Raw genomic sequence first — 55,961 nt, forward strand, 5'->3', positions numbered from 1 at the left:
GGCTATCCGCCGGCTCGGTGCAGCACCCGGCCGCTACAGCCCGCGGCCGGCCTCCCAGAGATTGTCCGAGGTGCCGGTTAGCAGCGAATTCAACGAGACGGCTTGGGCATCGGTGAAGGAAGCAATGTAATCAACGATGGCCCGGGCTTGGCCCAGCCGCTGGATTTCATGCGGGCCGGACTGCGAGAACAACTCTGGGGTGCTCTCGCGCAGCTGGCGGTATTCCTCGGTGGTGGCTTCCACCGAGTCCAGCAACCGTCGCGGTGCACGACCGGCATCCTCCGGATCGTTGAGCCAGGTGTTGAAGCCTTCTGCCAGGGAACGGATAATTCGCGTTTGCCCGCGCTGGTATACCGCCAGATCTGAACGGTCCAAGACGAAGCGGGAATGGACAAACTTGAGTACCACGACGTCATGCCACGCTTCATCGCTCAAGCGGATATGGCCGCTGCGCACGTTAGGCGTGCGTTCAACGGTGATGGATTCCTGCAATCGGTCAATCCATCGCCGGGTGAAGGCGGTAACCGCACGGTCTGCCTGCAGGCCGCCGTCGTAGGGAACTGCGAGCAAGCCATCGACGAGGTCATGGCCGACCCGTTGCACCGAGGCGCGGAATGCTTCAGGATTGGCAATCCAGGGATCCTTGGCCAGGACATGGCGCCACGTAATTTCCAGCGCATGGCCCGGTTGCCGTTGGTCCAGTTCTGGAGCCTTCAGGGCTTGGAAGCGGACGGACTTATCCAGCCACGCTCGCAGTTCAGCGGAGACGCTGGTGTATTGCAAAATGCCAGCTCGATAGAAATCATCGAGGTCATGAACCGCGTATGCGATATCGTCTGCGATATCCATAACCGAGCTTTCCAGCGTCTGCTGGTATTTTCCGATGCCCGGGAAGACCGAAAGGACATCGTCCATTTCCACGGCCTCGATATCGTAGGCCGAATACTTCATGGCGCCAGCAGCCGGATTCGCACCGACGCCGCGGGGGATCAGCTCCGGGGCGACCGGGGCCTGGCTGCGCCATTCATTGCGCGTCCAGGGGTATTTGAGGACAGCCGCGCGAACCGCGCGGGTCAGGTTCATGCCGCGCGGTGTGGCATCGCAGCTATCGAGGGCGGTGAGGATCCGGAAGGTCTGTGCATTGCCTTCGAACCCATCAGGAAGCCCCAAGGTATCGCGGGCGACCCGGTCGAGTTCCTGCTCTCCCAGATGCCCGAAGGGCGGGTGGCCCAAATCGTGGGCCGCTGCCGCGGCCTGGACGACGACCGGGTCGCAGCCACCAAGATCGGAGATAAGTCGCCTAGTCGGTTCGTCACTCCTTCTCAGGCTGATCGCGATGGAACGCGCCACAGCGGAGACCTTAAGCGAATGGGTCAACCGGTTGTGGACCAGGGTGCCTGAACCAGCCTGGGGAATCACCTGCGTCACCGAGGACAGCCGGGAGAAGTACGGGGAGAAGCGGATGCGCTCAATATCAATGCGGAACTCATCTTCACCGGTGCGATTCCGCTCGACGATAGCGCGGTCGCGGCCGCCGGTCTGATGTGTCTGTGCTCTAGTTTCCATCGTATGACTAGCCTAGGCGAAAGGCCGCGAGATACCACGGGATTGTCATGCGAGTTCTATAGCGGAACTGCCTCTACCACCAATCCTATCCGCGGGTTCCTGGTGAAATAAGGCGCCTAATGAGGGCAATAAGATCAACGAACGAGATTCAGTGGTGTCTGACCCGAAGAAAGCAACTGAACCTGTCGAGTTGCTAGTTCTGAAACCAATTCCACGAACTGTCCTGTATCACCAGCCATATGCGGGGTGATGATGCATCCCGGGGCGTTCCACAGCGCGTGGCCAACCGGCAGCGGTTCTGGGTCGGTAACGTCCAATGCGGCACGCAGTCGCCCGGACTCCAGCTCTTTAATCAGAGCTGCCGTGGCAATGATTGGTCCTCGCCCAACATTGACCAATAGAGCACCGTCGCGCATCCGTTCCATGAACTCCTTGTTAACCAGTCCTTGGGTTTGGGGCGTGTGAGGCAAAGCGCAGATGACTATATCCGCTGATGGCAATAGCTGATGCACGTTTTCAAAGGCGACAACGTCGATCTCGCCGTTAATGGTGCGCGCGGTGCTGGCAACTCCCGTGATCTGTGCAGGCTTGAATGGCTTGAGTCGTTCGATAATGGCTGTGCCCACGCCTCCAACGCCAAGTACTACAACATTCGATCCGTGCAGAGATGAGGTCCAAAGCCGCGACCAGGATTCTTCCTTCTGGAGTTGATAAGCCCTGGGAAGTTCGCGCAGTGAAGCAAGAACCAATGCCAGGCAATGCTCCGCAGTTGAGTCTTCAACCGCGCCCTTGGAGTTTGAGAGCGCCACATCCTCGGGCAAATGATCCAGCACCCATTCGTAGCCGATGGATAGCAGATGGACGTGCTTCAATCCAGCAACTCTACCCACCCTCATTCGGTGCGATGGATCCAGTGGTCGCTCGGTAACGAGCACATCAGCTGCTGGAGGCTCGCCATCATTGATATTCCACAAGACGGTTTCGACCCCGGGAATCTGCATGCTGTCGACCAAGCTCTGCCACGGAACTAATACGCGCAAACCATGAATCCAATCGTGAGATGAGATATTGCCGGAGGTGGCCCGGGCTTTGAATTCCACCGTACCAAGACGCTCGATGAAATGATCAGTTCCGCGTCCAACCTGATTCAGAAGGCGGATCAGTTCACGGAAATATTTTCCTGAGAACTTGGTCCCTCGTCTAAACTGGCGATATGACTCAGAGTGTGAAGAAAATCCAACAGGCCGGAGTGGGAATGACTACAGGAGCAATGTTCATTGCCGGGACCTTGGGCCTTGTTGGAGTAATCATGCTGATTCTCGGAGGAGCGACTGCAGCGGCGCTGCTTATTCTCGCGGCAGCGATTCTGCAAGCAGGCGCCATGATCGCCGAAGCGATATACCGTTCCAGAAGCTAGCGCTCAGTGGCACCGTCCGCGTAGTGCTGTACCGGAGCAAGGATCAGCCTTCTGGACCCTGCTCAAGTTCTGCAACGAATCGGGCCAACCGGGCGGTTCTCGTCTTCTCCGTTCGGGCAATCATCAGCTGATGCAGGATGTGATAGCGCGGTTGGGATTTCAAGGCCGCAAAGTTCTTGGCCGCCACGGCCGAGCGATCCAGTGCTTCTTGCAAATCCGGAGGAACCTGGGCGGTGGCCTGGCCCTGGTAGGCACGCTCCCACCGTCCATCTTCCTTGGCCTTCTGGATTTCCGCGAAGCCTCGTGGCCGCATGCGTCCTTGATCAATTAATTCCTGGGCGAATTCAGTGTTCTTCTGGGACCAGACAGAGTTCTTCCGGCGGGGAGTGTAGCGCTGGAGGAAGGTCGTCTCGTCGCGTTTGCGGCGGATGGCATCGATCCATCCGCTGCAAAGCGCCTCGGGCAATGCTTGTGCGACAGCGAGCGAGGTGGGGGAAGTCGTTCCCTTCTTTGCCACTACCAGCCAAACGCCACCGCTGGTTTCTTCGTGTTCGTCGAGCCAAGCGCGCCAAGCGGTGACATCAGGAAGAATCAAAGCATCTTGTGGATCCATGGAATCTATCCTGCACCTCGTTGCCCATAGTTGCTAGAGCTTGGATTCGCCGTCGGGATGATGCCTGCCATTGCTGGCCCGAAGGACGGCGGGTCGTGGCCGGAGACCGTGGAGCAATTTCCTGCTCCGGAACATCATGAAATGACACGCCACGGATCATGGCGAATAGCGCGGTCAGCCGTCGGCGAGCATCAATGCCGGCAGGCTACGTGGAGCTGGCCACCCCATGGCTGTGCGCCAGCGCGACAGCTTGGGCGCGGGAGCTGACGCCCATCTTCTTGAAGAGATTGCGCACGTGGAATTTCACCGTGTTCTCGCTGATCCCCAGCCCCTGCGAAATAGCACGGTTGCGCTGCCCCGCTGCCAGGAGCTGCAGGACCTCGAATTCCCGGCCACCCAAGCTCCATTCGGAGATTTCCGCGACGGCCGACGGCGGGGCATCCAGCGGGAGCCGCACCGCGACCTCCGTGCCCCATCCGCCCATGACCTCGATCTCGATCAGTCCGTTCAGCGCCTCCACACGCCGCACGAGGCGGTCCATGGCCGCCGCGGAGGGATCGATGCCGCCGCGTGCATCATCGCGGACATTGATCAGCAAATTCTCGCCGTCGCAGTTCCACTGCACCCGGATCCGCTGGATGTCTTCCTGCTCCATCATCGCCAGGGCCAGGCCGCGCACGATGGCCCGGGCGGCATGGGCCACCTCTCCGGGCAGCGCCCTGCCATTCTTGGGCGGCTCGACGAATTGCAGGTCCACGCCGCTCAAAGTGGTCAACGGGCGCAGGTCATCGCGCAAGCGCGTGAAAGCCGAAGCGACCGGTTCCTCCACGATGCTATTGGTGCGGTCATCCACGGTCTTGAGCCCGACCAGGGTCTTGGCCGCCAGGTCGATGGCGGCAACGCGCGCGGCCGCATCGTCCAATTGCGTGGAGCGCAAGGTCGCCAGCAGGATATCGAGGCTCGTCGCATACTGTTCCACCAGCTCGCCGGTGACCCGGACCCGCTCTGCCGAGACCGCGCGCGATTCGCGCAGATAGGACGGAGGGGCATCGGCCACCTTCTCGCGGATCCGGTTGGCGGCCAGATTCCACAGGTATCCGATCATCTCGGGCTGGCCACCGGCGGGGCGGGGCTCGATGAGCACCAGCAGCGCATTGCTGGGCGGGTAGCGCAGGGCGAGGATCTCCCGCGGAGCTCCGCCGATCTCGGCACGCTCGCTCCAGCGGTTCTCACCGGGATGGGAACCGCGGATCCGATCCAGTTCCGCAATGCCCACCAGATCCGTGATGCGCTGGTCACCGGCGAGCTTCCTGGGCCTATCGGTGCACTCCTCGGTGAAAATGGCCAGGGCCGCGCAACGGATTTCCGGAGCCAGGGCATCACGCAGGCGAACGGCGATCTGCGGCAGTGCAGCCGTGGCCAGCAGCGCGATCGATTCGAGCACCCCTGGTGCCGGTGCGGCAGCTTGCAGGCCAGGGGCGATAGAGGAGTCCAGAATGCTCATGCAGGCGAGTGTATCGCAGTTCGGGGGACCAGCCACTATCCGAAAGGATAGGTTCAACTGCCTGTAAATGGCGTAGCGGCCACCCCTTTCTGGCCGGAGAATTGACTCATGCCCATCAAAGCCGATCCGGTCCGCCGGGAGGCGCTGTCGAAAGGAATGGCATGAACACCATGGCCGAAGCCCTCACCGAAGCGATATCCCAGCAGGACGTGCTGGACACCATGAACCTGGTCCACTCGGAGATCGAGGCAACCGTGCGGGGCGTGAAGCCGCGGCAGGTCATCGAGCTCGCAGCGCAGCTGCGCGCTGCACCGAGGGTGTTCGTAGCCGGCGCCGGACGCAGCGGGCTGGCCCTGCGCATGGCGGCGATGCGCCTGATGCATCTGGGCCTGGCCGTGCACGTCGCCGGGGATGCCACCACGCCGGCCATCAGCGAGGGGGACCTGCTGCTCGTGGCCTCCGGATCCGGAACCACCGCGGGCGTGGTCCAGAGCGTCCGCACCGCCCAACGGGCCGGCGCCCAGATCGCGGCCATCACCACCGATCCATCCAGCCCCATCGGGACGGCCGCCCACGTTCTCGTAGAAGTCCCGGCCGCCGGGAAAACGGACCACGGATCGTCCATCACCCGCCAATACTCCGGCAGCCTGTTCGAGCAGGCGCTGTTCCTGATCACCGAAATCGTGTTCCACACGCTTTGGAGCGCGGATGACGCCACCGCCCAGCAGCTGTGGCAGCGCCACGCGAATCTGGAGTAGACCGGTGCTTTGGCGCCAATACCAACCCACCACCAATAACCCCTGAAAGGGACTATCATGAAAATCCAAGTTGCCATCGATCTGCTCAGCACCGCCGAAGCCCTTGAGCTGGCTGGAAAAGTCGCCCCGTATGTGGACATCATCGAGCTGGGCACCCCGCTGATCAAGGCCGAAGGGCTGTCGGTAATCACCGCCATCAAGCAGGCCCACCCGGACAAGACCGTCTTCGCGGATATGAAGACCATGGACGCCGGGGAACTGGAAGCGGATATCGCTTTCGCCGCTGGCGCGGATCTGGTCTCCATCCTCGGGGCGGCCGATAATTCCACGATCGCCGGCGCGGTCAAGTCCGCCACCGAGCGCGGCAAGGGCATCGTCGTGGATCTGATCGGCATCGCTGACAAGCCAGCCCGGGCCCGCGAAGTTGCTGCGCTGGGTGTCCAGTTTGTCGAATTCCATGCTGGCCTGGACGAGCAGGCGCAACCGGGCTACGACCTGGAAGCGCTGCTGAGCGCTGGCACGGCATCCCAGGTGCCGTTCTCGGTGGCTGGCGGTGTCAGCATCAGCACGATCGCGAACGTCCAGAAGTCCGGCGCGCAGGTAGCCGTAGCTGGCGGTGCCATCTACTCCGCCGATGACCCGGCACTGGCAGCCAAGGAACTGCAGGCCGCACTGGTCTAGACGCGATTCCCCGCGAGGTTGTGAAAACGATCTGACGGAGTTATCGCCACCGATCCTGGTGGGGTTGACGATGAACTTAGAGATGAAGCCGGGCGCTGCAGTGTGCGGCCCTGGCTTCATCGCTGCCAGAAAGCCGGTATATGCCTATTCTTGCGCCGGCGTCCGTCTGAACCGTTCGACTTTCCCAGGGGCCTTGACCGGTACGGTTTGGTGCGGCGGTGCTTCAGGTCTGGCGGTGTCTGGGCGCACACTGTGGTAATGGCAATGCCCGCCCTGGCGGAGAAACCGCCGGCCCGTTCCCAGAGCCCAGCCGTGGTTTGCTTCGGTATTTGTGGGATTGAATATTCGGATCATGCTCATAAATTTTTGAACGCTTCAAAAACCTGACTCAGATTGACGCAGAGAAAGTGCTCCCTCGGTAGGCCATTGACGACCCAAACTTGTTTTCGGATTTTGGCGCCGACCATGGCACGGCTGCTGGGTGTCCAAAGCGCCGACAGTCACCAGGGCAAGTCAGGCGCACAGGGCCACATAGGTGTCAGCAAGCTTCATGGACGTCCACGCCCAGATCGCGATGGCGAAAACGCCAACGGTCAGTGCTCCCGCGGTTCCGGGTGCGACGGGTGTGAAGGCCGAAACCGCTGGAATGATCCAGCCCATCCGCCGCTGGCACTGCCTTCCCGGCTTCGGCGGTGCCGGGGTGCTCGCCGGTTTGGTGCGGTCGTAGTCCTCGGTCATTTCCATCTGTATCCCGCCCCACGGATGGAATTAATGCGTTCGGCGCCGATCTCATTGCGCATACAACGCATGGGAACGTCCACCACATTGGAAGCTGGGCCGAGGTCCATCAACAGTGGGACGAACAGAACGGCACGGTTGTGGGAGCCGCGTAGGAAAACAAGCTAAGGAGCCTCTGCTAACCCCGGGACTTGACACTATGCCAATTCATGATTTGGCTGGCAAGTTCTTCACCGTGAGCAAAGGCGATGACCTGGTTGACTGCCATTTCGGAGACCCGCGAGATGAACTGTCTAGTGTTTCCGGCCATGTGCGGGGTGATGATGCAATTCGGCGCGTTCCACAGCGGATGGTTTGCCGGCAGCGGCTCGGGATCGGTGACAACCAAAGCCGTATGCAGCCTGGCTGCTTGCAGCTCTGGCAACAGGGCTTCGGTGTCGACGATGGGCCCGCGTCCCACGTTGACCAGCAGCGAGCCGTCCTTCATTGAAGAGAGGAACTGAGCGTCAATGAGCTGCTCGGTTTCCCGGGTATGCCGCAGGGCAACAATCACCACATCGGCAGTGGGAAGAAAAGCCCAGAGCCGGTCGAGAGAATAAATGGGGTAGCCCTGTTCATGGATTCGTTCGGTACGGGCAAGTGACGTTAGCTCGGCAGGCTTGAAGGGCAGAAGCCGAGAACGGATCTCGTTGCCGACTCCGCCGGCCCCGAGAAGCACTACCTTGGACCCCTGCAACGGGCTAGTCCACGTCCTGGTCCACTGCCGCTCGCGCTGCTGCTGGCCAACTTGCGTAGCTGGCGCAAGGATGCCAAGACCAGGGCGAGGCAGTGTTCGGCGGTGGCATCTTCCACGGCGCCCTTGGAATTGGCCAATGACACTTGTTCAGGAAGATGCTCCAGAACCCATTCGTATCCGATGGAGAGCAGATGGGCATGCTTCAGCCCCTTGATGCGGGAGACCCTTGAACGCAGCTCAGGATTGCTCGGACGTTCGGTAACTAGCACGTCGGCCGGCGGGGCGTTACTGGGGTCATCATCGATGTGCCAGAGGATCGGTTCGATTCCCGGAAGCTGCAGCCGGTCGACGAGATCCTGCCAGGGGGAGCAATACACGTAATGCCATGAGAAGAATGTCCTTTCGGGTTCTATGACAATTGTGACCGTTGGCTGGTAGCGATGAAAATTCTGGTGACCGGCTCATTGTTCCGTATCAGTTATTCCAGATTGCAGATCAAATAACTAATAGACTTAACCCATAATTCACAAAGGGATCATTGGAACAACCATACTGATTGGGCTTGGCTGGACAGTGTTTGTCTTTGGCCTCGTCGCGTTATTCTTCGGCCCGCTGGTCGGCGCGCTATTGGCGATTTCCGGCGCGGTACTGGTCAGCGGTCGCATGATCACCGAGGCGCTGAACAGGAAGTGGGACGCTTTCGAAGTACTGCAAAACAGCAGAGAAGAAGAAATGCCTGCAATCGATTAGCAACAGCCCACCGCGCTCTACCGTCTCCGAGAGCACCTCAGGGGTATGTGGCAGGCTGGCGAATCTCTGATTAGAGGCTGCTGGCTTACGACGTTGGGGCCCACGGGATCGGCAGCAGCCTTCTGGCCAGGGCAACCGTTCGTCGCTTCCCAGTGAACTGGATCTTGATCTTTGCAGGCGAAATGGTTGTGATGAGTTTCTTACGTCTTTTTCGTCGTGTATAGCCATTCGCGCCCTTGGTTACAGAAAAGATCTAGGGAGAATCTGGCTTGTTCACCTTAGCCTGATATTGCGGACAGCTGCCGAACGAGTTTCTCCAGTCTTGCCGACAGGGTCTTATCAGTCTTGGCGATCATCAGCTGGTGCAGAATGTGATAGGGCGGCTGGGACTTCAGCGCTTCGAAAGCGGCATTGACAGTCGGGTTCGCGTTTAGAGCGCGCTGTAGGTCTTCGGGCACTAGGGCTGTGGCCTGCCCTTGGTAGGCGCGGTCCCACCGTCCATCGGCTTTGGCCTTATCGATTTCCGCTTGCCCACGAGGGCGCATCCTGCCTTGCGCGATTAGTTCCTGGACGAACTGTGTACGCGGCGGCCGGCGTCGGCCGCGAGCTTGAACCACGGCGCACCCATCTCAACGCCCAGGGCTTTGGCTTCGCTGCTACGTGCGACCGCGCAGCCGTCGTTATTGGATAGCACGATCACCGGGCGGGCATCGAGCTTCGGGTCAAAAACCCGTTCGCATGAGACATAGAAGCTGTTCACATCCACATGGGCGATGTATTCGCGCCGCGGCTTACGGTCGGAGGAGTCTATGTTGGTAACCATCGGTATCACTTTCGTTGATATTCGCTAAGAAGAGTTGACCCAATGACACCTTTATTGAACCCATGATCTATCTAAGCGAATTGGTTTCTTAAAATATAGAACATAGGTTTGACAGTTTGGATAAATAAATGGGTAGCCACCTCGAACTCTTCGCGAGGTGCCTACCCATAAGGTGGTTGTTATTTCTTGCTTGAGATTCGGTGAATCCATGGAGGAATCCGAGGGTGACCGGCTGTGGTTCACCGCAGCATCTTCGGGTAACCATCACAGCGACTCGGCCATATCTGGACGGCTCTGGCCTCATCGGAAAAGATTAGTAACCAATACTTTGTCGCCGATTCTGGGTTTACCAAGTGCCGGAGAAGAACTATGCCTAGCTACAGCGACGGTTCAGCAGCAGAGTGTCGGTATACACGCTGGTGGGCTGTGTTCAGAGCGAGTGCCACATGCCTGTCCAGGCAGTAGCTGTGGCCATTACATCTTTTGTGCCATTAGATGGGCAACCTGATCTCATTGGCGAACCAGTCCTGCAATTGCGTCACCCAGGAGCCCCACAGGCCGGTGGCCATCAGAATTCCAAGAAGAATCAAGATGCCACCGCCCGCGCGCATGATCGATAGCTGGTGCCGACGCAGGAACTTCATGGCACCCATTCCGCGTCGCAACCCCACTGCGATGAAAAGGAATGGCAGCCCCAGCCCCATGCAATAGAAGAATGTCAGTAAGGCGCCCTTCGCAGGGTTGGGGTCAAGGCCGGTACTCATTGCCAACACTGCGGCAAGTGTGGGTCCGATACAAGGTGCCCAACCAAGCCCGAAGGTCACACCCAATACCGGGGCACCCCACAAGCCAGCCGGTGGTTTGCGGTGCATCTTCGCGTCGCGTTGCATGAAAGAAAATCCACCCATGAACACAATGCCCATGAAAATCACCAGCACACCGAGAAGCTGAGTGACCCAGGCACCTTCGAACCGCATCCATGCGGCGATTTGAGAAAAGACCACTCCGGCGAGCACGAAGACGGCAGTGAATCCGAGGATGAACAGAGCAATACCCGCGACCATGCGGCCACGTTTCTGCTCGACGAGATCAGCACCAGATAGCCCAGTCACGTAGCCAAGATAACCCGGAACCAAAGGAAGAACGCACGGCGACAGAAACGAGACGAGGCCGGCAAGGACCGCCACGGGAACCGCAAGCAGCAAGGATCCATCTTGGATAACCTCAGCAAAAGGGTTGCTCTGGACCGAAATTGCCAAGGTGGTGGTGAGCGGCAAATTCATCACAGCGACTCCTGAAGGGAGGTATCTATCAGGGCCTTAAGCGTGGCCTTTTCGGCCGCTCCAAGGACACGTGACGCGACCCGTCCCTGTTTGTCGCGCACCAGCGTGGTGGGCACTGCCTGCAATGGGACATATTGGGTCATAGCCAGCCGGATTTCACCTTGGGTGTCTTGCACCGATGGGTATGAGATCCCGAAAATGCGCTCGAAGGCTTGTGCGGCTTCTTTCTCGTCACGGATATTGATGCCGATAAATTCGGCCTTCACTTTAACTAAGGCAGCAAGCATGCCGGCGCGCAAGCAGGTACGCCGTCCCAAGCGCTGTGCTTGGGACTCGCTGAGGGTTTTCATGTTGTCAGACTCCTGAGAGGTTTGCAGAGACGGTTTGTGAGATCGGCGCCGGTTTATACATGGTTGTAGAACTGGATTTATGCACATGCCCATGGTTTCGTGAGCTACTTGACGTAGGAGAATACTCCCATCATGCCGCGTTCCGCATGATAAGCATTGTGGCAATGTGTGAGCCATTGGCCCGGGTTATCGGCATCAAATTGGACGGTGACAGTTTCCCGTGGACGGACAATCACGGTGTCCTTTCGTGCCCCGGACTGCCCGATTTGGAAGGTATGGCCGTGGATGTGCATCGGGTGCCACATGTCGGTGTCGTTGATGAATTTCACTTCCACGCGCTGTCCTTCTTTCAGATCAAAGGTATGCTCAAATGGCTTGGCCATGTCGAAACGATGGCCGTTGATGCCCCAGTCGTAGTTCTCCATTCCGCCGGTCAACCGCAGCTCGTGGACTTGGTCCGGCGTCTTGACCGCAAGATTCACGGAAGGGTCGGCGGTGAGCTGTCCACCGTCAACGATCTCTCCGGTCAAGGCCGTCGGGAGATCACCCTTTCTTGGGGCCGTACCTGTCCCGGTTGCAATGAGACCGTAGGCCATTTGGGCTTTCCCTTCGGCCAAGGCCAACAACGGTGTGAAACCATCTTGGATCGTCAAAAGCGCGTCGATGCGCTCTCCCATGCCCAAGACGACGGCGTCAACCTCAGCGTGAACGACCGGGAATCCATCGGTATGGGTCACGATAAGTTTCTGTTTCGGAACTCCGACCCGGTAGGCAGTGTCGCCCGCGGCGTTGACAATACGCAATCGAACTCGATCCCCGGGTTGTGCCATAAAAACCTCGGGTTTTTCGATGGTGGTGCCGTTGAACAAATGCAACGGATAGGCCACGTCACCGGCATCTCCGCCCAAAAAATCGCTGGTTGCACCCATGAGCATATGGCCCATCACCATGCCGCCGTCTTCGCTACCGTGGCTCATTCCACTCATCGGTGCCATCCCCTTAGCGAGCTCCTTCATCGCTTCATCAGGCGTTCCGGTGACACCATCAAGCCAGTCATCCAAGACGATCACCCACTCCTTGTCGTACTGCAATGGTTCTTGCGGATCATCAATGATCAGAGCGCCATAGAGGGCGCGTTCGCGCTGCATCTCGACGTGGGAGTGATACCAATACGTGCCGGGATGTGCCAGCTTGAAGTCATAGGAATAACTGGTCGCAGTCTCCACTGCCTCCTGTGTGAGTCCAGGCACGCCGTCGGCGTTGTTGCGTAAGGCAAGACCGTGCCAGTGGATGCTGGTGGATTCAGGAAGCTCATTGGTGAGGTTCAGGTTGAGCTGGTCACCGACCATGCCACGTAGTGTGGGGGCGACCAGCTTCTTGTCGTATCCCCATGTAGTGATCTTCTCTCCGGCCATTGCCGTGCTTATCGACTCTGCCTTCAGCGTTTTCGTGACCGTCTTTCCGGTACTGGGGCGCAAGTTTTCGACTTCTGCGATGAGCGGGTCGGTGGGCAGGACTCGGGACACCCCGGTGGAGTTCTGGGCCTTGGGTGCGCAGGCGCTTAGGGCAGCAGCTGCGGTCGTGGCAATGGACAGTCCAAAGAAGGAACGTCGGTTGAATTGGTAAGTCATGAAGCAGTCCTTTATGAAGTGTGAGTCTTGGGGGAGCATAGGAAAATAGAGGATGGCGGCCAGCTCGTGGCGCGCAGTCAATCCAACGGATTACGGTTTTTACGCAGCCTCATGCCGCTTTGGTGGTCCGCCGTGTCTGCAATGCCGCTGGCCGCCGTCTGGTATTTCAACTCCTAGCTCTCTGATCTTGGAGGAACACGGTGCCTAAGAGCTAACCTGCGGTGATTAGAGATCGTGACCGACGTTCGGCGGGTCGTTGATCCGGCCGAAGCCTACATTTCCGGTTACTGAAGATAGCGGTGGTAGATACTGGTTGCCATTCCATCCTTGGAGAATCGCTGCTCGACGCATGTCCAACCCTGCTTCTCATAGAATTTACCTGCCCCGTTGGCACCGGCCGCGGTGGCGAGCTCGGCCAACCTAGCATGGTCCGCTGTTGCACGTTTAAGGAATGCGTCCATCAGAAAAACGCCTATTCCTTCACCACGCCGATCTGGCAACACCACAAGTGATGTAATGACAGCAGGCGACGGTATCACTCTGTCGCTGGATACCGGGCTAGCGGTGCGTCCTAGCAGACGACGGGCATAGGGACGTGCGCGGGTGCCCAGAAAATGTAGAAGTACACGTGGCCGGATGGAGAGCGCCGCGAGACCCGAGAGGAGAAGTCCCCACTTCTGGTTGGCTAGTACGTCAGCGATGTGGCGGACTTGGTTGGTCGAGCCAATTAGGAAGCCTATTGGCTGTTCATCGTCACTCACGGCGACAAGGGCAATCCCGAATCGTTCGGTGAGGAACGTTTTCATCCAACGACGTACGAAGTGGTTTCCTAAGTGGGGGAATAATCCATCTGGAAGGTAGCGGATCATGTCCGAGGCCATCCTGCTCAGGTCTTGTTCTGTGGCATCTCTGATGACGACAGGTGAGCCGGTGCCGGGATTCTTTGAGGTTATTCGGCTCATGGGGTTTTCTCGGTGAAAGTCGCTCCGCCGTCCGTGGAGTGTGAGATACCCGTACTGGTGGCCACCCAGATCCGCACCTGTCCGCCATCGTCGCCGGTGGCGGCAATGGCAGCCGGTTGCCCGGTGACGACTCCACCAGTCTCTTGCCAAGTGCGTCCGGCATCGCGGCTGAGCTGCACCGCACCATCCGGTTCCACTCCGACGGCGACCGATTTGCTGGCAACAGCGGTCAGCAGCAGGACCGGAGCGTCTTGGGGTAAGGTCCAGGTTTTCCCGCCATCTTCAGAACGGTGTACTCCTTGTTCGGTGGTGGCCAGCACGACTTGGGACAGCGGGCTTCCGGCGAGATGATAGGGCTGGATGCCGGCATCTATGGTGTTCCATGTGACCGTGTCATCGGTCACCCGCAGTGTGCCGTCAAAACCGATGACGCTCTCGCCGGTGACGGCCAAGGCGTGGAAATCGGATTTGCCTTGAAGAGAGAGCGGTTCCCACGTGGACCCGCCATCAGTTGATCGGATCAAACCCGCCGGGTCGGGCAGACCGGTCTCAGTCGACGGGTGCCCGGAAGCGTAATACTCGTCTTTTCCGGCGGTGGCGAATCCCATCAGGTCAATGGTGGGCCCGATTTTCTGCGGTTCGTCAGCTGTGGCATCGAAGAGTCCCTCATGGGTGGCCAAAAGGATGCGCCCGGAATCCGGGTCAACGCTCATGCCGTGGACGTGGCTGAAGACTGCGACGCTGGCAGCTTCTTGCGCAGCGGGTCCTTCGCTGATTGACTGCGTGCAGCCCGTGAGTAGGACCATAGAGAGCGCGGCGACGGACAAGACTGCGCGTTTTTGAGCGCGCAAAAGTGAGTTCTGTGTAAGCATGGTGGTTCCTTGAATCAATCAGAAGTGCTGGTCAGATGGGTCAGGGGAGTCGGCACCCTAGGCAGCAGCGGCAACGTGGAGTCTTTAGAGGTCGGCTAGCAGGGTCTTCATGGCCTGAATTTCGGTTCCCTGGCTGGAGACAACATCCTTAGCCAGCTCGACGGCTGCAGGATTCGATCCGTTGGCGACTTCGTCCTCAGCCATAGTGATGGCCCCCTCATGGTGGGCGATCATTTGGGTCAGGAACAACCGCGAAGCTTCGGTGCCCTGGGTGGCTTCGAGGTTGGAAAGGTCCTCCGGGGTCATCATCCCGTCCATCTCATGGCTTCCGGACATCTTCATAGGCTCGCCCCAGGTCTGGAGCCAGTCGTTCATTTTCTTGATTTCCGGCCCCTGGGCGGCTTTGATGTCCTGGGCAAGCTCGGTAACCCGGGGATCCAGGTTTTTCTTGGCCAGCATGATGTCGCTCATCTGGACAGCCTGTTCGTGATGAGGCGTCATCATCTGCGCGAACATGGCATCGGCACTATTGTGGTCGGCTGCAGCATCGGAGGCCGACGGCGGCATGCTGCCATGATCCATGCCGGACATAGTGCTTTCAGGTTCGGTGGTGCCAGCGTTCGTGGAGCATCCGGACAGGACGAGTGCTGCTGCAAGAGCGGTTGCCGAAATGGAAGTCAGGCGTTTCATGTGGGTATTCCTTCAAAGTGTTCTCAAACGGGGTATCCATCAATACCCGGCCAAGACGGCACACAAGGGTGAGCACGAATAGCCGGAGCTCTCCCCTGTATGGGGAAAGCGGCCGGCGTTTTTATGTGCGACTGATAGAGAGTTCGATGAGTGAGGGAGTCCACGGCAACCGGTTTGCCGGTGCAGGCATGACTGGCGGGGCGCGCAGCCCCTTGCCAGGAATAATGAACCAACGCTTAGGAAGAAACCACAAGACGGCCAGGACAATGACTATGAGTACGCACATGGCAGCCATGAGATGATGTTCGCCATTGCATGGCCCGTAGCAGGTACTATCTGCGTCGCCACCGACCGTCCCATCTGTGGCCATTACGGCTGGACCGTGATCGTGGGAGACTGCTTGGTGCGCAGAGGCCGCGCTCAGACCAGCAGTATCTGGCGCTTGGTGGGACGCTCCTAAGACATGCATCCCCAAGATTCCGAGGATGATTCCGGCCAAACCCAGCATAAGAATAACCGGGCGGCGGCCAGCAGGATTGCCCGGCGCAGGGACAAGCAGAGACAGGAAACGACGAGGCGTCATAACCTGATTCATCGCATCCTGCCTTTCCACCAGAGTGAAGGTTTTCATCTCAAGGGTACTGGCGCATCCTGTGCCCGGCAAAAGAAAGCGCTTGAAACTGGTCTAGTGTGATTAATGTATGGTGTCTGGATCGAGATTGATGCGTCGCAGCAATTGGGCGTTGAGCGCGACCACGATGGTGGACAGGGACATCAGGATCGCTGCGATGGCCGGAGAGATCGACACCCCAGCAAACGCCAGTGCTCCGGCAGCCAGCGGGACCGCAATCACGTTATAGCCGGTGGCCCACGCCAGGTTCTGGATCATCTTGCGGTAGCTGGCTCTGGATAGTTCCAGCATAGACATCACCGCCCGCGGGTCGTTGCCGGCCAAGACAACCCCCGCCGATTCTATTGCCACATCGGTGCCGGCACCGATGGCAATGCCAACCTCGGCCCGAGCCAGTGCTGGGGAGTCGTTGACCCCGTCCCCGACCATGGCCACTTTCAGGCCGCGGGCCTGCAGCTCGGCAACCTTCTTATCCTTGTCCTGGGGCAGGACTTGGGCGAAGACCTCGTCGATGCCCAGCTTTCCAGCCACTGCTTCGGCGACCTGCTGCGCATCACCGGTGATCATCGCGACTTTGAGGCCCCGGGACTGCAACGCGGCAACGGCCTGGCGGGAATCGGCGCGGATCTCATCTTCCAAACTCAGGGCACCAATCACTTGCCCAGCACGAACCACGTGGAGTACGGAGGCGCCTCGCTCGACCCAAGGCTGAGTCTGCTCCTGCAGTTCTCGCGGGATCGTCAGGGCTTGGGAGTCAAGCAAGTTCGGTCCGCCGATCATGATGTCGGCTCCACCGACGTTGGCGGTCACGCCACGCCCGGTCAGCGAGGTAAATTCGGTAGCAGTCGGAATCCGGATGTCTCGGGCCCGGGCCGCTGCGACGATAGCCCGGGCCGAGGGATGTTCGCTGTCCGCCTCAACTGCGGCCGCCAGTGCCAGCAAGTCGTTATCGCTGAGACCAGGGGCTGTGGAAATGCCGGTCAGAGCAGGCTGGCCCAGAGTTAGAGTGCCGGTTTTGTCGAAGAGGACCACATCGATGGTGCGCATCCGTTCCAAGGCCATGCGGTTCTTGATCAGCACTCCAGCCCGTGCCGCCCGTTCGGTGGAGATCGCGATGACCAGTGGAATGGCAAGGCCCAGTGCGTGCGGGCAGGCGATGACCAGAACGGTGACGGTGCGGATAACCGCCTCGTTGGGACTGCCCAGGAGCACCCAGGTGAGGAAAGTGATGATGCCGGCGCCAAGAGCGAAGTAGAACAGAAAAGCCGCTGCACGGTCCGCTAGCGCTTGGGCTTTCGAGGAGGAGGCCTGGGCCTCAGAGACCAGACGCTGGATTCCGGCTAGAGCGGTATCTGACCCGACGGCTGCCACCTTGATGCGCAGGGAGCTGTCCGTGGCCACAGTGCCGGCCACTACGCTGTCTCCGGGACCTCGCGGTACGGTCTTGGATTCGCCGGTGATCATCGATTCGTCCAGTTCCGCTTGGCCTTCGGTGATTTCCCCGTCAGCAGGCAGCCGGCTACCGGAGCGGACCAGTACGATATCGCCGACGGATAGATCGCTGATTCGTACTGTGTCCGTGCCCTCTGCGGTGACGCGTTCGGCTTCATCAGGTAGCAGTTCTGCCAGAGCATCTAGTGCGCCGCGCGCCGAGCCTAGGGCGCGCATCTCGATCCAGTGGCCCAGAAGCATGATCACTACCAGCAGGGCCAGTTCCCACCAGAAGTCGAGGTTGAAGTTGCCGATGCCTAGCGTGGTGATCCACGAGGAGAGAAAGGCGATAGTGATTGCCAGCGTGATCAGCAGCATCATTCCAGGCTGCTTGCTGCGCAGTTCTTTCCAGCCGCCCTTCAGGAAGGGCAGTCCTCCGTAGAAGAAGATCACCGATCCGAGCACCGGAGCGATCCAGACGGCGCCGGGGAAGTCCGGGATCTGATAGCCGAAGAGGTGGGCGAACATCGGGCTGAAAATTACCACCGGGATTGAGAATGCCAGGCTCAACCAGAACTTATTCTTGAACATCGCGGTACTGTGTCCTGCGTGCTCGCCGTGGCTGTGGACGGCGTGTTCATCGTCAACTGCCGAATGCGCATGGCCAGCCGGCGTCGCCTGGCCATGAGTTGGCTGTTCAGACATCGGGTGTCCCGTGTGACTGTCTTTGGATGCGAGAGTGCGACCCCCGTGCCCAGGGGAGACTGAGTGGCCGTGTTCCCGGTTCTCCGGTGCGTGGTTCATGATGGCTTCCCTCCTGGACCCCCGAGGGCGGTCTCGAATTCTCGTCTGAATACGCCGGCCCTAACACTGGGGGCAACCGCCCGTTAAGTCCTGCGTAGGTTCAGAATATACCCCAAGGGGGTATAACTCGAGTTTTCTGGCAAGCCTCATCTGTCCACTCGTGCCCAACAACAGACGCTTAGCCGATGGCCGCCAACAGCAGGGCACAAGCTTTTTCGCACCGGCGGCAAGCTTCAGCGCAGACCTGGCAATGCTCGTGCATGCCAGCATGCTTCTCGCATTCGGTGGCACACTGCTGGCAGGCTGTCCGGCAGGCTTCAAGCATTGCCTTGACTGCCGATGGGTTCTGGCCGGTTTGGCGAGTCAGAACGTTGACGGTGGCGTTGCAGATATCGGCGCAGTCGAGATTGGTCCGGATGCAGAGACGCAACTCGGCGACCATGTCTTCGGCCAAGCACGCGTCGGCACACGCGGTACAGCTCTGGGCGCATTCGAAACAGGCGGCGATACAGTCCGCAAGCTTCTGAAGGTCCGGGGCATTGGGTTTGTTGGGGTGGGTTTTCAGCATGGAGATGATGTGACTCATTGATTTTGCTCCTTAGTCTCGATGGATACCGCGGATGCTGCCACTTTGAGATCGTGAACTGAACCCTTTAAGCAACTTGCACAGTAGCGCAACAAACACGACCCCGCATGAGCGTCGGATACACAAATTTCAGCGATGGTGCATAGCCGTTTCCTTACCGTTAATGCAGCATCGTTTCCAAGAGTGAGTATGTCTGCTGCCGGGGTATCGGAAAGGTTATGGATCGAGTCCACGAGCAGTACCACCGGTCAGCTTAAGCACCGCCAAGAACCGTAAATCTTGGTGCCGAGGAAGAAGAAATTTGCAACTATATAGCTTCTCGGGTCCAGGGTCCGGTGACTGCATACTTGGAAGCCCAGCGGGAGAAGGAACTGGGCGAGATCATCGCTGCGGAGAATTTGAAGCCGGAAGAAACAGCCCAGTTCATCGATGCTGCGTTCCGTGAGGGAAGCATTCGGGCCTCGGGAACAGCGATCACCAAGGTCTTGCCTCCGGTGTCTCGTTTTTCAAAGGAGAAGAACCATGGGGAGAAGAAACGGCGGGTGGTGCAGAAGCTTGGGGAGTTCTTTGAGAGGTTCTTTGGGTTGGTCTCGAAAAGATAGGGATGGCTGAGGTCGGACGGTGGCGCACTGACCGTCCCATAATCGGTCGTTTTAGGTTTATTGGAGCCAACGAACCAACGTGGTATTTGCCGCGTCGTTAGGCAATGTAGCATCCCGCGGTGCCTGCGAGATGCGTCAGCGCGAAAATGGGGATTCTCAGTTATACACAATACGAACTTAGCTCCGGACTCCGCTAGTCAGGAGGGGCGACGTAAGACATCGGACGTGGTGGGCACCTTCCGAAGTGCTGAGGAATCGCCCATATTCGGAGAGCCAAAACGTAGCACTGTGAGCAGCACGAATTTTTTGGGGACCGGTGTCGACCGGTGGCTCGCTGATGGCCGATCCTCGACTGCGGTTAGCACTCCACGACGTTGACGGCTAGGCCGCCCATGGCGGTTTCCTTGTACTTGTCGCTCATGTCCTTGCCGGTTTCGCGCATGGTGATGATGACTTCGTCCAGGCTCACGTGGTGTTCACCGTCGCCCATGAGCGCCATCTTCGCCGCGTTGACCGCCTTGGAAGCGGCAATGGCGTTGCGCTCGATGCATGGAATCTGCACCAGGCCGCCAATGGGATCGCAGGTGAGGCCAAGGTTGTGCTCCATGGCGATCTCCGCAGCGTTTTCCACCTGGGCGGGGGTGCCGCCGAGCACCTCGGCCAGGCCGCCGGCGGCCATGGAAGATGCCGAACCGACCTCACCCTGGCAGCCGACCTCGGCGCCTGAGATAGATGCCTGCTCTTTGTAGAGCACGCCGACGGCGCCGGCGGTGAGCAGGAAGCGGACAATCGCGTCGTGCTTTTCCTCTTCGTTCCAGTACTTGGCGCCCGGAGCGTAGTGGGTGGCGTAGAAGAGCACCGCCGGGATGATGCCCGCGGCGCCGTTGGTTGGTGCGGTGACCACACGTCCGCCGGAGGCGTTCTCCTCGTTGACCGCCAGGGCAACCAGGTTGATCCATTCCTGCCAGTAGACGGGGTCGCGGTCCTCGTCCTCCTTTTCAGGCGCTCATGCCATTCGGGCGCGCGGCGGCGGACCTTCAGACCGCCGGGCAGCACGTCGCTGCGCTCCAAGGCTGAATCCTTGCAGGCTTCCATGACCTCGTAGATGTGGATCAGGCCGGAGCGGATCTCTTCGGTGCTGCGGTAGGCCTCTTCGTTGGCCATCATGATCTCAGCAATTGACTTGCCGGTGGCGGCGCAGTGTTCCAGCAACTTGGCCGCGGTGGTGAAGGGGTACGGCTGCTGCTTGACCTTCTCTTCGAGGTTCGCTTCGAGGCGTTCCTCGGCGCCTTCGCGCACAATGAAGCCGCCGCCCACGGAGAAGAAGGTCTCGTTGGCCAGCTCGTTGCCCTCGGCGTCCAGGGCGATGAACTTGACGCCATTGGTGTGGCGCGGCAGGACCGTCAGCGGGTGCTGAATCATGTCCTCGACCTTGTAGTCGATGTCCTTGCGGGCATCCAGCTGCTCAGCAAGGCGCAGGATGCCGGTGGCCGCCATGTCCGCCAGGCGGTCGTCGACCTGGGTGGGCAGCACGGTCTCAGGCTCATAGCCTTCCAGGCCGAGCATGATCGCGGTGAAGGTGCCGTGGCCCTTGCCCGTGGCCGCCAGCGAACCGTAGACGTCGACGCGGATGGACGCCAGGGCATCAAGCTGGTTTTCGCGCACTACGTGCGCGATGAACGCGTGCGCTGCACGCATTGGCCCTACGGTGTGGCTGGACGAAGGTCCGATGCCTACCGAAAAGAGATCGAATACGCTAACCGCCATGGCGGGTCACATCCTTAGAAACTTTGGGTATCCAGGTTTACTCAGACCGGATCAGCGGTGGGGGTGGCAGGCTTGCTTCTGCCGGGTGCCGAGCCGGGATTCAGCAGGCCAGCCAAAGCCCATGGCAACACCTGATCTCATAAGCAAACAACTGCTCCGTGTTGCACCCGGCACCCCAGTAAGCAATGATTAATCTTGAGAATTTCTCCAGTTGCGGAGTGCAGAAGAGTCCGTAACGAGCTCGCCAAGTCCTTGTTGATTCATCGCATCAAGGCCCAGATTTGTACGGGATCTTGAGTCAGAGGCATTGCTGCTTTGAGGACGAAGAAGCGAATTAGCTAGATGTAAGAGTGATGCGGCAACTGGCATCTGGACACCTGCGATCTCCCCTAGAGTCAATAGTGGTACAAGGCCAGTCTGCGAGTCTTCCACCAGGAAACGATGAGTTAGCGTCGTAGGTGCGATGACTCCTTCGTAAGCTGCGGTTCCCTGTATAGCCGTATGCAGATTCCCGGCAGGGGCACCCAGCGAACCCACTAAATAGTCAACTGTGGACGAAGCCTGTATTCCGAAAGCCTCGGCAGTTTCCAACCGCTCGCGGTCTAACTGCTCAATCACTGCGGCAACACTGGGCGTTGCACCATCTATATAGAATCTGAACTTTTCATCATTCTCGATGCGTGCCGCGTTGAATACCATTGGAACCACATGCAGTGAGAATCCGACGTTGTCGAATCCCGTTGACAGAATGCTATGAACCGCCGATAAATTAAGCTCGGGTACTTGATTCAAGATAGCGTCGATGGAATTTCCCGGAAGGCACGAGACAGAAACCTTCTTCTTCCGGCTGGAAATTGTTACTTTTCCGTCGTGCGCAGCACGGCAGCCAAACGGAGTGGTCGAAGTTTCAGCGACAAGAACGTCTGGGCCGCCGTTTAGCGCGATTTTTCGGGCAACTTCTAAGGCGCCGAGAGTTCCAGGTGAGAGCAGAAGAATATTCTGGGATGGTTCGAGTAATGGAGCGAGGCCTTGAGCGATGTGCCCGAGCGCATTGCCAACGGTGCAAATGATGATGAGTTCTGCGCCGATCACGGCCTCGGCCAGATCAGTAGTTGTTAGTTTGATAGTTCCAGTGCCTTGAATGGCTCCTTGCAACTCGATTTCGCCATGTTGCGAAACTGGAAGCAGCCAGCGTTGCACCTCGTCAGGTGCATTTCTATTCCAAAGTCGAATCGTGTGTCCAGACATTCCGAGAAAGCCTGCAACGGCATGACCCAGGTTGCCTGCTCCTATTACAGTGATCGTTGTCATGGTGCCTTTGTGGTTTGTGGCTGATTGGCCGAATGGGGACTTTTGTTCCATTGGGTGATGATCAACCGATGGTTTATGTGCACTTTTGGTATTTATCGCCATGATGCGCTGCCTGCTGTCCTCGGATACCTGAGGATGCCAGGCAGCGCATGCTGCGGCGCTCTGCGCGATCTAGCCGTTCAGTTGTCAGCTCTCAGGCCTGTGTCAATGGCTGGAAAGTCGGCGTATGGATGAAACTGATGACTGATCTCGCCCATTTGTTACCTGAGGGGTACGCCAGGGCCCAGGGGGAGACCGAGGGCATACCAGAGGCCATAGAAGGCGGTCCACCCGATGAGGATTGAAACGGAAACGGGCAGAGTGAAAGCCATGAGTGTACCGATGCCTGCATCACGCTTATATTTCTGTACATATCCAAGTGCGAGAACGAAATATGCACTCATCGGAGTGATGGCGTTAGTGACCGAGTCACCGATCATGAACGAGACCATGGCCGCTTCAGGCCGTATGCCGTAATACATCATCATCGGCACCAGAATTGGTGCGAATATCGCCCACATCGCTGATCCGCTAGTCACGATCATGTTGGTGAATGCAATCGCCAAAATGATGATCAGCAGCACCAGGAAATGCGGTGCCTGGAGGTCTTGGAGAAGTGCAGCACCGTTCACGGTGAGTACGGATCCCAGGCCAGTCCAGGTGAAGTAGGCCAAGAACTGTGAGACGGCGAAGAAGAGCACCAGTACAGGTGCTATGGCAGCCACTCCAGCGATCATAGCCCGTGGAATGTCACCGAAGCTTTTGTATTTTCCTGTCTTGAATCCGTAAACGGATCCGATAAGGGTGAACAACAGCGAGATGAATACGCCGATCTCAGAGAAAACTACTGACTGGACGAGTTGCTGCCCTGGCTCAATAAATGGGGAATTTGGCACGAACAGTAGCAAGATGACTATAGCTACGAAAACAACAGCTGAAACTAGCGCGGTGATTAGGGCGCGTGTTTCATGCTTTTCGATGTATATGGATTGTGGTCCATCGAGATCGAGAACGTCTCCGGGAACAATCCGAAAATCTTCTCGTTTGCTCAGAACAAGTTCAACAACGAGCGTGATGATCAGCGCGAGTACAAGCGAAGAGGAAGCAGAAAAGAAGTATGTTGCTGCCGGCGTAATTGATGCTTCCGGGGCGATCGTTTGGGCCGCTGCGGAGGCTAGCGAAGACCGTATCGCGTCGGAAGGCGTGATCAAGGGGCTTGCGTTGAATCCTGCGGATACTGAAACGTAGGACACCATGACACCAAGCATGGGGTGCCTTCCAGCGGCACGAAATGCCAAGGCACCCAGCGGGATCATCACCAGATACGCAGCATCCCCCATAATGTGGGCAATCATTCCGCTAAATGCGATGGCGAAGGTGACCCAGCGTTTGGGCAAGCGCACGATAGTGAGGCGCAGGAGCGCTTCAAGGATGCCGCTTTTCTCGGCAACAGAGACACCTAGAAGAACGACGAGGACGATGGCCAGCGGCGGGAAGCCAGCAAAATTATCGAAGGCAGAGGTGACAGCGAAGTTTAGACCGTCAAAAGAAAACAGATTCTGAACCGTGACATCTTTGTCTGAGTTCGGTATTTCAACGGTGGTTCCTGCTAGTGACCAACTCACGATTCCGAGGAGTATGGCCATGACCCAGAAGAGCCAGAACGGATGCGGCAACATGTTGCCTACGCGTTCTACAAAATTAATGAATTTAAGTAATGCTGCCATGGCTCGCCCATTGGTGCGAGTGTCCTGAACCTGGCTCATTTCCGGTCTCCTTTGAACGGATTGATTCTGGCTATTGCTCGCCAAGGCGAGTTGGAATGTGTGCTTCGAGGGAATGGCTTCCACCCTCGAATCGGCCAATGCGGTAGGGGGCCAATAGTTCAGACTTGGTGCCTTCTAGAATTTCGGCAGCAGCTAGTTTCCCCAACAATGGCCCGAGGGTTACTCCGCTATGGCTCACGAGTGTGTAGACATTTGATCCGGCATGTGCGAATCCAGCGATAGGCATGCCATCAGCAGGAAGTGACCTTGCGCTGAGTCGCAGCTCAAAACGTTCAGGTTTGAGGCCGGTTAGCTCAACGAAGCGGTTCTGCAGCTCAACCCCGATAGGATCATCGGCGGTTGGGATCGAAGAAGGATCTGCTTGAGGGTTCAGATCCAACGCCTGGACTACGACTTGTCCTTCGGAGCTTGGGCGTAGATTGAGTGTTGGTTCGTGCACTACTGCTCGAAGATTGAGCTGCGGTACCTGTGCGTAACCTAGAACTCCCACTGTGGCGGATCCTTTTGCGACTTCATCGTGCATTGGAAGGTCGAAGCCGGCGGTCAAAGCTAGGCTTTTGGACCATCGTCCAGCAGCAAGAACAGCACGATCTGCGTGGATAACTTGGCCATCCATAAGTTCAACTGAAACCGATGTGGAATGGTCGGCTATAGAACGGACAACTCCTGGAGTTAACTGCGTCCCTGCTGCTTCGGCAGCAGTGCGTAGATTATGCATGAGCTTTTTAGGGAGAACATATCCTTCTTTGGGGAAGTAGGCGATTAGCGCTGCGTTCTCTCTCGGAGCAATACCGGAGAGCTCTTCAGCTTCGCGCGCATTGACGAGACGGAATGGGTATTGATGTTGTTCGAGCTGCAAAAGCCGCTCTCGCAGACCGGCTTCCTGCGCTGCGTCGGCTATGAAGAGACCACCGGATTCGGTGTACGCAGAGTCCATCCCAAACTCACGATGCAGAACCCGGTGTTCTTCCATGCCGGCTACGTTGAGCTGGTGGTAACTAGGATCAAGTTTTCCGCTGGCGTTAGTCCAGGCATAGCTGGTCTCAGAAGTCCTGCCGAGAATTTCCTGGCTGTCAATGAGTTCAACGCTGGCCCCTTTGCGAGTGAGGTTCAAAGCAGTGCTCAGGCCGAGGATTCCTGAACCGATAACTATGATTCGCATGGTGATTTCCTTCTTATTTAGTGTTTGGTGCAGGAATTTCGAGGAAGAAATCCGCGAGATCGGGTCGGATGAGCGAAGTGGTGGTCTCTAGAATTCGACCATCAGGTGCTTTTAACTCGCGTCGTCGCTGGAGAGCTGGCGTACCTTCAGGCACTCCGAGTAATTCGGAGCGCTGGCCTGTGACACTGACCGGTTCCAAGTAGACCCTGATCGTGTCCACAGCGACGCCAAGCCCAGTCAGATGCTGAAGGATGATGAGGTTCTCCAAATCTGCGTCCAATAGCCGTGGAGCTAGCGCGAAGTAGAGAACGTGCGTCTCGATGGCAACAGGGGCGTCATTGCTGTCTATCTTTCTTCTGACAAGCTCTATCACTGCATCTTCCGGTGATGCCCCAGGTAGTTGAAGTAAGGCGTCGGAAGCAATCGTGACCCGCGAAGATAAAATCTCATGCCTGCCAGCGGTTCCATGCTTGGCATCTTTAATAGAAGCAAATTGGAGTAGATTGATTTGCTGCCTTGTTTCAGACACGAAGGAACCGGAGCCTTTGCGGCGTTCGATAAGTCCAGCATTCATCAAATCGTTGAGTGCCTTTGACGTGGTTGCCCTGCTAACTCCGTATTGTTCCCCGAGTTCGTGCTCGCTCGGCACACGAACACCCGGTGCTAACTCGCCCTGGATAATCTTCTGCTCTAAGTCTCGATAGATAGCCCGATGCATTGTCATGAAGATGACCGTACAGGATATAAGTTGTCATGACAAGATGTTTGGATGAATCAGTATTTCAGGTTGAAGTGTGTGGCGTTTTGATTCGGGTAGTTTGTGAGGCTATTTGGAGAGCGGGCTAGATATGACCAATTCGTAAACGGTTGTGATTGTTAACTTCGTTTGGCGGTTTCTGCGCACCTAATATTGGCGGTTCAACTGATTCCGATCACTAGCGTGGATCGCGCAGCTTCAACAACATCATCGGTAATCGTGTCCAGCTCATTGATTTTCATGACTCGCTGCATCTGTGTGAAGAGTCGATCGATCAGCCGGAAATTACCGCGCGTGATACGGGCGATCGCCGCGACAGCTTGCGTATCGGTGAAGTCCTCCAAGTCCAGAGTTTTTCCGAGGGCACGCCACTTTCGTTGCAGAACGAAATGCAGTTCATCCTGAGCAAGCGGACGGTACTCGTGAGCAAAACCAACACGGCTATAGAGCTGAGGGTATCGACTGAACTGCTTTTCGATGCCAGGCATCCCAATCAGCATCAGCGCGATATTGTTCCTGTCATACCTATCTCGTAGCACTTCTAAGGCAGTGGCGTTGAGTCGCTCCGACTCGTCGACGATGATCAGCTCAACATGCTTGTCTTGATTCATCGGGCCCGTCGTGGCACCTAAAGTATCGAGATGTTGATGGATACAGATCGAGGTCCGGGTGGTGACCAGAGAGAGTTCATCCTTGATTTGCTTAGGCGTCGTCAGAACCCCTGGGGTGAAGAAGACGGTCCGCGTTTTGGCCAGATCCTTGTAGATCTGGAGGTCACTGTCCTCCCGTCGGCCCCATTCCTCTATTAACGCCTCGGCTTTCGGGCTCCAGTTGGCATAACGTTTAGCCGATAGGGTTTTGCCAATTCCAGCTTGTCCATAGCAGACCCCGATAGTCCGCTGCCGACGCACCGCATTGGCGAACTCAGTGAAGCGGCGGTGCTCCTTCGTTGCGATAAAAGTTGTTGGTCCCATTACTCGTCCTCCGCGTAAGTGCGCAGCTTCGTTTTCTTGGTTCGGTGGACCGCCGGATCAGGCTGGGGTGCCTCCGTGGTTGGTTGCCCGGCCGGTAGAAATTCCGCGACGGTGGCGATTCGTTCATTGATTTGTCCGCGCAGCTGACGCTTTCGTGCAGAGCGTGCTTTCTGGATGTCCTTAAAGGTCATGATGGATCGTTCGTGCGTGGGATCCACAGCTTTGCAGATGTGCTGGCCACGATGAAAGACCTGAATCTCGGCAACGTCTCGCGGGTCGTAGCGAAGGATGACGGATTCTCCGACATAGGCAGCCAGCAAGGGAGATATGTAGCGTAGCCCTTGGAAGTGCACCCCATCGCGGTGGACGATTCGAGGTTTGGCGACCGTGAGCAGCAGCAGGTTCAGTTCATCGATGGATTCAGGCAGACGCGGCAACCAGCCGTTGCCCTGCCACGCTTTTTGAGGTGTTTCTTTGATCTCTTGGTGTTCACGCTGGTGGTAATTCTGCCCAATGAACTCACCTAGCGCCGTGTCCAGTTCACTAATCGATAGTCCGGGTTTGGGATTGCGTACGTTGTGCAAGTAACCCGGTAGCCGGGCCAAAAGCTCGGTATTTAACGTACCGAAGAAACGCTCAATCTTTCCTCTGCCCTGTGGCCGGGCTACTGCAGAGAAAGTGATTTCGAAGTGCAGGTCTCTGGCGGCCTGCGCCATGTGGTGGCTCGTGAAATCGGTTCCGTGGTCCACGTAGAGCACATCAGGGATTCCGCACATCGGCCAATCAGCTGTCTTTTTGGGCCAGATCGCCTCACGCAACGCCAATGCCGTATTCAAGGATGAGGGAGCACCGGTGAAGATCATGTACCCGCACAGGGCTCGCGAGTAATCATCCATGATCGTGGTGAGCCACGGGCGAACCGGCCGATGACCAGTGTCAAAAACCAGAATGTCGAGCTCGGTATGATCAGCCTGCCACACCGCGTTCGGACGTTCGGCGCGGCGGCGCCAGACCAGTTCGTACTTATCGCGGTACACCGCCGCGCCTTGCTGCGCCAGTGTCATCATCCCGGGATCTATCTCGCCGACAATCGAGCGGATGGTTGAGTAGGAAACCGGTGCCCATCCCTGGTGGAGCGCCACCTTGTTAGCTTGCTGGTGGATGGCTGCCGTCGTCCTGGGCAGTTTAGCTAAGGCGAGGCCTTCGACCAGCTTCACGAAGTCGCTGGGCATCCGGCGTCCGCGTTTGCCCTGTGCCACCGGTTCCAGACCAGGCTTCCCCTGGAGCTTGAAGCTCTGGTGCCATCGCTGCAGTGTCCTCAGGCCGATATGGTGTTCCTCAGCCAAGACCGTCAGCGGCACTCCGTCTTCGACGTGTTGCCGCAGTATTTCCCAGCGTGCCGTTGCCTTGACCAGGCCGCTGTAAGAGGTTCCTGCTTTCACGGTACTGCTGCCATTCTGGTTTTGTCCCAGCGGTGCGTCCCTGCGCGGTTCGCTTCGCCGGGACATGGCCGATCACAGGCTCTTGACAGAGGCGGATTCTTGGCCCAAGTGGCGGTAGAACGTCGCGCGGCTCCAGCCAACCAGACGTGCTGCGTCTTCGGCGGTGCGTCCCCTGGCGCGGGCATCTTTGGCGATCGCGAGCTTATCGGCAATCACCGCCGGGTCAGAGACCGGCCGGCCGAAACGGGTTCCGGATTGCCGGGCGGCAGCAATGCCGGCATTGACTCGTTCAACGATCAGCTCGCGCTCGTACTCGGCCAACGAGGCCAGCATGTTCAGCATCATCCGCCCGGTCGACGTGGCCGGGTCGATCCCATCGGAAATGGAGCGGACATTCACCCCGCGCTCGCGCAAGAGGTTCACGGTGTTCAAAACATCGATCAGGGATCGCCCGAGCCGGTCTACTCGCCAGACCACCACGGTGTCCCCGGACTGCGCGTACTCGAGCAGTTTCTTCATCCCGGGCCGCTCAATCGCGCTCCGGCTGCCGGACGTCACATCGGCGAACACGTCGCGTTTCTGCACCCCCGCTGCAGCAAGAGCGTCGAGTTGCAAGGCCGCGTCTTGGCTCGAAGTGCTCACTCGTGTGTATCCCAAATGCCTCACCTGCCCAGTGTGACTCAAAAACCCCTGTGCGGCAAGCAGGTAAGACGTTTTACGTTGGGACGAGTTTATAAGACAAATACAGCCCGCGTTTTCCAAGTATTTGATGAGACAAGTTTCTACTCTAGGTAGCGTCTCAAAAAGCTTTAGGTTTTCAAGACGCCTCGCGACCGTCAGCGGTTGGTCTGACCGCTTTCCCCTTTTGGTAGGTGCGCCACTGCGGCTGTAGTGCAGCGAACACCTGAGATTGAATCACCCGAAGTCCTCTGCTTCAGGTGGGTTTCGCTTAGGCGCAGCAGGACAGTTTGGCGATGTCGGTGGTGAAGGCCTTGGCGGCGATCCTGATGCCCTCGGCCATCGTCAGGTAGGGGCTCCAGGCGGCGGCGACCTGTGCGGTGGTCATCCCCGCTTCGAGGATGTAGACGCCGGCGGCGGCCAGTTCTCCGGCGTCCCTGGCGACGGCGGAAATGCCCAGGATCCGTCCGGTGCCGAGCTCGGCGACGACCTTGATGAAGCCGCGGGTGTCGCGGTTGACCACGGCTCGCGGCACGTACTCCAGGGGTAGGACCCGGCACTCGCAGCGGATCCCGGCAGCGACGGCTTCCTTCTCCGTCATGCCGACCGACCCGATGGCGGGACTGGTGAAGGTGACCCGGGGCAGGTGCCGGTAGTCAACCTCGGCGACGGCGTCGGTGAGCGCATTGTCCACGGCCAGGGCGCCGTGGGCCGCGGCGACGTAAACGAACTCCCGGTGTCCGGCCACGTCCCCGGCAGCCCAAATGCGCGGGTTGGACGTGGCCAGGCGGGAATCAATCACGATCTCGCCCGTGGCGCCGGTCTTCACGCCGACGGCGTCAAGATTCAACCCGTCGATGACGGGGCGTCGGCCTGTGGCCACCAGGAGCCGGGATGCCCGGAACGTTTCCCTGCCGCCGGCCACGGATGCCGAGACCAGGACCCCTCCGTTGGCGTGATCGCGCTCCACAGTCTCCGCGGAGGCCCGCCGGACCACCCGGATCCCCTCGTCGGCAAAAACTTCGGCCAATGCCTTGGATGCCTCCGGTTCCTCCTGCGAGGCCAGCCGGGAACGGACCAGCATGGTCACCCGGGAACCGAGCCGGGAGAAAAGCTGCGCCATTTCCAGGGCAACATAGCCCCCGCCCATGATCAGCATTGATTCGGGGACCTCGTCCAGTTCCATCGCCGTCGTCGAGGTCAGGTACCCTGTCTCGTCCAGTCCAGGGACGGGAGGCGTCCAGGGGGCGGAGCCGGTGGCCACGAGATAGTGGTCGGCCTCGATCGTTTTTTCGGCACCGTCCGGGGAGGCGACCCGGAGTCGGGGTTCGTCCTGGGTTCCGGTGAACGAGGCCTCCCCTTCGAGCATGGTCCACCCGTGGTCGGCGGCCAGTTCAATGTACTTTTCCGTTCGCATGCTTTCCACCAGCGCGGCCTTGCTCTGGATCAGGGCCGGCATGTCCACCGGGCCCGCCGAGGCCGCCACCCCGGGGAAGCGGGCCGCGTCCAACGCCACGTGGCGGGCCTCCGCGGCGGCCAGGAGTGCTTTTGAGGGCACGCATCCGGTGTTCACGCATGTCCCGCCCACGGTGCCACGCTCCACCATCACGACGCGCTTGCCCAGTCCGGTGGCCCGGATCGCGGCCGCGAACGCGCCGCCCCCGGAACCAACAATCGCCAGATCGAACCGTTCGTTTGTCATTCCAGCTACCTCTTCCCTGTAGTGCAAAACTTCCTATGCACCATCATGAACCTTCCAGTACAGTGGAAGGTCAAGTGCGGTGACCACTGAAAGGGGAGTCAGCGAACATGAAAATCGGACAACTTGCGCAAGCGACCGGAACCACGACCAAGACCCTGCGCTTCTACGAGGATTCGGGGTTGCTTCCTCCGGCCGAGCGTCTGGCTTCCGGCTACCGGGACTACAGCGACGGTGCCGTGGGGCTGGTCGGGTTCATCCACCGCGGCCAGGCCGCCGGGCTCACCCTCGCCCAGATCCGGCAGATCCTGAAGATCCGCGAACACGGCCAGGCCCCGTGCTCGCACGTCCAAGGTCTGCTGGGGTTGCGGCTCAGGGAGCTCGATGCCCAGATCGCCGAGCTGCTGGTCCTCCGGGAAAGCATTTCCCAGCTCCACGCAAAGGCGAGGGATCCGGAGCCGGACTCCTGCTCCGCCGACCAGGTCTGCCGCTACATCTGAGTGGCAGACCTGGTCGGATGGTGTCGCGGGGTGACGCCCAGCGGCACCCCGCGGGGCCATGAACGCGAAATGCCCCGGTCCCGCAGTCGGTTCGCCGTCCTTCACCACGGTCACTCGGGCATCAACTCCTGCTCGACCGCCCGCGTCGCCTAACATGGGCATGGTGAAAACCCAGAACCTCATTGCACGGATGGAACACCACCAGATCGGCCTGTACCTCGTGGCCATCCTTATCGGCGGCGGCGTCGGGTTCCTTGCCCCCGGCTCGGCCGGAGCATTGGAACACTCGATCAACCCGGTCCTCGGGCTGCTGCTCTACGCAACGTTCCTGGGCATCCCGTTCGCCTCCATCGGCAAGGCCGCCAAGGACCTGCGGTTCATGGGAACCGTGCTGGTGCTGAACTTCATCCTGGTCCCCGTCGTAGTGTTCGGACTGACCCGCTTCATCGCCGGGGACCAGGCCCTGCTGCTCGGGGTGCTGCTGGTCCTGCTGACCCCCTGCATCGACTACGTCATCGTGTTCACCGGCCTGGCCGGCGGGGCCAGCGACAGGCTGCTGGCCGCCGCCCCGGTCTTGATGCTGCTCCAGATGCTGCTGCTGCCCCTCTACCTGCTGCTTTTCGTCGGCCCCGACGTGGCCTCGGCCATCGACCCCGCACCCTTCGTCGAGGCCCTCATCGTCTTGATCCTCATTCCCCTGACGGCGGCAACCCTGACACAGGCGCTGGCGCGCAAGGCCGCGGCGGGCAGGATCATCATGGACATCATGCAGGCCCTGATGGTTCCCCTGATGATGGTGACCCTGGCGGTGGTCGTCGGTTCACAAATCACCGGAGTCGGCCAGGAAGTTGGCTCGCTGCTGGCGGTGGTGCCGCTTTACGCTGCGTTCCTGTTGGTGATGGTGCCGCTGGGAATGCTGGCGGCCAGATGGGCACGTCTCGATGTCGCCGCCACGCGTGCAGTCGTATTTAGCGGCGCGACCCGCAATTCACTGGTCGTGCTCCCGCTCGCCCTCGCCTTGCCCGAACCTCTGGCCCTGGCCGCATTGGTCGTGGTCACCCAGACGCTTGTCGAGCTCATCGGCATGGTCCTCTTCGTCAGGTTTCTGCCCCGGATCATTCGGACTGAACAACACCGTCAACCAGCCTAATTTTGCCCATCCGGGCCACTGCCGCCAAACAATGCCGTGGTTTAACCGCCGCCCCAAGTTGATAGTCACATCTTACTGTGGGCGACGAATGAGTGTTTCATAAACGACCGTTTTTGGGAAGTGGAAACCGCCGATCCGAGCAGCTGCTCGGATCGGCGGTTTTTCAATGTTTTTGTTTTCCCGAAACTTGTGGCTTCGTTCGCTTGGTGGCGGGGTTTTTGCAGCGCTCCGTGGCGGTCTTGTTGCCGCGATCACGCAGGACTGGCTGCAGGTTGGTGTCGCGGTCTGAACCGAGAGGGGTGCGCCCGGTCGGGGCCGTTTGGATCGCTGCCGCTACGTCAGAGTCCGAAGGCTCCGCCGCTGACGAGGATCACGATGCCGAGGCCGATGAGAACGATGGGGAAGAGGATGTGCTCCCAGCGTTCGAGCACTTCGGCGATCGGGGGGCGGGTGGCGACGAACTTTGCCAGGGCCACCAGGACCGCGACGAGCGCGAGGAAGACGATGCAGTAGGCGACTACTGCGAGAGGTTCCACGCTGAGGAAGACAGGGGTGTAGACGCCGATGTTGTCGCCGCCGTTGGCAAGGGTGACGCCTGCGACTGTCCACACGCCGACCTTCTTGCCGGCAACCTTGGCCTCGTCGTCATCGTCGTCATCGTCTCCGCGCCAGGCCTGCCATGCGGCCCAGAGGCCGAGGCCCAGAGGGATGAGACCGAAGTACGGGATGGCTGCCGAGGGCAGGAATGTTCCGGCGCCGATGGTCACCAGGACCGCGGCACCGAGGATGCCGGCGAATCCGAGGTACTGGCCGGCCAGAATGCGGGCGGTAGTGCCGCGCTGGCCTGCCCCTCGCGCGAAGAAGAGGGAGAGCACGATGATGTCGTCGATGTTGGTCGCTGCGAACAGGCCCATCGCCTGCAAGACCGAGGTGAGGATCATGCGCCCACCCCAGCTGCGTCGCATCCGGGAAGCGAGCAGGCGGGATCGATGCACGGGGCGTCTTCGTCCACTGCCAGGGTGGCATCGACCAGTGCCGTCAGCGCCTGCGCCAGGTGCGAATCGGCGATCTCATATCGTGTCCGACGACCCTCGGGCTCGGAGACGACGATCCCGCAATCGCGCAGGCATGCCAGGTGGTTGGACACGTTCGGGCGTGTCAGGTCCAGATCTCGGGCCAGTTCCGCCGGGTAAGCGGGATGGTCGAGCAGGGTCAAGATGATCCGGGATCGAGTGGGGTCGGCCAGTGCACGACCCAGGCGGTTCATCACGTCGAGACGCGAAGCAATAGTCAGCATGCTCTGAACTATACAGCACGCACTGAACACTCGGTCACAGGCGTCAGCCCAGATCGCATGCCCGCAAGGGGGTCCTCATACGAAACACACAAGTCGTTGATTTGGAAGCTGGTCGAAACTCCGAGTTCTCAAAGATGTCGCATTCTCGTATACCCCGCCCGAGAAAAAGCCCGATGACCGGGCGGCAAACGAAACAACCGGCTAAGCCATCATGGCAAATAGTCTTGTCCTGAAATCGGTCGTTTTTGAAACGAACAGTGAACCTGTCAGATTCCGAAGTCGGCTGAACATGAGCCGTTGAAATTCCGGGCTTGTGCAGCCGACTATGGACATAAAAATTTCTGAAGTCGACTGCACGGAGCCGGGTTTTGATCAATAGTCCTCTGCACTAACCTGCACAGAGGGAGTGTGCGGCCCTAGCTGGCTGTTTCATCCGCGCGTTTAATAGCGCGGTAAACAGTGGATCTAGCCACTGAGAAGAGTTCGGCAAGTTCTGCTGTTGTATGGTTCCCCGCATAATGTAGCTCCACTAGATGGGCTTCTTGTTTCTTGGAGAGTTTGGGCTGTTTGCCGCGCAGTTTGCCCTTTGCTTTGGCAACGGCCATGCCCTCGCGGGTACGTGCACGGATCAGGTCTGCCTCAAATTCGGCAACCATAGCCAGGACATTGAAGAGTAGCTTGCCTACGGGGTCGGTGGGGTCATGGACAGATCCGCCGATGCTGAGCTTCACCTCACGGCGGGTGAGTTCGTCAACGATGTCTTTTGCGTCGCGTAATGAGCGTGCCAGCCGGTCGAGTTTAGTCACTACCAGCGTATCCCCATTGCGGCAGGCGGCCAATGCTTCGCTGAGTCCTGGCCGTGCTCTATTCGTGCCGGTGAGGCCTTGGTCGGTGAATACCTTCTCAGGTGGCACGCCCGAGGCCATGAGCGCGTTCTTTTGGGCTGTGAGGTCTTGGTCGTTAGTGGATACGCGCGAGTATCCGATCAGGAGTCCGGTCATGATTTGGAGTGTACCGTTTAGCGCCCCTTCACCGGGCATTTTATCGGGCGGGGCATATGGGAATCGGGCAATCGCTGAAACTCGCCAAATTTATTAGTGTCCGAAGCCGTCTGTAGTTGTACCGGTGAACGACCGGCTTGTGGGACATCTTCAGTGAACGGTTCACCATTCACGAAACGTGACCTGTCCCACCCAATCGGTACTATTGACACAGGTTCTCGAGAAAGCAGTACTATGACGGTCGATTCACGCACGGTCTTTGTCATCCACGGTCGCAATGAAGCCGCTAGGAAGGCTCTCTTCGATTTTTTGAGATCGATTGGACTTAATCCGCTTGAATGGTCTCAAGCCATCGCGATGACCGGCCAGGGATCCCCTTACATTGGAGATGTCCTGAACGCCGCTTTTGGTGCTGCCAGTGCCGTTGTCGTCCTTCAAACCCCCGACGACATTGCCCACCTCCATGAGTCGCTGACCTACCCTGGCGACCCTGAGTGCTCCCCGCAGATGCAGCCCCGCCCGAACGTGCTATTCGAGGCGGGCATGGCGATGGGCCGCGATTCAGATCGCACTGTCATTGTCGAGCTTGGCCAGATTAAAAGCTTCAGCGACATCCACGGAAGGCACGTGGTGCGGCTAGATAACTCCACGCAGAAGCGCCAGGAACTCGCGACGCGCCTGCGGACGGCTGGGTGTTCCGTAAACACTGATGGAACTGACTGGCACACTGCCGGCGACCTCACACCGCCCTCCGCACCTGGTGCAGGGCTTCCCCTGGGGCGGCGACTCCCTTCGTCTGAAACTTCCGGGCGCCCTCGCTTGTCTGCGCGGTTGTACGAGCGTGGCGGCAACAAGATGAGTGACGTGATCGTAACGAACAATGGTCCGGGCGATGTCTTCGAGCTCGATGTGAAACCAGCGGAAGGTGAAGACCAACATATGTACAGACAAGATGACTTTTTCCCGGTCCCCACCCTGCCACAAGGAAAATCTTTCGTTGCGCTGGAGCGGATGCCTCTGGGTCTCGGAGACTCGTCCAAGCCTTACTTCAATATTGTAATTACCGGCAAGACATCCGATGGCGTAGTGATAGAACAAACCGAGTTTGTGAGTGGTTCCTAATGGATATACCGATGACATTGCCTCTCGATCACGACGGCTTTCTTCGCCGCGAGTGTCCTCACTGCGAACAAGAATTCAAATGGCACCATGGCCCTGCTAGTGAAGAAGCGGAACAAGAAAACGATCCTGACACGTACTACTGCCCGCTATGCGGACACCCTGCCGGGCTGGACTCGTGGTGGACGCAGGTTCAGATCGACCAAATTCAGCATGCCGCCTTGCCAGCAGCGCTGCAAGCTATGGAGCAAGAACTAAGTGGCATGTTTCGAGGTGCCTCCAAAAAGCACTTCTCTCTGGAGCAAACCGGTTCTTTTGATACCGCCGAGGCACCTACGCCGCTCGTGGAGATGGATGACATGACGATTATTATCTCCCCATGCCATGCTTACGAACCGGTCAAGATCCCTGAAATTGCGACTAGCCCCTTCTACTGCTTAGTTTGCGGGTCCCCCTTCGCTGTGTAAACCAGGCCAATGGCCCACCACTCCTGAATCCACACGCGCGGAGAACTATCCAATGTGACACATAGCAAGACGGAAGAACCTGGGGCCGAGCCATGACTATGTCTTGATGTTGCCGTCCCACTCACCGTTCCTCAATGGGCACTGAAGTGCCGCTCGAAAAAATATTGACCGGCTGCTACCCGCCCTTTCAACGGAACTGCAATAGCCAAACCGAATAACCCCTGAAGTTGGATCCGAAGGACCTAGTGAACACCGTCCCGATAGACGCATCAACTATCATGCATTACGATAAACGATAATAACGAATATCGTAAAGGTGGTAAATGGTGCATAAGCTTCTTATTGGAACTCGACGTGTCGTCACTTCAGGTTCGCTCGCTATCGTTGCCTTGCTGACACTGGTTATCGGATGCTACGTCGGATACCAAGCTTGGCAGCGGATTTTCGAAGTCCAAGCCGGTAAATTGAACTTCTCCGTCCCATCCTTCCAGCCCGTTGATGCAGGAAGCCTGGACTCAAACGTAGTCGAACTTCAAGTCGAAACGCTCCGCGTGCAGGTAACCAACATCGACTCATCAATACTAGCCCTCTTTATCTCTTCGGCAGCGCTTACCGCGGCAGCAGTTCTATTCACTACGATTACCGTCGTGTTCCTGTGCTATCGATTGATCAGAGGAGCACCTTTCGCTGGCGGGTTCGCGTGGCTAGTAGCAATCTCTGGGTTCACAGCATTGGCAACCGGGGCACTGGGACCCGTACTTGAAGGAACAGCAAAGCAAGCCGCTGTTTCACAGCTGTCCGGAGTCGGTTCGGAAGGCAGCCCCCTGGCCGTTGGCGATCTCATGTATTACGCCAGCTCAAGCTTTAATCTGATGCCTGTGTGCGTCGGATTGATCGCCCTATTGCTAACTGCTGTATTTCGGACTGGCGATGCGCTGAACCGCGACGCAAAAGGACTTGTCTAGTGGCCAAGACGCGTAAACAGGCCGAAGAAGCACTGATCGTTTGCCATTTGGACGAACTGCTTAAAAATGCGGACATGACATTGACAGAGCTCAGCAAACGAGTGGACGTCAGCGTTGTCAATCTGTCCTTACTCAAAAACGGGCATGCCAAAGCCATTCGTTTCACGACTCTGAGAGCCATTTGCCATGCCCTTGAATGCGATGTCGGTGACCTTCTCACCGTTTACCGGAGCTAAGGAGAGACACCGGTGCAAGCAGTAATGCGCGAAGCGAAGGGCACCGAAACGCAAACCGTCAGCGTCCTGGAGAACACACTGCGATTGCGGAACATCAGTCTCGACCAGGCCGCTCAACGCACCGGCGTACCGGTCGAGGATCTGCATAAGTTGTGCATCGGTGATGCCACGGGCATCAGGCTTTCCACGCTGGCAGTACTTTGTTCCAAGCTCGATTGCGATCCTGATGATGTGCTGCAGGTTGACCCCCTGGCTCCACCCGCGACCAAGTTGCGGGGTGGAATTTTCCGACGGGCTTGGGACTACCAATCACGCTGGATGAGCGTATTCGCGCTCTTCTTTTCTGCGCTTATTAGCTTCTGCTTTTTGGCTGGACTCGTAAGTCAGGTCAACCCTGTCGATTTCTATGTCTACCACTATGGGGCAGGGCTGGCGGCAGCGGGTGAGAACATCTACGCCGGTAACATCCATGGAAACGACATGCCAACCGAGGGACTGCCCTTTACCTACACTCCATTTGCTGCATTAGCTTTCCTTCCGCTAAACGTCCTTGCAGTTGATACAGCGTACTTGATCTGGTCTATCGCTTCAGCGATGACGATGGGGCTCGTTCTGCGCAGCCTGCTGCCGTCGAAGCATCGCAATCAGCCCGTACTTGTCGGCATCGTCGGATTCATTGCGTCTTGCAGCATCGTTATGGCCGGCCACATCATCTTCGGCCAAATCAATGTCTTCCTGATGGCCCTGGTACTTATCGACATAGGGCGGAATTCTGAGAATCGAATTCTGCGGTTCATTCCCCGGGGCGTACTGGTGGGAGTTGCGGCGGCAGTGAAACTCACGCCAGCTCTTTTCATCGTTTACTTCGTCGTCACTGGACAGAAACGGGCTGCCTTGAACAGCTCCATGGCTGCTCTCACGGCGACAGCTGTTGCAGCATTCGCTTATCCAACCATGAGCATCGATTTTGCCACTCGAGTGCTGTGGAATCTATCTGATCGGGTCTCCCTCGACGGACTATTCGCCACATCGGGAAACAACTCCATCCAAGGCGCGTTCGCGGCTTTAGGGGATTGGACAGCCGTTCCAGCTCTGGCTACTACTCTGATCATTGCCGTGCTTGGACTCTATGCGGCTGCGAGTGTTTTTCGTCGGGGCGGCAATATCCAAGCAGCGATCGTCGTTGGCCTGACCGCTTGCATGGTCTCTCCTGTAAGTTGGATGCACCATTGGGTGTATCTGCTGCCCGGGCTACTAGTGCTCTGGGATCGTGGCGGAACAAAGGTGCGGAATTTCTGCCTTGCCAGTGGACTAATTCTTGTTGCGACCGGGCCAAACCTTGGTGATGCGCTTTTCAGTCTCAACGCGCCGGCATTGTTTCCTCTGGCGGTGGTGTTGCGTGAATCATTGCTACTCATAGGGGTATGCATTGTTGCACTTTTGGTTCAACAAGCCCATACGCGGGTCACTGGCCCCATATTGAACGAGTCTGTAAGCCGTTGATTCAGCTTTAGTCGTTGGATCGGGTTAAGGCAGGGCATGAAGACGATTAGTTGATACATTCGTGTTCTCAGACCTTGCAGGCGCTGGAATGGCTGACCTTCAGTTTTGTGAACGCGCAACACCAGATCTCTTCCGCAGGTGTGCGAGATGTCCCGCAGAAGGTTCGGCAAAAGGAACAGTCATCTGCACTAGCAGCACCGTTGAAGCTAGTGCTGAAGGATCTTTTCTAGCTGAGCTGTATTTAGCTTGCGGTCAGCGTAAATGAGTCGGATAGCTTCGCCATCTACATTTCCGATGTCTGAACCCCGATAAGCCACTTCAAGTCCGACCTTTTCAGCGATGCGAGCGGACGCCGCATTGTGCTCAAGTAGGAATGCAATGATCGGCAGATCAGGTCGACTTAACAACGCCTGGCGCGATGCTTCTAATGCAACCTCTGTTGCATACCCACGACCTTGCGCTTCAACTGCGAACCGGTAACCAAGATTCCAGAAAGTAGCTCGTTTGAGCGAGCAACCAGCGTAACCAATAACTTGGTATTCGTTCGGCTCACGAACTATCCACGGACCCAGCGAATCTCTTTCCCACGACTCGATCCAAGAGTTGAGCATCGCTTCGGTTTCGCGGATTGATGAATGGCGTTTGGACGGTGCATGGGTCCACACCCGTGGGTCACTGAAGATTTGATGCACGTCTTGGATGTCTTCAAAAGTGGGTCGCGCGAGGTGCAGTCGTTTTGTTTCTGCTTGCATCCCGCAACTCTATCGGAGGTTCAGGACACTTTATGCGGAGCTGTCCCAGTCAAGGTTCGACCTATGGGATCGCTGAATCAGCTTTAGTGGAGAAGTTTCTGGTCGACGCTAGGCTAGTCGCATGATGACAGTTATTTCAGCGCCAGCGGATCTCGTCGTAGCAACCAATATAGGTGTGGGCGTCCGATTTGCTGGTATCGAATCGATTGCAGATGTTCCCATCGTTTCTGACGAATGGCTGGGGAAAGAAGGACTTAGGCTCTATCTTCAGGGAATACGTAGCGACGAAACTCGGCAACGCGACGCTCGCTTCGAAGAACAACTAAACCAATGGGGTGCGCTTCGAGAACTCTCTGGAGTCGAAGCTGCAGGAGACCCGCCCTCAATGCCCGGACAGCTCGTTCTTGGAGTAGTTGGAGCGGTTATCTCGGATGACGTAGGCACCACATATCGGTTGAGCGCTGGACAGGTTGCTGGGGGCATGTCCGGCTGGGAATCCACTTGGGTATATCTTCCCGCACCTCCAAAAACGGCACGGGTTCTCACTCTCGAATTCACCGTTAATGGCGGGCCAACCGGCAAGATCTGCAAAATTCAACTGGACTGACCTAGAGGATTCTCGCATAGCGTTCCTCTTGCGGGCGGCAGTGCTGTGGACTATGGACAGAAGTGCTGAGGACTTCGGAAACTGACACGAACCCCGGCGACACGCCGGGGTTTTTTCTTTCAGAAACGTCTTTCAAAACTGAAACGCTGCACAACCAGGCTGTGTACCGTTTTTGATATGGCAGTCATTGGATATGCGCGAGTGAGCACGCGCGAGCAGAACCCGCAGGCGCAAGCCGCCGAGCTGCGCGCGGCCGGGGCCGAACAGATATTTACTGACCGTGGGGAGTCGAGCCGGGAAGCTGCGCGGCCGCAGTGGCTCGCGTGCAAGGCGCAATTGCAGTCGGGGGATACTTTGGTCATCCGTGCCCTGGATCGAGTGGCAGGTGAAGAGCGGATGGCCATTGAGATTATCCGTGAGCTGGGGGAGCGTGGCGTGAGGATCAAGAGTCTTACCGAGCCATTCTTGGACGTGGGCATATCTACGCCGATGGGTGAAGCCATTGTGGGCATCATGGCGGTTATGGCCCAGTTGCGCGTTTCTATGATCCGGGAGAATACCCGCCGAGGTTTAGCGCACGCGCGCGCCCAGGGGAAAGTCGGAGGGCGGCCGCGCGTCATGGATGCAGACCGCACCGCCACGGCGCGGCAGCTGCGCGAGGAAGGGAAAAGCTACGCGCAGATCGGCAAGATTCTTGGTGTCAGCGCAGCGAGCATTTACCGGTCATTGACGAATGAAAACCCTTGATCCACAATGATAACTAATGTTATATTTGAAGTGAGGAAATGTTTGTTTCGAGGTTTAGGAGGTTGTCATGAGCCAGCTAATGGAACGGCCGCAGCATGATGAAATGCGCGCGCAGCTGCTGAAAGCTCGGCAGCGTGTAGAGGTTGATGCGCTGGACTACAAGCGCACTTTGAAGGCTGCTGCTGGTGGCATGACTCAGCGTGAGATGGCGGCGCTGCTGGGTATGTCCCAGCCGGCCGTGGCGAAGGCGTTGCAGCGTGCCCAGGCGGTGCCGGAGGTAGTTGGCGAGTTCAACGCTGCAAGCCCTTATGAAGTGTGCCAGCGGTACGCGGCCGGGTTTATTGACCGTGAGGAGCTGGTGCGTCTGCTGGTCGATTGGCCGTATAAGCCGACCCCCTGGGCGAATGAGTACGGCGAGTACGAAGAGAGCCTGGATGGAACTTGGGAAGAAGTGGGCGACGCGCTGCGGCATGAGCTGATTGATGCTGCTACTTACGATGAAGTTTTGATGAAGACGGCCGATTAGGCGGCGAGCAACCGAAGGGTGAATCGTTGGCTAACGACGAATCAATAGAACGACATTACGCGGCGCTGCGCCAAGTGCTGGCTGATCCTGATATGAACCCGCGCGGGGCATATTCGACGATCAGACGAGAGCAGTATTTTATTCAAAGCGGATCGCGTCCGCGTGCCATGTCGGAGCGGGAACTTCTGCATAAGAAGTGGATGCAAGAGGTTGTTGCTGACTCGGCTAAGCGCGGAGAAATCAAGCACGAGGGAAGAGCCATTGTGATGGCTGGACCGCTCGGAGCTGGCAAAGGAACCGTGCAACGAGAGCGCTTGAATGACGTTCCTGGTTACGTTCAGTGTGACCCGGATATGTTCAAAGAGAAGATCATCCAGCACGAGCTAGAGAGCGGGAATCTTGATCGGTTGAAAACTCCATTGGTGAAAGAACTTGAAGCCCAGGGGCACAAGTTCGCACCAATGGAGTTTGCTGCGCTAGTGCATGAAGAATCATCCATGCTCAGCGCCAAACTGCAAAAGGACTTGCGCAAGGACGGCACGAACTACGTCATTGATACCGTGCTCAAATCGCAAGGTTCAGCTAAGGAAGTTGCCGCCACATTGGACAAGCGTGGATACACCTATGATGTGGTGAGCGTGCAGGCGACGTTCGAGGAATCCAAGGCTGGAAACTATGGACGTTGGCAGGCAGGGCGCGAAGCGTTTGAGCGCGGAGAGAGTCACCTTGGCGGCCGCCCAGTGCCATCAGATTTCGCGAATAATTTGGTCACGCCAGAAGGCAAGTCTGCTACCGAGGAATCGGCAAAGTGGTTGGCTGAGAACGGCAAGGGTGTTGTGAGCTTTACCCAGTACCGGCGAGGATCGAGCACGCCGGAGATTGACCAGGTGAAGCAAGACGGTAACCTTCTTGACCGGGGGGTACAGGAAAAACCGACTCATGAAAAAGATGCCAAGGGGTCTGCTGAAGGTTTGGTTGACACCAAGGTTTACGCTGCCAGAGCGACAGACTCGATCATTGTAGCCTCGAACTGGATCGGGGTCATTCTCCCCAAACCTCTTTGCTTACGCTTGCGATGATACTTCCCCTCCAACCATCCAATAATTGCCAGACGAAGTTGTTGGCGGGAGGACCACCAGCGCCGGTCCAGCACGTTCTTCTGCAACAGACTGAAAAACGACTCCATGGCCGCATTATCACCGGCTGCCCCGACCCTGCCCATCGAACCGACCAGCCCGTGACGTTCCCGCGTTTGAGTGAATTTCCTGGACCGGAACTGGCTGCCGCGGTCACTGTGGACTGTGACTCCACGTGGGTCGCCACGGTGCGCCACTGCCATTTCCACCGCATTGACGGCCAGATGGGCCTCCAATCCGCGAATCCATCGAGTACCTCACGATTCGATTGCTGAACACGTCCTTGATCGCGCATAGATACAGCTTTCCTTCGCTCGTATGGTGCTCGGTAATATCGGTCAGCCACAACTGGTTAGGCTGATCAGCGGTGAAGCTCCGCTGCACCAAATCGTCATGCACCGTAGGGCCCGCCGGGACGTGCTTGCGCTGGCGTTTGCTGATCACTGAGCGGATCCCTGCCTTGCGGCATAACCGCCAGACCTTCGGCTCTGAGACCTGGTAGCCGGCGTCTTCCAGATCATCGGCCAGCACACGGTACCCGCCCTCGGGATCCTCCTCGTGAAGCTCGTGCAGCTTGCCGATCAGCTCCCGCTCTTCGATTTCCCGGGCAGAGACAGGGCTCTTCAACCACTTGTAGTACGCCTGGGTGCTGAATCCCAAGACCCTACACGTCACCGCCACAGGAATATGTTTCCTACCTGTTCTGGCGGCTAATTCTTGGACGAGCGGGCCCATTATTTTGGGGAACGAATATGCGGCTGGGAGAGGTAGGCTGCGGCCTTGCGCAGCACTTCGTTCTCCATTTCGAGCTCCAGGATGCGTTTGAGAGCTTGGGACATTTCTTTGCGCTCGTCAGCATCAAAGGTGGGGCCATTCCGTGGGATTGGTAGCGGGCATCGCGGACCCAGGTTTGCAGGGCTGTCTTGGAGACTCCCAGATCTGCTGCGACTTGCTTCTGGGAGATCCCCGATTCGACGAGCGCGACGGCGTCCTTCTTGAATTCTTCGGTGAAGATTCTTGGCATGGTGTTTTGTTCCTTCGTTTGAGCATAACCATAGCTGGGTTATGCGGTCGAAGTGTCAACCAAACCTTCAGCAGACCCACATCGAAGTTTGGTGTAACTGGAAACGACCGTGTGCAACTAATGGCGGGCTCAGCCTTTAGGCAGTTCTGGATTTTTACCAGGAAAGTAATTCCTTGGCTTTGGAGGGTTGAGAAATCTTAGAAAAGATCAAAGATCGTGTCTCAAAAACTTGACCAGCTCATTTTCAGAGAGTGGCGTAGCTTGGTGACATGACAGGTTTGGCGTCTCGCGGCACCCGTTATCTAGCTTCACAGCAGAAAGGCGATGCTACATGGTTCAGCTGCTAAATGTCGGTGGAAGATGCAATCCTGGTATGAGTAAAACTATTGCATCAGTGAAATGGGGAAAATTATGTCTCTGATTGGACATCAAGAACGCTTGCCAGATGGGCAACTGACATTGGCTGATTTGTGGCCTGAAGAGAAAACCAAGATTGTTATTGCCGGCCTCAATCCGGCTCCGCCCAGTGTGGCTGCAGGCCACTATTACCAGGGACGCAACGGCAAGCAGATGCTGAGCCGAGTTGCCTCGGCCATGTTCGATCCGGAGTGCCTTCAGGGCGAGCATTTGGATGATGCGTTGGTGGCCATGGGTATCGGATTCACTGATTTAGTGAAAGCCCCGACTGTGGGGGAGAAAGATGTTAGCGAGCGGCAACTTGTGGAGTCCTTGCCGGAGTTAGAGCAGAAGCTTGCAGAGCGGGATGTGCGTTTGGTGATCAGCATTTATCGTCATGCGGGTTTGCGGCTCTTAGGGCGGAAGAAGTTGAAGCGCCCTGGATTACAAGATGAGCTGACCAATTGGGGCGCGCGGGTGTTCATCACGCCGAACCCTTATGGCTCTGTAGAGCAGACCCGTCCTGTGTATGAGCAGTTGGGGCATGAAGTTTATGGGATCCAGACTGAGCCGGTCTTCCAACGGAGGTTGCCGACGGACTGGGTCGATTTTTATGAGACTGTGTACAAGGTGGCTAGATTCAGTTCAATGAGCTTGGATGAAATCACGTTGAGCATGTATGACGATGAAGTGAAGGCGAAGTTGGGTGCTTTGCCAACTCCACCGTGGCGACTGAATAAGTAGACTAGGCAGATCCCTCAGGACCTGGCAACAGAGAGATCTTGAAAGCTTCTCCGACCTGGCTTGCTCCAGCCGGGATAGAAGCGGAGTTACGCGTCAGTTTCAGTTTCAGATGGTCCGAGCGAAAGAGCTTGTCGATCCGAGTATCATCTTCGCGATCGTCCCACGCGGAACGTTCATTAACGGTGGAAGATTTAGCGGCCAAAATGATGTCATTGAGGCCATAAAATATTCGTGGCGCCTCGTGGCTCAACACCGCCCTAAGTGAAGATATCTCACGACCGAGGGTGCCTTGGATCAAGTACTGGCCCTTTTCTTGGTCGATGATATTGAATTAGGCGTTGCCGCATTCAGCTGTAAAAACTTCCTGGACGGTTCATGCGATTTCAAAGATCGCCCAGGCTCAAGTCCGGTCGTTGAAGGTTGCATGTGTTGTGAAGGTTGCAAACTTGATCCAAGTCGGGGTATCGGCCGACACTGCTGATTGAGCCGAGCTTCGTCGTATCGAGGTCCTGCACTTTCAAGAAATGTAAGACATTGCTAGACCATGCGAGCACTCCAATGACTAGAGGCTAGAGAGTTCGATGTTGCCGCCGAATCAGCGCAGACGGTGACTGAATCCGTGTCGGCTCCGGAGTCAGAGCCACTGACAGAGACGACTGGCGAAGGAAGCGAGCTCGCGGAGCGTGCCGATACGTCAATTGACGTCGCAGTTGAAGACGAAGATCCTAGTTGGGCTCAAATCGACGCATTCATGCCCGAAGGCAGTGGAGACTGAGATGAAGCCCAGTGGGAAGCTTTCGATGGAACTGAACCGTCTCATAGATGAAGCGCTGGCTGACGAAAACGACTGGGAAGATGAATTCGCGCTATCGGATGAAGAGTAGGCTTTCTTGGATTCCATCGCCGAAAGTATTGAAACCGATGAAGATGCCGCTGAACTCCAGACATCCCTGGAGGAAGACTTTGCCCATGATCCGGAGCTGCGAGCGTATTACCTTGAAATGTTCTTCGGCATCCAGCCAGAGAATGGCAACAGGCTTGAAGAACTAATTTCCGAGGAGGAGCCAATTCCTTCTGTGAATGAGTCTCCGAGTGCTAGCGTCGAAATCAAGCCTGCAGGTGGAATCGGCGAAGCCGCTTCAGTCGCAAAGCAGGCCCACAAGAAGAACGCTGAAGCCGCTGCGCCAGCTCTTGCGAACACCGGCTTTGACGGTTTCACAGATGTCATCGCGGGGCTACTCGTGGCCCTCGCTGGTGTCGTCCTTGTTGCCCTTGGACGCAGAAAGTCGACCAAGCACTAAAACGACCTGAAGCTGTTCGGCCACCGTCTTTGAGTCGGTGGCCGAACAGCTTCAATTCTTTAATTGGGAGTTTTTATCCAACCGATGCCAAGCGCGGTTGTGGTAAACCAGTCCGTTGCCGGGCTGGCCGGGTTCGCTATCGCGTTCAATGTGCGACTGAAGCGCTCGAGCCACAAAAACTGTGGATGTTCCTGCCTGAACTCGCTCGATGACCGCGCAACGAACCCAGGCCCTGACGCCATCGAATACCGGTTCGCCAGTGCTCAGCCTTGACCACGTTTGCTTCTGTGCGAAGCGGTCGATCCCACTGGTTGCCCCCAATTTAGCAACCTCGATGTCATGCGCATCCAAGCTGTGAACTATAAGAGATGTTGCGCGGGTGAGCACGTCGGCTGCCGAAGACAGCGCAGAAATCGAGAAGACGAGCAATGGCGGATCAACGCTGATCGAAGCCACGGACGTTGCCGTGAGGGCAACTGGTCCGTCTCCGGCATCGGCGGTTATCAGGCTGACGCCACCCGGGTGCCCACGAAAGACTGCTTTGAAGTCTTCCGCGGGCAACGAGGGCGTCGCGGAATCCGACACTTTAGACGCGGGCACCAACAAGCTCCTCGCGCAGGATGCTAGCCCCTGCGCTGAGCGCGCTGAGCTTGGCCAGGGCTACCTCACGGCGGAATGGCGCCATGCCGCAGTTGGTGCTGGCGATCAGTTTGTCAGCATCGACAAATTCGAGCGCGTTGCGCAGAGTCTGCGCTACTTCGTTCGCAGTTTCCACAGAGTCATTGGCCACGTCGATAGCGCCGAGCATCACTCGCTTGCCGCGGACCAATTCGACGACCTCCAGCGGGACATTCGAATGGTGGGATTCCAAGGAAACGGTATCGATGGAAGAAGCCTGCAACAGCGGGAAGGACTTCTCGTAGTGGCGCCACTGGGTGCCGAGAGTGGCTTTCCAATCATTGTTCGCCTTGATGCCGTAGCCAAAGCAGATGTGGACCACGGTCTCGGCTTTAAGGCCCTGGCAGGCACGCTCCAAAGCTGCGATGCCCCAGTCGGCCACTTCATCGAAAAAGACGTTGAAGGCAGGCTCATCGAACTGGATGACATCCACCCCGGCGGCCTCAAGCTCGCGGGCTTCCTGATTCAGAATGGTCGCGAATTCCCAGGCCAGCTTCTCGCGGCTGCGGTAGTGCGCATCGTACAAGGTGTCGACCATGGTCATCGGGCCAGGAAGGGTCCACTTGATCTGCCTGTCGGTACAGGAACGCAAGAACTGCGCGTCCTGAACGAATACCGGCTTTTCACGTTCAACGGCACCGACGACGGTGGGGACACTGGCGTCGTAGCGGTTGCGGATGCGCACGGTCTCGCGCTTCTCGAAGTCGACACCGCTCAGGTGCTCGATGAATGTGGTGACAAAGTGCTGGCGCGACTGCTCGCCGTCGGAAATGATGTCGATGCCGCGCTGGGCCTGCTCGAGCACCGCTGCACGCATGGCGTCTTGCTGCCCTTCGCGCAATTGCTCGCCCTCAAGTTTCCAAGGGGACCATAGCTTTTCAGGTTCGGCGAGCCATGAAGGCTTGGGCAGGCTGCCGACAATTGACGTGGGGATAAGCGGGGAAGTCATAGGGGAATCTTTCTGGATCTTAGGCGACGGGTGTCGGGCAGGAAGCGGACCACTGATCGAGCAGTTGGCGATTTGGGATGATGAAATGCTCTTCGGTGAACTTGCCTTGGATCTTGCCCAATTGGGTTCTTTCTTCGCGGTCATAGTAGACGCGGGTGGGGGAGAAATCCTCGGCGCCAAGGCTCGGGTGGTACACAGCCGGAGCCGCCGAATTGGCGTTGTAGATCTCCGGGCGGTAGATCTTCTGGAAGGTCTCCATGGTGCTGATCAGGCTGATCAGCTGCAGATTGGTGTAATCATTGAGCAGGTCGCCACGGAAGTAGAAGGCCAGTGGCGCAACAGCACCCTGCGGCATGAAGTAGCGCACGCTCAAGCCCATTTTGCCGAAGTACGCGTCGGTCAATGAATTTTCATCCTGCTGGTATTCCAAGCCGAGCACTGGATGGCTGTTGCCGGTGCGGAAATAGGTCTTGGAAGTCGAGACGCTGATGCAGACCACCGGCAGCTGGGCAAAACGCTCACGGTATGCCTGTGAGTTCAAAAAATGCTGGAAGAGCTGTCCGTGGAGATCACCAAAATCTTCTGGAAGCACCGGAGCTCCGCTGTCATTGCACGAAGCTGGAAGCACCACGCTGAAGTCGTAATCGCGGACATAAGAAGAAAAATTATTGCCCACCATGCCTTGGGACCGAGTGTCGGTGAGTTTATCCACGATCGTGGTTTCAAGCACTTCTAAAAGAGGAAATTGCTGGTCGGTATTATCGGCAGAAAAATGCACATTTGCGGAAATGATTTCCAATTCAAGAGAATAGCGATCGCCCTGAGGATTGTCCCAGTGAGCCAAGGAATTGAACCGACGGTTGATCATTGTCAGGGCATTGCGCAGGTTCTCTTCGCGGCGCTCTCCGCGTGCCAAATTAGCGAAGTTTGTCGTGGTGCGCGAATTTGTCGAAGGGGAGTAATTCTCGTCGAATCTGGTGGTGCTAATGCTGAAATTTAATGCGTCTGCCATGATGGCCAATCTGTATTTGGGAGGCCTGGGCAGGCCGAGGGGAAGTCGATGCGTCAATCATGCAGGGAGATTCTTGATATCGGGTAACTCGATATAACTATGGATTGATATAGACTCTGGCTATGGTTCAGGGAACGAATGGTCTGACACTGCAGCAGCTTCGCTATTTTGTGGCGGTGGCCTCCGAGGGGTCCATCTCCGCGGCGGCCGACCTCATTTACGTCGCACAGCCCAGCATGTCCTCAGCGATGAAGGAGCTTGAATCGCGAGTGGGGCGCACCTTGCTGATGCGTTCGGCCAGGGGAGTGACGCTCACCGCCGAAGGCGCAGAATTCCTTGGCTACGCCCGGCAGGTGCTCGAGCAGGTGGAGCTTCTTGAACATCGCTATCTCGGTCGCCCCTCGGCCCGGCGGCTGCTGGGCGTCTCCACCCAGCACTACTCCTTTTCGGTGGATGCTTTTGTTCGGATGGTGCAGGCCAGCGGGGCCGAGGAATACCAGTTTTCGCTGCGCGAGACCCGCACCGAACAGATCATCGAGGACGTGCGCACGCTGCGCAGCGACATCGGGATCCTGTACCGCAACGACTTCAACCGGAAGGTCATCGACAAGCTGCTGCGCGAATCGCGGCTGGTCTTCCACCCGCTGTTCCTGGCCGATCCGCACATTTTCATCTCGCGCAGCAACCCGCTGGCCACCCGAACCCAGGTCACGCTCGAAGACCTCGAAGACCTGCCCCGGCTGACCTTCGACCAAGGCGCGAATAATTCCTTCTACTTCGCCGAGGAGGTGCTCTCCACGCGCTCCAGCCAGCGCGAAATCCAGGTCTCGGACCGCGCCACCATCTTCAACCTGATGATCGGCTTGGGCGGGTACACGATTTCCACCGGCATCATCAGCGACGAGCTGGACCCCTCCATCGTGGCTATCCCGCTGGCCATCGAGGAGCGCATCGAGATCGGGTGGATTGATCACGCCGCCATTCCGCTCACCGACCAGGCCCAGCGCTACCTGCAAGAAGTGCGAACGGTGGTCGCCAGCTTCGGGGTAGAAGTGCTCGGCTGAGCCGCCAGCGGCGTAACTCCCGGTCATCGAGCACCGGCACATCGTCACAAACTTCCAGCAAAACCTCTACATCACGCCGATTCATCTCAAAAGCTCGCGTCATAAAAGGGGTCCGGCCCCCGCGTCATCATGACAAGGCGACGACATATGAAGCGTAGCGGCCTTGTATGAAGCCGGCCGCCGGATACCGCTTGCACCGTTTGCGGCGGATAGCCAACCATGGAAGAACAACCCATCAAGAGCGGCTGAGAGATCTGGCTCGGAGACGCCGCAGCAACCATCGGGAAACCGAAAGGTGCTACCGCCAGGAACGATGGAGCAGTTCCGAACGCGTTTTCGCGTACTGTGCTTCGTGCCGCCGCACGATGCCAATCGGTGCACTCCCTCGCAGAGAATCGAGGAGGAGCCATGAGCCAGGAAACCGACGCGGTGCACGCAGGGTACCGCCCGAGCGGAGACTTCCGCCCGATGCTGCCGCCACTGCACAATTCCGCGGCCTACCAATTCGCATCGCACGCCGAAGCGGTGGAGAAGTTCGCGCTGCGCCAGGCCGGCTTCACCTACTCGCGCACCGGCAACCCCACCGTTGCGATTCTCGAACAGCGCGTGGCCGCACTGGAAGGCGGGGCCCACGCGGTGGCCACCGCCACCGGGCAGGCTGCCGTGGCCCTGTCCCTGCTGGCCCTGACCCAGGGACCCAAGCACATCGTGGCCTCCTCCTCGCTCTATGGCGGCACCGTGGACCTGTTCACCGACACCTTCGTGGACTTCGGCATCCGCATCAGCTTTGTCGACCAGGCCGATCCGTCCGCTTGGGCCGCTGCCATTGAGTCGGACACCCGGGCGTTCTTCCTGGAGTCGGTCTCCAACCCGCTGTGCACCGTGGCCGATCTGCCCGCCATCGCGGCCATCGCCCACGAGCACAACATCCCGGTGGTGGTCGACAACACCCTGGCCACCCCGCTGAATGTGCGCCCGCTGGAACTCGGTGCCGACATCGTGGTGCACTCGGCCACCAAGGGCCTGGCCGGACACGGCTCGGTGCTCGGTGGGGTCGTGGTGGACTCGGGGAAATTCGACTTCTCCGATGCCGCCCGCTGGCCACAGATCGCCGCCCCGCGGGTGCGTCTGAACAACACCTCGCTGCTTGAGCGCCACGGACCGGCCGCCTACGCAATGCTGGTGCGCTCCAAGTTCCTGCACGACCTGGGCCCGACCCTGGCCCCGGCCAGCGCCCAGGGAATCCTGGCCGGAATCGAAACCCTGCCGGTGCGCGCCGCCCACGTGCAGCGCAGCGTCACCAGGCTGATCGACGCGCTTGCCGAGTATCCGGGCATTGCCGCCATCCACCACCCTGCGCTGCCCGAGCACCCCAGCCACGAGCTGGCCCGGGCGCTGGCGCCGAAGGGCACCGGCTGCGTGCTGGCCATCGAGCTGGCCCACCCGTCGCTGGTTTCCCCGGTAATCGACGGGCTCAAGCTGATTTCACTGGCCGCGAATGTGGGGGACACCCGCACCATGGTCTCCCACCCGGCCACCATGACGCACTGCCGGCTCTCGGAGCAGCAGCTGGCCGCCGCGGGCCTGAACACCTCCACCCTGCGCCTGTCGGTCGGGCTGGAAGACCCGGCCGACCTTCTCGCAGATATCACCCAATCGCTGGATCACGCACTGGCCGCAGCCCAGGCCACCGCCGACACCAAGGAAGTGAGTTTCGCATGAGCGGCTTCAACACCCTCGCAGTGCACGCCGGCCAGCACAAGGATCCGCACACCGGTGCGGTTATCCCGCCGATCTACCAGACCAGCACCTTCATCCAGGACGGAATCAACGTGCTGCGTGCCGGGCACGAGTACTCGCGCGGCTCCAACCCGACCCGCAACGGGTTCGAATCCCAGCTCACCGCGCTGGAAGGCGGCACCGCCGGCTTCTCCTTCGCTTCGGGGATCGCGGCCGAAGATGCGCTGCTGCGCGCGGTGCTTCAGCCGGGCGACCACATCGTGCTGGGTGCCGACGGCTACGGCGGCACCAACCGGCTGATCTCCAAGCTGCACGGCAAATGGGGGATCACCTCCTCGGCGGTGGATATCACCAACCTGGATTCGGTGCGCGCCGCGGTGCGCCCGAACACCGCGCTGCTCTGGGTGGAGACCCCGTCCAACCCGCTGCTGGGCATCGCCGACCTGGCCGGCTGGGCGGCCATCGCCTGCGAACACGGCGCCCTGCTGGTGGTGGACAACACCTTCGCCACCCCGTACCTGCAGCGGCCGCTGGATTTCGGCGCCCACGCGGTGGTCCATTCCACCACCAAGTACATCGGCGGGCACTCCGACGTGCTCGGTGGCGCGGTCATCGTGGCCGACCACCTGCACCGCGGGCAGAGCCTGGCCGAAGCCGTGGGCTACCAGCAGTTCGCCGGGGGCGCGGTCTCCGGTCCGCAGGATTCCTACCTGGCCGCCCGCGGACTGAAGACCCTGGGCCTGCGCATGGAACGCCACGGGGCTACCGCCTCCACCCTGGCCTGCTGGCTCGATGACCTGCCCGAAGTCACCCGCGTCTACTACCCGGGGCTGGAACGCCATCCGGGCCACGAGCTGGCCAAGTCCCAGTCCGCGGCCGGCCGCGGCTTTGGTGGGATCCTCTCATTGCAGCTCTCCGATGAAGCCGCCGCCCGCGCCTTCGCCCAATCCATGGAGTACTTCCAGCTCTCGGTCTCCCTGGGCGGGGTGGAGTCCCTGGTCTGCTATCCGCGCGAAATGACCCATGCTTCGCTGATCGGCACCCCGCTGGAAATCCCGGCCAACCTGGTCCGCCTCTCGGTGGGCATCGAAGAGGCCGACGACCTGATTGCCGATCTGGAACGCGGCCTGGCCGCGGCCCGCGCGGCGTCCAAACCGGTCGTCTCCCGGGTATGTGAAAAGACTCTGGAAAACGCCTGATCGCTTCGAACCGCGATTATCGGGCGGCGTGCCCCTACCCTGAAGAATAGTAGTTGGGGAAGGGTGGAATCATGATCGGAATTCTCAATCGGCTCATCGAGCATATCGAGGCTCAGCTACGCGCCGAGATCAACCTCGCTGACTTGGTGCACGCCGAAGGTACGACCGAATACCATGTGCGACGGATGTTCTCCTCGCTGTCCGGCATGCCGGTCTCCGAGTACATCCGCCGGCGCCGCATGACCCAGGCCGCCGCGGATCTGCTTGCCGGTCAGGACCTGCTGAGCATCGCGATCCGCTACGGCTATGGTTCGGCCGAAGCATTCGGCCGGGCCTTCCGAGCGGTGCATGGCGCGTCCGTGGCCGATGTCCGCGAGAATGGTGGCCCCCTTCGAAGCCAACCAATCATCAGGTTCAGCCTGACCGTCGAAGGGAATCGTCCCATGGATGCACGAATAGTTGATCGCGAAGAATTCCAGCTCATTGGATATGCCACGCAGGTACCGCTGATTCATCACGGTGCCAACCCGCACATCCAAGCCCACATCGCCTCCATCCCGGTGGCCGAGCACGCCCGGCTCAAGGAGCTGTCTTCCGCGCAACCTGCCGGTTTGCTGCAGGTCAGCGCACAGGTGGACCCCGATTACCGCGAAGGCACCGAGCTGACCTACCTGCACGGCGTCGCCGTACCCGGTGGCAGCGAGGTGCCCAAGGAACTGGACGCGATTCAGGTTCCTGCTGGCCAGTGGGCGGTCTTCAGCGTTTCGGGCCCCTACCCGTCGGCGTTGCAGGAACTCTGGGCCGCCACCGCTACCGCGTGGTTCCCGTCCAATCCGTGGCGTTTGCGCGTGGGGCCGTCCATTGTCGCCGTGCTCGATCGGGCCCCGGACTTCAGCACCGCGACCTGCGAGCTCTGGCTGCCGGTTGAAGCCGGCAACTAGACTTGTCCACAGCCCGTACACGCATGCCCTGCAGATCCATTTCTGCGGGGCATGGTGTACCCATGAGCAGAGAAATCGCGCAAGCGCTGAAGGACCTGGCCGACGCCAACGCGTTGGCCGCTTCAGCGACCCATGTCCTGGCCCAAGGCGGCCTCACCGCCGGCCAGGCCGCCTATTTTTCGATGCTCGCTGAAGACACGTCCCAATCTCTCGCCCGGACCCAGGTCCACGCGGCAGCTGCCCTGCGGCGTACCGGCGCCTACAAGCTCGACCAGGAATCCGTCCAGGCCATCTCCGATCTCGGGGCCCACCCCACCGTCGAGCAAATCGAAGCCGCGAAGGGGCGCACCACGACAGCGCGCACGCATTTCAAGGACGCCAAAGGACTGATGACCGGCTGGCTGGATATCCCGCGCAGCACCGCCGCCGCCCGCCTGGTGCAGGCCGACTGCCTGCTTGGCGGCACGGACGAGGCAGGACAACCGACTGATCCGTGGCTGCCGGAGCTTGCTACGCTGTTCGAGGACCCGAGCATTGATCCGCGGCTGGTGGCCTCGGCGGCAATGAAGCTGCATTCGCTCCGCAAGGATCTGGGCGAAGGCAAAGCCGCAGAGGCGAAGAAGCAGCAGCTCCAGGCAGAATCCGCAGCCTTCCTGCGTTCAGAGCCCAAGTCAGCGCGCAAGCACATCAACGATATGGTCTCGCAGATCAAAGCGGGCCAGCGCCCGCTCAAGGCTCTGCTCGACGGAATCGGGATCTTCAAGCGCGGTATGCGCAAAGGGCTGGTTGAATACATCATTCGTGTTCTCCCATCGCATGCCGCATACATCGAGGCCTACTTCGCCAATCTGGATAATCCGTCCACCGTCGCTGGCAACCGCGAGGGCTTGAAAGACGTCGATGCCCAGTTCACCGGTGAGGAAACCAGCGGCTGGGACGATGAAGAAAGCAAACCCGACTGGGCAAAAGACGGACCAGGTGGCGACGCTACGGAGGAAATTGGAGATCTCGACTCGGAAGACGAGAATCTCCACTGCGGAAATGATGAGCTTCAGCCAGAAGTTGCTTCCGCCGAAGCGAAGCCGGCCAACGCTGAATGGGAAGACCTGAAACCCGAGCGAAGACGGCTCGTTGGTTTCATGGCCTTGCTGATGAGCGAACGGAAACCCAGCGGAGGCCCGCCGGAACAGCAATCAGGACTTGCCAGCGCGCAGGTGAGCGTCATCTTGGATTGGGATAAATTGCAGCAGCGAACCGAGGATTTCGCTGTGACCTCCTCGGGGATTCTGCTATCCCCGGGAGAAACCAGGACCGCACTGTGCAATGCCGGAATTCTCCCGGTGGTGCTGAACGGCAAGAGCCTGCCCTTGGATCTCGGACGAACGCAGCGGCTATTCACCAAGGCCCAAGTCCGAGCCCTGCGGGCAGCCTATCGAGGCTGTTCCTATCCTGGGTGCAGCATGCCTGCGCAGCGGTGCGAGGCGGATCATCTGGATCCGTGGGAGAAGGGCGGGCGCACTGATATCAAGTCTGCGGTGTTGAATTGCTTGATTCACCATACGGCCAGGCATTGCGGGTTGTTCCAGGCGGTGAAGATCCCTGGGAGCCGGCCGATGGTGCTGTTGCCGCCGGAGTTGGATCCGGAGCAGAAGTTGCGGATCAACACCTATTTCATGACTCCGGCCGAAGGGTTGGAGGCCGAAGCATTGGCGGAGGAGACCACGGTGAAGTGGCGTGCTGGGTTGCTGGACGTCGAAATCGCCGAGCCATGAGCAGCACGCACAATGCTTAAAGCGAAAGGTCCTGGAAGCAGTGCGCTTCCAGAACCTCGCAAACTCTAGGCGTTGGCTTCCAGATGCTTGG

Annotated in this window: 56 protein-coding genes, 3 pseudogenes and 1 riboswitch (1 of these 60 running past the window's edge); of the genes and pseudogenes, 23 read left to right on the forward strand and 36 right to left on the reverse strand. The window is 58.5% G+C overall.

Annotated features, from left to right (window positions below; all coding sequences use genetic code 11):
* Positions 1-33: 33 nt before the first annotated feature.
* Positions 34-1,566 (reverse strand): deoxyguanosinetriphosphate triphosphohydrolase family protein, encoded by a 1,533-nt coding sequence (locus ACRDT3_RS09140; protein ID WP_431492691.1) that lies wholly within the window; start codon positions 1,564-1,566, stop codon positions 34-36.
* Between the two features lie 134 nt (positions 1,567-1,700).
* Positions 1,701-2,666 carry a 2-hydroxyacid dehydrogenase gene (locus ACRDT3_RS09145; RefSeq protein WP_431492692.1) on the reverse strand — a complete coding sequence of 322 codons (966 nt, stop codon included), beginning with the start codon at positions 2,664-2,666 and terminating at the stop codon, positions 1,701-1,703.
* Between the two features lie 155 nt (positions 2,667-2,821).
* Between ACRDT3_RS09145 and ACRDT3_RS09150 the strand changes: the two genes are divergently transcribed.
* Positions 2,822-2,983 carry a hypothetical protein gene (locus ACRDT3_RS09150; RefSeq protein WP_431492693.1) on the forward strand — a complete coding sequence of 54 codons (162 nt, stop codon included), beginning with the start codon at positions 2,822-2,824 and terminating at the stop codon, positions 2,981-2,983.
* Between the two features lie 43 nt (positions 2,984-3,026).
* Here ACRDT3_RS09150 and ACRDT3_RS09155 read toward each other — a convergent pair whose 3' ends face one another.
* Complete coding sequence (locus tag ACRDT3_RS09155; protein ID WP_431492694.1) at positions 3,027-3,596, reverse strand: YdeI/OmpD-associated family protein; 570 nt, start codon at positions 3,594-3,596, stop codon at positions 3,027-3,029.
* Between the two features lie 205 nt (positions 3,597-3,801).
* Positions 3,802-5,100 (reverse strand): LuxR C-terminal-related transcriptional regulator, encoded by a 1,299-nt coding sequence (locus ACRDT3_RS09160; RefSeq protein ID WP_431492695.1) that lies wholly within the window; start codon positions 5,098-5,100, stop codon positions 3,802-3,804.
* Positions 5,101-5,261: 161 nt separating this feature from the next.
* Here ACRDT3_RS09160 and hxlB point away from each other — a divergent pair, with 161 nt between their 5' ends.
* Both hxlB and hxlA read left to right on the forward strand, forming a co-directional pair.
* On the forward strand, positions 5,262-5,858 hold the full coding sequence (gene hxlB, locus ACRDT3_RS09165) for a 6-phospho-3-hexuloisomerase (RefSeq protein ID WP_431492696.1): 597 nt from the start codon (positions 5,262-5,264) through the stop codon (positions 5,856-5,858).
* 57 nt (positions 5,859-5,915) lie between these two features.
* Positions 5,916-6,539: a 3-hexulose-6-phosphate synthase gene (hxlA, locus tag ACRDT3_RS09170; protein ID WP_431492697.1), complete on the forward strand. Its 624-nt coding sequence runs from the start codon at positions 5,916-5,918 to the stop codon at positions 6,537-6,539.
* Between the two features lie 513 nt (positions 6,540-7,052).
* Here hxlA and ACRDT3_RS09175 read toward each other — a convergent pair.
* The 3 genes from ACRDT3_RS09175 to ACRDT3_RS09185 form a co-directional block, all read right to left on the reverse strand.
* Positions 7,053-7,283: a hypothetical protein gene (locus tag ACRDT3_RS09175; protein WP_431492698.1), complete on the reverse strand. Its 231-nt coding sequence runs from the start codon at positions 7,281-7,283 to the stop codon at positions 7,053-7,055.
* Positions 7,284-7,455: 172 nt separating this feature from the next.
* Positions 7,456-8,013, reverse strand: a complete 558-nt coding sequence (locus ACRDT3_RS09180; RefSeq protein WP_431492699.1) for an NAD(P)-dependent oxidoreductase — start codon at positions 8,011-8,013, stop codon at positions 7,456-7,458.
* Positions 7,995-8,390 carry a hypothetical protein gene (locus tag ACRDT3_RS09185; RefSeq protein ID WP_431492700.1) on the reverse strand — a complete coding sequence of 132 codons (396 nt, stop codon included), beginning with the start codon at positions 8,388-8,390 and terminating at the stop codon, positions 7,995-7,997. The genes ACRDT3_RS09180 and ACRDT3_RS09185 overlap by 19 nt, the downstream gene beginning before the upstream one ends.
* A 196-nt stretch (positions 8,391-8,586) precedes the next feature.
* Here ACRDT3_RS09185 and ACRDT3_RS09190 point away from each other — a divergent pair, with 196 nt between their 5' ends.
* Positions 8,587-8,763 (forward strand): hypothetical protein, encoded by a 177-nt coding sequence (locus ACRDT3_RS09190; protein ID WP_431492701.1) that lies wholly within the window; start codon positions 8,587-8,589, stop codon positions 8,761-8,763.
* A gap of 278 nt (positions 8,764-9,041) precedes the next feature.
* On the opposite strand, the gene ACRDT3_RS09195 is transcribed toward ACRDT3_RS09190, so the two are convergent.
* The 11 genes and pseudogenes from ACRDT3_RS09195 to ACRDT3_RS09245 form a co-directional block, all read right to left on the reverse strand.
* Complete coding sequence (locus ACRDT3_RS09195) at positions 9,042-9,308, reverse strand: YdeI/OmpD-associated family protein (RefSeq protein WP_431492702.1); 267 nt, start codon at positions 9,306-9,308, stop codon at positions 9,042-9,044.
* A 47-nt stretch (positions 9,309-9,355) separates the two neighbouring features.
* Positions 9,356-9,586: pseudogene (locus tag ACRDT3_RS09200) on the reverse strand (DNA polymerase V subunit UmuC); the annotation flags it as partial.
* 491 nt (positions 9,587-10,077) lie between these two features.
* Entirely contained in the window at positions 10,078-10,869 is a 792-nt protein-coding gene (locus ACRDT3_RS09205) for a cytochrome c biogenesis CcdA family protein (protein WP_431492703.1), read from the reverse strand.
* Positions 10,869-11,219, reverse strand: a complete 351-nt coding sequence (locus ACRDT3_RS09210) for a TlpA family protein disulfide reductase (RefSeq protein ID WP_431492704.1) — start codon at positions 11,217-11,219, stop codon at positions 10,869-10,871. The genes ACRDT3_RS09205 and ACRDT3_RS09210 overlap by 1 nt, the downstream gene beginning before the upstream one ends.
* Positions 11,220-11,323: 104 nt before the next feature.
* Positions 11,324-12,850 (reverse strand): multicopper oxidase family protein, encoded by a 1,527-nt coding sequence (locus ACRDT3_RS09215; RefSeq protein ID WP_431492705.1) that lies wholly within the window; start codon positions 12,848-12,850, stop codon positions 11,324-11,326.
* Positions 12,851-13,134: 284 nt separating this feature from the next.
* Positions 13,135-13,812: a GNAT family N-acetyltransferase gene (locus tag ACRDT3_RS09220; protein ID WP_431492706.1), complete on the reverse strand. Its 678-nt coding sequence runs from the start codon at positions 13,810-13,812 to the stop codon at positions 13,135-13,137.
* On the reverse strand, positions 13,809-14,684 hold the full coding sequence (locus ACRDT3_RS09225) for a F510_1955 family glycosylhydrolase (RefSeq protein ID WP_431492707.1): 876 nt from the start codon (positions 14,682-14,684) through the stop codon (positions 13,809-13,811). The genes ACRDT3_RS09220 and ACRDT3_RS09225 overlap by 4 nt, the downstream gene beginning before the upstream one ends.
* 84 nt (positions 14,685-14,768) lie before the next feature.
* Positions 14,769-15,374, reverse strand: coding sequence for a DUF305 domain-containing protein (locus tag ACRDT3_RS09230; protein WP_417368025.1), 606 nt, complete (start codon positions 15,372-15,374; stop codon positions 14,769-14,771).
* Positions 15,375-15,495: 121 nt separating this feature from the next.
* A complete protein-coding gene (locus ACRDT3_RS09235; RefSeq protein WP_431492708.1) occupies positions 15,496-16,005 on the reverse strand; it encodes a DUF6153 family protein in 510 nt (169 codons plus the stop codon).
* Positions 16,006-16,068: 63 nt separating this feature from the next.
* A complete protein-coding gene (locus tag ACRDT3_RS09240; protein WP_431492709.1) occupies positions 16,069-18,141 on the reverse strand; it encodes a copper-translocating P-type ATPase in 2,073 nt (690 codons plus the stop codon).
* 277 nt (positions 18,142-18,418) lie between these two features.
* On the reverse strand, positions 18,419-18,826 hold the full coding sequence (locus ACRDT3_RS09245; protein ID WP_431492710.1) for a four-helix bundle copper-binding protein: 408 nt from the start codon (positions 18,824-18,826) through the stop codon (positions 18,419-18,421).
* 335 nt (positions 18,827-19,161) lie between these two features.
* On the opposite strand from ACRDT3_RS09245, the gene ACRDT3_RS09250 reads away from it, so the two are divergent.
* Entirely contained in the window at positions 19,162-19,428 is a 267-nt protein-coding gene (locus ACRDT3_RS09250; protein ID WP_047118367.1) for a type I restriction endonuclease subunit R, EcoR124 family, read from the forward strand.
* Positions 19,429-19,786: 358 nt separating this feature from the next.
* On the opposite strand, the pseudogene ACRDT3_RS09255 reads toward ACRDT3_RS09250, so the two are convergent.
* The 9 genes and pseudogenes from ACRDT3_RS09255 to merA form a co-directional block, all read right to left on the reverse strand.
* Positions 19,787-21,195: pseudogene (locus ACRDT3_RS09255) on the reverse strand (L-serine ammonia-lyase).
* Positions 21,196-21,384: 189 nt separating this feature from the next.
* Positions 21,385-22,608, reverse strand: a complete 1,224-nt coding sequence (locus tag ACRDT3_RS09260; RefSeq protein WP_431492711.1) for an NAD/NADP octopine/nopaline dehydrogenase family protein — start codon at positions 22,606-22,608, stop codon at positions 21,385-21,387.
* Positions 22,609-22,766: 158 nt separating this feature from the next.
* The gene (locus tag ACRDT3_RS09265) at positions 22,767-24,311 is read right to left on the reverse strand and encodes an AbgT family transporter (RefSeq protein ID WP_431492712.1); all 1,545 of its coding nucleotides are present in this window, start codon (positions 24,309-24,311) and stop codon (positions 22,767-22,769) included.
* A 31-nt stretch (positions 24,312-24,342) separates the two neighbouring features.
* Positions 24,343-25,494: an NAD(P)/FAD-dependent oxidoreductase gene (locus ACRDT3_RS09270; RefSeq protein ID WP_431492713.1), complete on the reverse strand. Its 1,152-nt coding sequence runs from the start codon at positions 25,492-25,494 to the stop codon at positions 24,343-24,345.
* Positions 25,495-25,507: 13 nt separating this feature from the next.
* A complete protein-coding gene (locus ACRDT3_RS09275) occupies positions 25,508-26,218 on the reverse strand; it encodes a GntR family transcriptional regulator (RefSeq protein WP_431492714.1) in 711 nt (236 codons plus the stop codon).
* 194 nt (positions 26,219-26,412) lie between these two features.
* Complete coding sequence (locus ACRDT3_RS09280) at positions 26,413-27,225, reverse strand: AAA family ATPase (protein ID WP_105553695.1); 813 nt, start codon at positions 27,223-27,225, stop codon at positions 26,413-26,415.
* Positions 27,225-28,667: a Mu transposase C-terminal domain-containing protein gene (locus tag ACRDT3_RS09285; protein WP_431492715.1), complete on the reverse strand. Its 1,443-nt coding sequence runs from the start codon at positions 28,665-28,667 to the stop codon at positions 27,225-27,227. The genes ACRDT3_RS09280 and ACRDT3_RS09285 overlap by 1 nt, the downstream gene beginning before the upstream one ends.
* 72 nt (positions 28,668-28,739) lie before the next feature.
* A complete protein-coding gene (locus tag ACRDT3_RS09290; RefSeq protein ID WP_035762867.1) occupies positions 28,740-29,333 on the reverse strand; it encodes a recombinase family protein in 594 nt (197 codons plus the stop codon).
* Positions 29,334-29,616: 283 nt separating this feature from the next.
* On the reverse strand, positions 29,617-31,047 hold the full coding sequence (gene merA, locus ACRDT3_RS09295; RefSeq protein ID WP_431492716.1) for a mercury(II) reductase: 1,431 nt from the start codon (positions 31,045-31,047) through the stop codon (positions 29,617-29,619).
* Between the two features lie 107 nt (positions 31,048-31,154).
* Here merA and ACRDT3_RS09300 point away from each other — a divergent pair, with 107 nt between their 5' ends.
* Complete coding sequence (locus ACRDT3_RS09300; RefSeq protein ID WP_431492717.1) at positions 31,155-31,544, forward strand: heavy metal-responsive transcriptional regulator; 390 nt, start codon at positions 31,155-31,157, stop codon at positions 31,542-31,544.
* Between the two features lie 154 nt (positions 31,545-31,698).
* Complete coding sequence (locus ACRDT3_RS09305; protein WP_431492766.1) at positions 31,699-32,694, forward strand: arsenic resistance protein; 996 nt, start codon at positions 31,699-31,701, stop codon at positions 32,692-32,694.
* A 338-nt stretch (positions 32,695-33,032) separates the two neighbouring features.
* Here the strand turns inward: ACRDT3_RS09305 and ACRDT3_RS09310 are convergent, their stop codons facing one another.
* The 3 genes from ACRDT3_RS09310 to ACRDT3_RS09320 all read right to left on the reverse strand — a co-directional run bounded on the left by ACRDT3_RS09310 (position 33,033) and on the right by ACRDT3_RS09320 (position 34,992).
* Positions 33,033-33,635 carry a cadmium resistance transporter gene (locus ACRDT3_RS09310; protein ID WP_038992391.1) on the reverse strand — a complete coding sequence of 201 codons (603 nt, stop codon included), beginning with the start codon at positions 33,633-33,635 and terminating at the stop codon, positions 33,033-33,035.
* The gene (gene cmtR, locus ACRDT3_RS09315) at positions 33,632-33,991 is read right to left on the reverse strand and encodes a Cd(II)/Pb(II)-sensing metalloregulatory transcriptional regulator CmtR (protein WP_038992393.1); all 360 of its coding nucleotides are present in this window, start codon (positions 33,989-33,991) and stop codon (positions 33,632-33,634) included. Before cmtR ends, ACRDT3_RS09310 begins: the two co-directional genes overlap by 4 nt.
* Before the next feature lie 416 nt (positions 33,992-34,407).
* Positions 34,408-34,992: a recombinase family protein gene (locus tag ACRDT3_RS09320; RefSeq protein ID WP_431492718.1), complete on the reverse strand. Its 585-nt coding sequence runs from the start codon at positions 34,990-34,992 to the stop codon at positions 34,408-34,410.
* A 234-nt stretch (positions 34,993-35,226) separates the two neighbouring features.
* On the opposite strand from ACRDT3_RS09320, the gene ACRDT3_RS09325 reads away from it, so the two are divergent.
* The 5 genes from ACRDT3_RS09325 to ACRDT3_RS09345 all read left to right on the forward strand — a co-directional run bounded on the left by ACRDT3_RS09325 (position 35,227) and on the right by ACRDT3_RS09345 (position 39,282).
* Complete coding sequence (locus tag ACRDT3_RS09325) at positions 35,227-36,114, forward strand: TIR domain-containing protein (RefSeq protein ID WP_431492719.1); 888 nt, start codon at positions 35,227-35,229, stop codon at positions 36,112-36,114.
* 11 nt (positions 36,115-36,125) lie between these two features.
* The gene (locus ACRDT3_RS09330) at positions 36,126-36,578 is read left to right on the forward strand and encodes a hypothetical protein (protein ID WP_431492720.1); all 453 of its coding nucleotides are present in this window, start codon (positions 36,126-36,128) and stop codon (positions 36,576-36,578) included.
* Between the two features lie 323 nt (positions 36,579-36,901).
* Positions 36,902-37,543, forward strand: coding sequence for a hypothetical protein (locus tag ACRDT3_RS09335; protein WP_431492721.1), 642 nt, complete (start codon positions 36,902-36,904; stop codon positions 37,541-37,543).
* Complete coding sequence (locus tag ACRDT3_RS09340) at positions 37,543-37,779, forward strand: helix-turn-helix domain-containing protein (protein ID WP_346060276.1); 237 nt, start codon at positions 37,543-37,545, stop codon at positions 37,777-37,779. The genes ACRDT3_RS09335 and ACRDT3_RS09340 overlap by 1 nt, the downstream gene beginning before the upstream one ends.
* Positions 37,780-37,791: 12 nt before the next feature.
* Positions 37,792-39,282 carry a glycosyltransferase 87 family protein gene (locus tag ACRDT3_RS09345; protein ID WP_431492722.1) on the forward strand — a complete coding sequence of 497 codons (1,491 nt, stop codon included), beginning with the start codon at positions 37,792-37,794 and terminating at the stop codon, positions 39,280-39,282.
* 206 nt (positions 39,283-39,488) lie between these two features.
* Here the strand turns inward: ACRDT3_RS09345 and ACRDT3_RS09350 are convergent, their stop codons facing one another.
* Entirely contained in the window at positions 39,489-40,034 is a 546-nt protein-coding gene (locus ACRDT3_RS09350; protein ID WP_431492723.1) for a GNAT family N-acetyltransferase, read from the reverse strand.
* A gap of 121 nt (positions 40,035-40,155) precedes the next feature.
* Here ACRDT3_RS09350 and ACRDT3_RS09355 point away from each other — a divergent pair, with 121 nt between their 5' ends.
* The 4 genes from ACRDT3_RS09355 (at position 40,156) to ACRDT3_RS09370 (ending at position 42,993) form a co-directional block, all read left to right on the forward strand.
* Positions 40,156-40,641 carry a hypothetical protein gene (locus tag ACRDT3_RS09355; RefSeq protein ID WP_013348170.1) on the forward strand — a complete coding sequence of 162 codons (486 nt, stop codon included), beginning with the start codon at positions 40,156-40,158 and terminating at the stop codon, positions 40,639-40,641.
* 177 nt (positions 40,642-40,818) lie between these two features.
* A complete protein-coding gene (locus ACRDT3_RS09360) occupies positions 40,819-41,388 on the forward strand; it encodes a recombinase family protein (RefSeq protein ID WP_431492724.1) in 570 nt (189 codons plus the stop codon).
* 67 nt (positions 41,389-41,455) lie between these two features.
* A complete protein-coding gene (locus tag ACRDT3_RS09365; protein ID WP_431492725.1) occupies positions 41,456-41,914 on the forward strand; it encodes a hypothetical protein in 459 nt (152 codons plus the stop codon).
* A 26-nt stretch (positions 41,915-41,940) separates the two neighbouring features.
* Positions 41,941-42,993, forward strand: a complete 1,053-nt coding sequence (locus ACRDT3_RS09370; protein WP_431492726.1) for a zeta toxin family protein — start codon at positions 41,941-41,943, stop codon at positions 42,991-42,993.
* Here ACRDT3_RS09370 and ACRDT3_RS09375 read toward each other — a convergent pair.
* A pseudogene (locus tag ACRDT3_RS09375) lies at positions 42,903-44,074 on the reverse strand (IS3 family transposase). The gene ACRDT3_RS09370 and the pseudogene ACRDT3_RS09375 overlap by 91 nt on opposite strands.
* A 411-nt stretch (positions 44,075-44,485) precedes the next feature.
* Between ACRDT3_RS09375 and ACRDT3_RS09380 the strand changes: the two are divergent.
* Together ACRDT3_RS09380 and ACRDT3_RS09385 are read left to right on the forward strand one after the other, a co-directional pair.
* Positions 44,486-45,214: a uracil-DNA glycosylase family protein gene (locus ACRDT3_RS09380; protein ID WP_431492727.1), complete on the forward strand. Its 729-nt coding sequence runs from the start codon at positions 44,486-44,488 to the stop codon at positions 45,212-45,214.
* 890 nt (positions 45,215-46,104) lie between these two features.
* Complete coding sequence (locus tag ACRDT3_RS09385) at positions 46,105-46,515, forward strand: hypothetical protein (RefSeq protein WP_431492728.1); 411 nt, start codon at positions 46,105-46,107, stop codon at positions 46,513-46,515.
* A 51-nt stretch (positions 46,516-46,566) separates the two neighbouring features.
* On the opposite strand, the gene ACRDT3_RS09390 is transcribed toward ACRDT3_RS09385, so the two are convergent.
* The 3 genes from ACRDT3_RS09390 to ACRDT3_RS09400 are packed head-to-tail and all read right to left on the reverse strand — an operon-like array spanning position 46,567 to position 49,154.
* On the reverse strand, positions 46,567-47,121 hold the full coding sequence (locus ACRDT3_RS09390; protein ID WP_431492729.1) for a flavin reductase family protein: 555 nt from the start codon (positions 47,119-47,121) through the stop codon (positions 46,567-46,569).
* Entirely contained in the window at positions 47,102-48,142 is a 1,041-nt protein-coding gene (locus ACRDT3_RS09395; protein ID WP_431492730.1) for a methionine synthase, read from the reverse strand. The genes ACRDT3_RS09390 and ACRDT3_RS09395 overlap by 20 nt, the downstream gene beginning before the upstream one ends.
* Positions 48,143-48,161: 19 nt before the next feature.
* A complete protein-coding gene (locus ACRDT3_RS09400) occupies positions 48,162-49,154 on the reverse strand; it encodes a DUF1852 domain-containing protein (RefSeq protein WP_431492767.1) in 993 nt (330 codons plus the stop codon).
* A 122-nt stretch (positions 49,155-49,276) separates the two neighbouring features.
* Here ACRDT3_RS09400 and ACRDT3_RS09405 point away from each other — a divergent pair, with 122 nt between their 5' ends.
* The 5 genes from ACRDT3_RS09405 to ACRDT3_RS09425 all read left to right on the forward strand — a co-directional run bounded on the left by ACRDT3_RS09405 (position 49,277) and on the right by ACRDT3_RS09425 (position 55,870).
* Entirely contained in the window at positions 49,277-50,218 is a 942-nt protein-coding gene (locus tag ACRDT3_RS09405; protein WP_096256531.1) for a LysR family transcriptional regulator, read from the forward strand.
* A gap of 229 nt (positions 50,219-50,447) precedes the next feature.
* Positions 50,448-50,538, forward strand: a riboswitch (SAM riboswitch).
* An 88-nt stretch (positions 50,539-50,626) separates the two neighbouring features.
* Entirely contained in the window at positions 50,627-51,940 is a 1,314-nt protein-coding gene (locus ACRDT3_RS09410; protein WP_431492731.1) for an O-acetylhomoserine aminocarboxypropyltransferase/cysteine synthase family protein, read from the forward strand.
* The gene (locus tag ACRDT3_RS09415; RefSeq protein WP_431492732.1) at positions 51,937-53,157 is read left to right on the forward strand and encodes a cystathionine gamma-synthase; all 1,221 of its coding nucleotides are present in this window, start codon (positions 51,937-51,939) and stop codon (positions 53,155-53,157) included. The genes ACRDT3_RS09410 and ACRDT3_RS09415 overlap by 4 nt, the downstream gene beginning before the upstream one ends.
* Before the next feature lie 71 nt (positions 53,158-53,228).
* Positions 53,229-54,098 (forward strand): AraC family transcriptional regulator, encoded by an 870-nt coding sequence (locus ACRDT3_RS09420; protein ID WP_431492733.1) that lies wholly within the window; start codon positions 53,229-53,231, stop codon positions 54,096-54,098.
* Between the two features lie 62 nt (positions 54,099-54,160).
* Positions 54,161-55,870 (forward strand): DUF222 domain-containing protein, encoded by a 1,710-nt coding sequence (locus tag ACRDT3_RS09425; RefSeq protein ID WP_431492734.1) that lies wholly within the window; start codon positions 54,161-54,163, stop codon positions 55,868-55,870.
* Between the two features lie 65 nt (positions 55,871-55,935).
* On the opposite strand, the gene ACRDT3_RS09430 is transcribed toward ACRDT3_RS09425, so the two are convergent.
* Positions 55,936-55,961, reverse strand: partial view of a gamma carbonic anhydrase family protein gene (locus ACRDT3_RS09430; RefSeq protein WP_431492735.1) — the 3' portion only. Its footprint extends 493 nt past the window's final position; the window shows 26 of its 519 coding nt (coding positions 494-519); its start codon lies off the right edge, out of view — the gene reads right to left on this strand; the stop codon is at positions 55,936-55,938.

Origin of the sequence: Glutamicibacter sp., assembly GCF_050701915.1 — a bacterium.
Classification (GTDB): domain Bacteria; phylum Actinomycetota; class Actinomycetes; order Actinomycetales; family Micrococcaceae; genus Glutamicibacter.

Excerpts from the sequence above, each read along its gene's own strand:
- ACRDT3_RS09140 (WP_431492691.1), bottom strand. The coding sequence starts at position 1,566 with ATGGAAACTAGAGCACAGACACATCAGACCGGCGGCCGCGACCGCGCT.
- ACRDT3_RS09150 (WP_431492693.1), top strand. The coding sequence starts at position 2,822 with ATGACTACAGGAGCAATGTTCATTGCCGGGACCTTGGGCCTTGTTGGA.
- ACRDT3_RS09155 (WP_431492694.1), bottom strand. The coding sequence starts at position 3,596 with ATGGATCCACAAGATGCTTTGATTCTTCCTGATGTCACCGCTTGGCGC.
- ACRDT3_RS09160 (WP_431492695.1), bottom strand. The coding sequence starts at position 5,100 with ATGAGCATTCTGGACTCCTCTATCGCCCCTGGCCTGCAAGCTGCCGCA.
- hxlB (WP_431492696.1), top strand. The coding sequence starts at position 5,262 with ATGAACACCATGGCCGAAGCCCTCACCGAAGCGATATCCCAGCAGGAC.
- hxlA (WP_431492697.1), top strand. The coding sequence starts at position 5,916 with ATGAAAATCCAAGTTGCCATCGATCTGCTCAGCACCGCCGAAGCCCTT.
- ACRDT3_RS09175 (WP_431492698.1), bottom strand. The coding sequence starts at position 7,283 with ATGGAAATGACCGAGGACTACGACCGCACCAAACCGGCGAGCACCCCG.
- ACRDT3_RS09195 (WP_431492702.1), bottom strand. The coding sequence starts at position 9,308 with ATGCGCCCTCGTGGGCAAGCGGAAATCGATAAGGCCAAAGCCGATGGA.
- ACRDT3_RS09205 (WP_431492703.1), bottom strand. The coding sequence starts at position 10,869 with ATGAATTTGCCGCTCACCACCACCTTGGCAATTTCGGTCCAGAGCAAC.
- ACRDT3_RS09210 (WP_431492704.1), bottom strand. The coding sequence starts at position 11,219 with ATGAAAACCCTCAGCGAGTCCCAAGCACAGCGCTTGGGACGGCGTACC.
- ACRDT3_RS09215 (WP_431492705.1), bottom strand. The coding sequence starts at position 12,850 with ATGACTTACCAATTCAACCGACGTTCCTTCTTTGGACTGTCCATTGCC.
- ACRDT3_RS09220 (WP_431492706.1), bottom strand. The coding sequence starts at position 13,812 with ATGAGCCGAATAACCTCAAAGAATCCCGGCACCGGCTCACCTGTCGTC.
- ACRDT3_RS09225 (WP_431492707.1), bottom strand. The coding sequence starts at position 14,684 with ATGCTTACACAGAACTCACTTTTGCGCGCTCAAAAACGCGCAGTCTTG.
- ACRDT3_RS09230 (WP_417368025.1), bottom strand. The coding sequence starts at position 15,374 with ATGAAACGCCTGACTTCCATTTCGGCAACCGCTCTTGCAGCAGCACTC.
- ACRDT3_RS09235 (WP_431492708.1), bottom strand. The coding sequence starts at position 16,005 with ATGAAAACCTTCACTCTGGTGGAAAGGCAGGATGCGATGAATCAGGTT.
- ACRDT3_RS09240 (WP_431492709.1), bottom strand. The coding sequence starts at position 18,141 with ATGTCTGAACAGCCAACTCATGGCCAGGCGACGCCGGCTGGCCATGCG.
- ACRDT3_RS09245 (WP_431492710.1), bottom strand. The coding sequence starts at position 18,826 with ATGAGTCACATCATCTCCATGCTGAAAACCCACCCCAACAAACCCAAT.
- ACRDT3_RS09260 (WP_431492711.1), bottom strand. The coding sequence starts at position 22,608 with ATGGCGATAAATACCAAAAGTGCACATAAACCATCGGTTGATCATCAC.
- ACRDT3_RS09265 (WP_431492712.1), bottom strand. The coding sequence starts at position 24,311 with ATGAGCCAGGTTCAGGACACTCGCACCAATGGGCGAGCCATGGCAGCA.
- ACRDT3_RS09270 (WP_431492713.1), bottom strand. The coding sequence starts at position 25,494 with ATGCGAATCATAGTTATCGGTTCAGGAATCCTCGGCCTGAGCACTGCT.
- ACRDT3_RS09275 (WP_431492714.1), bottom strand. The coding sequence starts at position 26,218 with ATGACAATGCATCGGGCTATCTATCGAGACTTAGAGCAGAAGATTATC.
- ACRDT3_RS09280 (WP_105553695.1), bottom strand. The coding sequence starts at position 27,225 with ATGGGACCAACAACTTTTATCGCAACGAAGGAGCACCGCCGCTTCACT.
- merA (WP_431492716.1), bottom strand. The coding sequence starts at position 31,047 with ATGACAAACGAACGGTTCGATCTGGCGATTGTTGGTTCCGGGGGCGGC.
- ACRDT3_RS09300 (WP_431492717.1), top strand. The coding sequence starts at position 31,155 with ATGAAAATCGGACAACTTGCGCAAGCGACCGGAACCACGACCAAGACC.
- ACRDT3_RS09305 (WP_431492766.1), top strand. The coding sequence starts at position 31,699 with ATGGGCATGGTGAAAACCCAGAACCTCATTGCACGGATGGAACACCAC.
- ACRDT3_RS09310 (WP_038992391.1), bottom strand. The coding sequence starts at position 33,635 with ATGATCCTCACCTCGGTCTTGCAGGCGATGGGCCTGTTCGCAGCGACC.
- cmtR (WP_038992393.1), bottom strand. The coding sequence starts at position 33,991 with ATGCTGACTATTGCTTCGCGTCTCGACGTGATGAACCGCCTGGGTCGT.
- ACRDT3_RS09320 (WP_431492718.1), bottom strand. The coding sequence starts at position 34,992 with ATGACCGGACTCCTGATCGGATACTCGCGCGTATCCACTAACGACCAA.
- ACRDT3_RS09325 (WP_431492719.1), top strand. The coding sequence starts at position 35,227 with ATGACGGTCGATTCACGCACGGTCTTTGTCATCCACGGTCGCAATGAA.
- ACRDT3_RS09330 (WP_431492720.1), top strand. The coding sequence starts at position 36,126 with ATGACATTGCCTCTCGATCACGACGGCTTTCTTCGCCGCGAGTGTCCT.
- ACRDT3_RS09335 (WP_431492721.1), top strand. The coding sequence starts at position 36,902 with ATGGTGCATAAGCTTCTTATTGGAACTCGACGTGTCGTCACTTCAGGT.
- ACRDT3_RS09350 (WP_431492723.1), bottom strand. The coding sequence starts at position 40,034 with ATGCAAGCAGAAACAAAACGACTGCACCTCGCGCGACCCACTTTTGAA.
- ACRDT3_RS09355 (WP_013348170.1), top strand. The coding sequence starts at position 40,156 with ATGATGACAGTTATTTCAGCGCCAGCGGATCTCGTCGTAGCAACCAAT.
- ACRDT3_RS09360 (WP_431492724.1), top strand. The coding sequence starts at position 40,819 with ATGGCAGTCATTGGATATGCGCGAGTGAGCACGCGCGAGCAGAACCCG.
- ACRDT3_RS09365 (WP_431492725.1), top strand. The coding sequence starts at position 41,456 with ATGAGCCAGCTAATGGAACGGCCGCAGCATGATGAAATGCGCGCGCAG.
- ACRDT3_RS09380 (WP_431492727.1), top strand. The coding sequence starts at position 44,486 with ATGTCTCTGATTGGACATCAAGAACGCTTGCCAGATGGGCAACTGACA.
- ACRDT3_RS09395 (WP_431492730.1), bottom strand. The coding sequence starts at position 48,142 with ATGACTTCCCCGCTTATCCCCACGTCAATTGTCGGCAGCCTGCCCAAG.
- ACRDT3_RS09400 (WP_431492767.1), bottom strand. The coding sequence starts at position 49,154 with ATGGCAGACGCATTAAATTTCAGCATTAGCACCACCAGATTCGACGAG.
- ACRDT3_RS09405 (WP_096256531.1), top strand. The coding sequence starts at position 49,277 with ATGGTTCAGGGAACGAATGGTCTGACACTGCAGCAGCTTCGCTATTTT.
- ACRDT3_RS09410 (WP_431492731.1), top strand. The coding sequence starts at position 50,627 with ATGAGCCAGGAAACCGACGCGGTGCACGCAGGGTACCGCCCGAGCGGA.
- ACRDT3_RS09415 (WP_431492732.1), top strand. The coding sequence starts at position 51,937 with ATGAGCGGCTTCAACACCCTCGCAGTGCACGCCGGCCAGCACAAGGAT.
- ACRDT3_RS09420 (WP_431492733.1), top strand. The coding sequence starts at position 53,229 with ATGATCGGAATTCTCAATCGGCTCATCGAGCATATCGAGGCTCAGCTA.
- ACRDT3_RS09425 (WP_431492734.1), top strand. The coding sequence starts at position 54,161 with ATGAGCAGAGAAATCGCGCAAGCGCTGAAGGACCTGGCCGACGCCAAC.